Annotated in this window: 63 protein-coding genes, 1 riboswitch and 1 other annotated feature (2 of these 65 cut by a window edge); of the genes, 20 read left to right on the top strand and 43 right to left on the bottom strand. The window is 39.3% G+C overall.

Annotation, left to right across the window (positions count from 1 at the left end; genetic code table 11):
* From UN64_RS16810 to UN64_RS21015, 7 genes are all read right to left on the bottom strand, one after another.
* Positions 1-1,568, bottom strand: the 5' portion of a protein-coding gene (locus tag UN64_RS16810; RefSeq protein WP_077364900.1) for an ABC transporter ATP-binding protein. 214 nt of this gene lie to the left of the window's left edge; 1,568 of the gene's 1,782 nt are visible here — the first part of the coding sequence; its start codon is at positions 1,566-1,568; its stop codon lies beyond the left edge, outside the window.
* The gene (locus UN64_RS16815; protein ID WP_077364902.1) at positions 1,534-3,291 is read right to left on the bottom strand and encodes an ABC transporter ATP-binding protein; all 1,758 of its coding nucleotides are present in this window, start codon (positions 3,289-3,291) and stop codon (positions 1,534-1,536) included. Before UN64_RS16815 ends, UN64_RS16810 begins: the two co-directional genes overlap by 35 nt.
* 476 nt (positions 3,292-3,767) lie before the next feature.
* On the bottom strand, positions 3,768-4,766 hold the full coding sequence (locus UN64_RS16820; RefSeq protein WP_077364904.1) for a cation diffusion facilitator family transporter: 999 nt from the start codon (positions 4,764-4,766) through the stop codon (positions 3,768-3,770).
* A gap of 120 nt (positions 4,767-4,886) precedes the next feature.
* A complete protein-coding gene (locus UN64_RS16825; RefSeq protein WP_245802074.1) occupies positions 4,887-6,308 on the bottom strand; it encodes an alanine/glycine:cation symporter family protein in 1,422 nt (473 codons plus the stop codon).
* Positions 6,309-6,689: 381 nt separating this feature from the next.
* The gene (locus tag UN64_RS16830) at positions 6,690-7,145 is read right to left on the bottom strand and encodes a threonine/serine exporter family protein (protein WP_077364908.1); all 456 of its coding nucleotides are present in this window, start codon (positions 7,143-7,145) and stop codon (positions 6,690-6,692) included.
* A gap of 15 nt (positions 7,146-7,160) precedes the next feature.
* On the bottom strand, positions 7,161-7,922 hold the full coding sequence (locus UN64_RS16835) for a threonine/serine exporter family protein (RefSeq protein ID WP_077364910.1): 762 nt from the start codon (positions 7,920-7,922) through the stop codon (positions 7,161-7,163).
* A 133-nt stretch (positions 7,923-8,055) separates the two neighbouring features.
* Positions 8,056-8,226: a hypothetical protein gene (locus UN64_RS21015; RefSeq protein WP_171978955.1), complete on the bottom strand. Its 171-nt coding sequence runs from the start codon at positions 8,224-8,226 to the stop codon at positions 8,056-8,058.
* Between the two features lie 91 nt (positions 8,227-8,317).
* Here UN64_RS21015 and UN64_RS16840 point away from each other — a divergent pair, with 91 nt between their 5' ends.
* Positions 8,318-9,280, top strand: coding sequence for a LacI family DNA-binding transcriptional regulator (locus UN64_RS16840; RefSeq protein WP_077365195.1), 963 nt, complete (start codon positions 8,318-8,320; stop codon positions 9,278-9,280).
* Between the two features lie 311 nt (positions 9,281-9,591).
* On the opposite strand, the gene UN64_RS16845 is transcribed toward UN64_RS16840, so the two are convergent.
* The 9 genes from UN64_RS16845 to UN64_RS16885 form a co-directional block, all read right to left on the bottom strand.
* Entirely contained in the window at positions 9,592-10,599 is a 1,008-nt protein-coding gene (locus UN64_RS16845; protein WP_077364912.1) for a DUF4179 domain-containing protein, read from the bottom strand.
* Positions 10,580-11,119 carry a sigma-70 family RNA polymerase sigma factor gene (locus tag UN64_RS16850; protein ID WP_139343176.1) on the bottom strand — a complete coding sequence of 180 codons (540 nt, stop codon included), beginning with the start codon at positions 11,117-11,119 and terminating at the stop codon, positions 10,580-10,582. The genes UN64_RS16845 and UN64_RS16850 overlap by 20 nt, the downstream gene beginning before the upstream one ends.
* Before the next feature lie 360 nt (positions 11,120-11,479).
* The gene (locus UN64_RS16855; protein WP_077364914.1) at positions 11,480-11,902 is read right to left on the bottom strand and encodes a DUF6526 family protein; all 423 of its coding nucleotides are present in this window, start codon (positions 11,900-11,902) and stop codon (positions 11,480-11,482) included.
* Between the two features lie 24 nt (positions 11,903-11,926).
* The gene (locus UN64_RS16860; protein WP_077364916.1) at positions 11,927-13,024 is read right to left on the bottom strand and encodes an ABC transporter permease; all 1,098 of its coding nucleotides are present in this window, start codon (positions 13,022-13,024) and stop codon (positions 11,927-11,929) included.
* A complete protein-coding gene (locus UN64_RS16865; protein WP_077364918.1) occupies positions 13,021-13,947 on the bottom strand; it encodes an ABC transporter ATP-binding protein in 927 nt (308 codons plus the stop codon). The genes UN64_RS16860 and UN64_RS16865 overlap by 4 nt, the downstream gene beginning before the upstream one ends.
* 21 nt (positions 13,948-13,968) lie before the next feature.
* A complete protein-coding gene (locus tag UN64_RS16870; protein ID WP_486598928.1) occupies positions 13,969-14,274 on the bottom strand; it encodes an ArsR/SmtB family transcription factor in 306 nt (101 codons plus the stop codon).
* A gap of 73 nt (positions 14,275-14,347) precedes the next feature.
* Complete coding sequence (locus UN64_RS16875; protein ID WP_245802065.1) at positions 14,348-15,031, bottom strand: SIMPL domain-containing protein; 684 nt, start codon at positions 15,029-15,031, stop codon at positions 14,348-14,350.
* A gap of 99 nt (positions 15,032-15,130) precedes the next feature.
* The gene (locus UN64_RS16880; RefSeq protein ID WP_077364922.1) at positions 15,131-16,150 is read right to left on the bottom strand and encodes a DmpA family aminopeptidase; all 1,020 of its coding nucleotides are present in this window, start codon (positions 16,148-16,150) and stop codon (positions 15,131-15,133) included.
* Between the two features lie 18 nt (positions 16,151-16,168).
* A complete protein-coding gene (locus UN64_RS16885) occupies positions 16,169-17,095 on the bottom strand; it encodes a dipeptidase (protein ID WP_077364924.1) in 927 nt (308 codons plus the stop codon).
* Positions 17,096-17,257: 162 nt separating this feature from the next.
* Between UN64_RS16885 and UN64_RS16890 the strand changes: the two genes are divergently transcribed.
* Positions 17,258-18,919, top strand: coding sequence for a glutamine--tRNA ligase/YqeY domain fusion protein (locus UN64_RS16890; protein ID WP_077364926.1), 1,662 nt, complete (start codon positions 17,258-17,260; stop codon positions 18,917-18,919).
* Positions 18,920-18,983: 64 nt separating this feature from the next.
* On the opposite strand, the gene UN64_RS16895 is transcribed toward UN64_RS16890, so the two are convergent.
* From UN64_RS16895 to UN64_RS16930, 8 genes are all read right to left on the bottom strand, one after another.
* Positions 18,984-19,418 (bottom strand): hypothetical protein, encoded by a 435-nt coding sequence (locus tag UN64_RS16895; RefSeq protein ID WP_077364928.1) that lies wholly within the window; start codon positions 19,416-19,418, stop codon positions 18,984-18,986.
* Positions 19,390-19,917 carry a M15 family metallopeptidase gene (locus tag UN64_RS16900; RefSeq protein WP_281249470.1) on the bottom strand — a complete coding sequence of 176 codons (528 nt, stop codon included), beginning with the start codon at positions 19,915-19,917 and terminating at the stop codon, positions 19,390-19,392. Before UN64_RS16900 ends, UN64_RS16895 begins: the two co-directional genes overlap by 29 nt.
* A gap of 137 nt (positions 19,918-20,054) precedes the next feature.
* On the bottom strand, positions 20,055-20,891 hold the full coding sequence (locus UN64_RS16905) for an STAS domain-containing protein (RefSeq protein WP_077364930.1): 837 nt from the start codon (positions 20,889-20,891) through the stop codon (positions 20,055-20,057).
* 77 nt (positions 20,892-20,968) lie between these two features.
* Positions 20,969-21,199: an excisionase family DNA-binding protein gene (locus tag UN64_RS16910; protein WP_077364932.1), complete on the bottom strand. Its 231-nt coding sequence runs from the start codon at positions 21,197-21,199 to the stop codon at positions 20,969-20,971.
* A gap of 101 nt (positions 21,200-21,300) precedes the next feature.
* Positions 21,301-22,473 carry an MFS transporter gene (locus UN64_RS16915; RefSeq protein WP_216352798.1) on the bottom strand — a complete coding sequence of 391 codons (1,173 nt, stop codon included), beginning with the start codon at positions 22,471-22,473 and terminating at the stop codon, positions 21,301-21,303.
* Positions 22,474-22,678: 205 nt separating this feature from the next.
* The gene (locus UN64_RS16920; protein WP_077364934.1) at positions 22,679-23,632 is read right to left on the bottom strand and encodes a PDR/VanB family oxidoreductase; all 954 of its coding nucleotides are present in this window, start codon (positions 23,630-23,632) and stop codon (positions 22,679-22,681) included.
* A gap of 11 nt (positions 23,633-23,643) precedes the next feature.
* Positions 23,644-24,099 (bottom strand): dimethylamine monooxygenase subunit DmmA family protein, encoded by a 456-nt coding sequence (locus UN64_RS16925; protein WP_077364936.1) that lies wholly within the window; start codon positions 24,097-24,099, stop codon positions 23,644-23,646.
* Entirely contained in the window at positions 24,096-25,052 is a 957-nt protein-coding gene (locus tag UN64_RS16930; RefSeq protein WP_077364938.1) for a heme-dependent oxidative N-demethylase family protein, read from the bottom strand. Before UN64_RS16930 ends, UN64_RS16925 begins: the two co-directional genes overlap by 4 nt.
* Positions 25,053-25,301: 249 nt before the next feature.
* Between UN64_RS16930 and UN64_RS16935 the strand changes: the two genes are divergently transcribed.
* Positions 25,302-26,285 (top strand): hypothetical protein, encoded by a 984-nt coding sequence (locus UN64_RS16935; protein ID WP_077364940.1) that lies wholly within the window; start codon positions 25,302-25,304, stop codon positions 26,283-26,285.
* 23 nt (positions 26,286-26,308) lie between these two features.
* Positions 26,309-26,863 carry a hypothetical protein gene (locus UN64_RS16940; protein ID WP_077364942.1) on the top strand — a complete coding sequence of 185 codons (555 nt, stop codon included), beginning with the start codon at positions 26,309-26,311 and terminating at the stop codon, positions 26,861-26,863.
* An 80-nt stretch (positions 26,864-26,943) separates the two neighbouring features.
* Here the strand turns inward: UN64_RS16940 and UN64_RS16945 are convergent, their stop codons facing one another.
* The 4 genes from UN64_RS16945 to UN64_RS16960 form a co-directional block, all read right to left on the bottom strand.
* Positions 26,944-27,357, bottom strand: a complete 414-nt coding sequence (locus UN64_RS16945) for a VOC family protein (RefSeq protein ID WP_077364944.1) — start codon at positions 27,355-27,357, stop codon at positions 26,944-26,946.
* Positions 27,358-27,456: 99 nt separating this feature from the next.
* Entirely contained in the window at positions 27,457-28,761 is a 1,305-nt protein-coding gene (locus tag UN64_RS16950) for a DUF4179 domain-containing protein (protein ID WP_077364946.1), read from the bottom strand.
* Entirely contained in the window at positions 28,754-29,275 is a 522-nt protein-coding gene (locus tag UN64_RS16955; RefSeq protein WP_077364948.1) for a sigma-70 family RNA polymerase sigma factor, read from the bottom strand. Before UN64_RS16955 ends, UN64_RS16950 begins: the two co-directional genes overlap by 8 nt.
* A 117-nt stretch (positions 29,276-29,392) precedes the next feature.
* Entirely contained in the window at positions 29,393-30,988 is a 1,596-nt protein-coding gene (locus UN64_RS16960; protein WP_077364950.1) for an HD domain-containing protein, read from the bottom strand.
* Between the two features lie 131 nt (positions 30,989-31,119).
* Between UN64_RS16960 and UN64_RS16965 the strand changes: the two genes are divergently transcribed.
* The gene (locus UN64_RS16965) at positions 31,120-31,731 is read left to right on the top strand and encodes a CYTH domain-containing protein (RefSeq protein WP_077364952.1); all 612 of its coding nucleotides are present in this window, start codon (positions 31,120-31,122) and stop codon (positions 31,729-31,731) included.
* A 64-nt stretch (positions 31,732-31,795) separates the two neighbouring features.
* Here UN64_RS16965 and UN64_RS16970 read toward each other — a convergent pair whose 3' ends face one another.
* The gene (locus UN64_RS16970; RefSeq protein WP_077364954.1) at positions 31,796-32,542 is read right to left on the bottom strand and encodes a L,D-transpeptidase family protein; all 747 of its coding nucleotides are present in this window, start codon (positions 32,540-32,542) and stop codon (positions 31,796-31,798) included.
* Between the two features lie 181 nt (positions 32,543-32,723).
* Between UN64_RS16970 and UN64_RS21300 the strand changes: the two genes are divergently transcribed.
* From UN64_RS21300 to brnQ, 3 genes are all read left to right on the top strand, one after another.
* Complete coding sequence (locus UN64_RS21300; RefSeq protein ID WP_245802067.1) at positions 32,724-32,948, top strand: hypothetical protein; 225 nt, start codon at positions 32,724-32,726, stop codon at positions 32,946-32,948.
* A gap of 12 nt (positions 32,949-32,960) precedes the next feature.
* A complete protein-coding gene (locus UN64_RS21305) occupies positions 32,961-33,257 on the top strand; it encodes a GNAT family N-acetyltransferase (RefSeq protein WP_281249477.1) in 297 nt (98 codons plus the stop codon).
* Between the two features lie 82 nt (positions 33,258-33,339).
* Positions 33,340-33,583: a binding site (T-box leader), on the top strand.
* Positions 33,584-33,633: 50 nt separating this feature from the next.
* Entirely contained in the window at positions 33,634-34,968 is a 1,335-nt protein-coding gene (gene brnQ / locus UN64_RS16980; protein ID WP_077364956.1) for a branched-chain amino acid transport system II carrier protein, read from the top strand.
* 77 nt (positions 34,969-35,045) lie between these two features.
* On the opposite strand, the gene UN64_RS16985 is transcribed toward brnQ, so the two are convergent.
* The 3 genes from UN64_RS16985 to UN64_RS16995 form a co-directional block, all read right to left on the bottom strand.
* Positions 35,046-36,221 carry a toxic anion resistance protein gene (locus UN64_RS16985; protein WP_077364958.1) on the bottom strand — a complete coding sequence of 392 codons (1,176 nt, stop codon included), beginning with the start codon at positions 36,219-36,221 and terminating at the stop codon, positions 35,046-35,048.
* Positions 36,208-36,873: a 5-bromo-4-chloroindolyl phosphate hydrolysis family protein gene (locus UN64_RS16990; RefSeq protein ID WP_077364960.1), complete on the bottom strand. Its 666-nt coding sequence runs from the start codon at positions 36,871-36,873 to the stop codon at positions 36,208-36,210. The genes UN64_RS16985 and UN64_RS16990 overlap by 14 nt, the downstream gene beginning before the upstream one ends.
* A 233-nt stretch (positions 36,874-37,106) precedes the next feature.
* Positions 37,107-37,898 (bottom strand): DUF4240 domain-containing protein, encoded by a 792-nt coding sequence (locus tag UN64_RS16995; protein ID WP_077364962.1) that lies wholly within the window; start codon positions 37,896-37,898, stop codon positions 37,107-37,109.
* 752 nt (positions 37,899-38,650) lie between these two features.
* On the opposite strand from UN64_RS16995, the gene UN64_RS17000 reads away from it, so the two are divergent.
* The gene (locus tag UN64_RS17000; RefSeq protein ID WP_077364964.1) at positions 38,651-39,751 is read left to right on the top strand and encodes a PRK06851 family protein; all 1,101 of its coding nucleotides are present in this window, start codon (positions 38,651-38,653) and stop codon (positions 39,749-39,751) included.
* Between the two features lie 84 nt (positions 39,752-39,835).
* On the top strand, positions 39,836-40,288 hold the full coding sequence (locus tag UN64_RS17005; RefSeq protein ID WP_077364966.1) for an SgcJ/EcaC family oxidoreductase: 453 nt from the start codon (positions 39,836-39,838) through the stop codon (positions 40,286-40,288).
* Between the two features lie 37 nt (positions 40,289-40,325).
* On the opposite strand, the gene UN64_RS17010 is transcribed toward UN64_RS17005, so the two are convergent.
* The 5 genes from UN64_RS17010 to recQ all read right to left on the bottom strand — a co-directional run bounded on the left by UN64_RS17010 (position 40,326) and on the right by recQ (position 45,486).
* Complete coding sequence (locus tag UN64_RS17010; RefSeq protein WP_077364968.1) at positions 40,326-40,517, bottom strand: hypothetical protein; 192 nt, start codon at positions 40,515-40,517, stop codon at positions 40,326-40,328.
* 111 nt (positions 40,518-40,628) lie between these two features.
* Positions 40,629-41,465 carry a 1,4-dihydroxy-6-naphtoate synthase gene (locus tag UN64_RS17015; protein ID WP_077365207.1) on the bottom strand — a complete coding sequence of 279 codons (837 nt, stop codon included), beginning with the start codon at positions 41,463-41,465 and terminating at the stop codon, positions 40,629-40,631.
* Positions 41,466-41,473: 8 nt separating this feature from the next.
* Positions 41,474-42,127: a futalosine hydrolase gene (locus UN64_RS17020; RefSeq protein WP_077364970.1), complete on the bottom strand. Its 654-nt coding sequence runs from the start codon at positions 42,125-42,127 to the stop codon at positions 41,474-41,476.
* A gap of 18 nt (positions 42,128-42,145) precedes the next feature.
* Positions 42,146-43,342 carry a class I SAM-dependent rRNA methyltransferase gene (locus UN64_RS17025; protein ID WP_077364973.1) on the bottom strand — a complete coding sequence of 399 codons (1,197 nt, stop codon included), beginning with the start codon at positions 43,340-43,342 and terminating at the stop codon, positions 42,146-42,148.
* The gene (gene recQ, locus UN64_RS17030; protein WP_139343180.1) at positions 43,339-45,486 is read right to left on the bottom strand and encodes a DNA helicase RecQ; all 2,148 of its coding nucleotides are present in this window, start codon (positions 45,484-45,486) and stop codon (positions 43,339-43,341) included. Before recQ ends, UN64_RS17025 begins: the two co-directional genes overlap by 4 nt.
* Positions 45,487-45,651: 165 nt before the next feature.
* On the opposite strand from recQ, the gene UN64_RS17035 reads away from it, so the two are divergent.
* The 5 genes from UN64_RS17035 (at position 45,652) to UN64_RS17055 (ending at position 49,044) form a co-directional block, all read left to right on the top strand.
* A complete protein-coding gene (locus UN64_RS17035; RefSeq protein ID WP_077364976.1) occupies positions 45,652-45,999 on the top strand; it encodes an ASCH domain-containing protein in 348 nt (115 codons plus the stop codon).
* 17 nt (positions 46,000-46,016) lie between these two features.
* A complete protein-coding gene (locus UN64_RS17040) occupies positions 46,017-46,451 on the top strand; it encodes a hypothetical protein (RefSeq protein WP_171978960.1) in 435 nt (144 codons plus the stop codon).
* A 283-nt stretch (positions 46,452-46,734) separates the two neighbouring features.
* Positions 46,735-47,169 (top strand): hypothetical protein, encoded by a 435-nt coding sequence (locus tag UN64_RS17045; RefSeq protein ID WP_139343182.1) that lies wholly within the window; start codon positions 46,735-46,737, stop codon positions 47,167-47,169.
* Positions 47,170-47,340: 171 nt separating this feature from the next.
* Positions 47,341-47,541, top strand: coding sequence for a DUF3311 domain-containing protein (locus UN64_RS17050; RefSeq protein ID WP_425590125.1), 201 nt, complete (start codon positions 47,341-47,343; stop codon positions 47,539-47,541).
* Positions 47,542-49,044, top strand: coding sequence for a sodium:solute symporter family protein (locus UN64_RS17055; RefSeq protein ID WP_077364984.1), 1,503 nt, complete (start codon positions 47,542-47,544; stop codon positions 49,042-49,044).
* Positions 49,045-49,220: 176 nt separating this feature from the next.
* Here UN64_RS17055 and UN64_RS17060 read toward each other — a convergent pair whose 3' ends face one another.
* From UN64_RS17060 to UN64_RS17070, 3 genes are all read right to left on the bottom strand, one after another.
* Complete coding sequence (locus tag UN64_RS17060; RefSeq protein ID WP_077364987.1) at positions 49,221-49,664, bottom strand: hypothetical protein; 444 nt, start codon at positions 49,662-49,664, stop codon at positions 49,221-49,223.
* Between the two features lie 15 nt (positions 49,665-49,679).
* On the bottom strand, positions 49,680-50,117 hold the full coding sequence (locus tag UN64_RS17065) for a LytTR family DNA-binding domain-containing protein (protein ID WP_077364990.1): 438 nt from the start codon (positions 50,115-50,117) through the stop codon (positions 49,680-49,682).
* Positions 50,118-50,517: 400 nt separating this feature from the next.
* Positions 50,518-51,498 (bottom strand): spermidine synthase, encoded by a 981-nt coding sequence (locus UN64_RS17070; RefSeq protein WP_077364992.1) that lies wholly within the window; start codon positions 51,496-51,498, stop codon positions 50,518-50,520.
* A gap of 157 nt (positions 51,499-51,655) precedes the next feature.
* Here UN64_RS17070 and UN64_RS21310 point away from each other — a divergent pair, with 157 nt between their 5' ends.
* The 5 genes from UN64_RS21310 to UN64_RS17095 all read left to right on the top strand — a co-directional run bounded on the left by UN64_RS21310 (position 51,656) and on the right by UN64_RS17095 (position 55,204).
* The gene (locus tag UN64_RS21310) at positions 51,656-52,429 is read left to right on the top strand and encodes a ferritin-like domain-containing protein (RefSeq protein ID WP_245802068.1); all 774 of its coding nucleotides are present in this window, start codon (positions 51,656-51,658) and stop codon (positions 52,427-52,429) included.
* A gap of 12 nt (positions 52,430-52,441) precedes the next feature.
* On the top strand, positions 52,442-53,119 hold the full coding sequence (locus UN64_RS17080) for a peroxiredoxin (RefSeq protein WP_077364994.1): 678 nt from the start codon (positions 52,442-52,444) through the stop codon (positions 53,117-53,119).
* A 119-nt stretch (positions 53,120-53,238) separates the two neighbouring features.
* A complete protein-coding gene (cidR, locus tag UN64_RS17085; protein ID WP_077364997.1) occupies positions 53,239-54,117 on the top strand; it encodes a cidABC operon transcriptional activator CidR in 879 nt (292 codons plus the stop codon).
* 179 nt (positions 54,118-54,296) lie between these two features.
* Positions 54,297-54,833, top strand: coding sequence for an acyl-CoA thioesterase (locus UN64_RS17090; RefSeq protein ID WP_077365000.1), 537 nt, complete (start codon positions 54,297-54,299; stop codon positions 54,831-54,833).
* The gene (locus tag UN64_RS17095; RefSeq protein WP_077365003.1) at positions 54,830-55,204 is read left to right on the top strand and encodes a hypothetical protein; all 375 of its coding nucleotides are present in this window, start codon (positions 54,830-54,832) and stop codon (positions 55,202-55,204) included. Before UN64_RS17090 ends, UN64_RS17095 begins: the two co-directional genes overlap by 4 nt.
* 43 nt (positions 55,205-55,247) lie before the next feature.
* Here UN64_RS17095 and UN64_RS17100 read toward each other — a convergent pair whose 3' ends face one another.
* The 3 genes from UN64_RS17100 to UN64_RS17110 form a co-directional block, all read right to left on the bottom strand.
* Entirely contained in the window at positions 55,248-55,613 is a 366-nt protein-coding gene (locus UN64_RS17100) for a YbaN family protein (protein WP_171978956.1), read from the bottom strand.
* Between the two features lie 55 nt (positions 55,614-55,668).
* The gene (locus UN64_RS17105; RefSeq protein WP_077365007.1) at positions 55,669-56,145 is read right to left on the bottom strand and encodes an acyl-CoA thioesterase; all 477 of its coding nucleotides are present in this window, start codon (positions 56,143-56,145) and stop codon (positions 55,669-55,671) included.
* 156 nt (positions 56,146-56,301) lie between these two features.
* Positions 56,302-56,480: riboswitch (cobalamin riboswitch) on the bottom strand.
* A gap of 198 nt (positions 56,481-56,678) precedes the next feature.
* Positions 56,679-57,477, bottom strand: partial view of an alkaline phosphatase D family protein gene (locus UN64_RS17110; RefSeq protein WP_077365010.1) — the 3' end only. It continues 1,547 nt past the right edge of the window; only the last 799 of its 2,346 coding nucleotides appear in the window; its start codon lies off the right edge, out of view; it ends in the stop codon at positions 56,679-56,681.

Raw genomic sequence — 57,477 nt, forward strand, 5'->3', positions numbered from 1 at the left:
GTTGCCTCATCTAATATCAATAATGATGGGTTTGCAAGAATGGCACGCGCTATAGATAAGAGCTGTTTCTGCCCTTGGCTGATTCCGCTTCCTTCTTGATTTAAAATCGTCTTATAGCCTTTTGGAAGTTTTTGAATAAATGAATGGGCATTTGCAAGTTTTGCAGCTTCAATGACTTCTTCATCGGAAGCATCTAGCCTTCCATAACGGATGTTTTCAAAGATAGAACCTTCAAACAAAAAAGAATCTTGCAGCACAAAAGCCATATGACTTCTTAAACTGCTTCTTTTTACGTTCTTAATATCATGACCATCGATTAAGATCTGTCCATGATCAGCATCATAAAAGCGTGACAGCAGATTCACAACGGTTGTCTTCCCTGCTCCAGTAGGCCCTACTAGAGCGACCGTTTCTCCTTCTTTTACCGAAAAACTTAGACCTGATACAGTTTGATCGTCACCTTCATACGAAAAAGAAACTTCTTTGAATTCTACCTTTCCTTTAACAGATGAAAGTTCAATAGCCTCTTCTTCATCTCTTTCTTCTCTCGATTCATCTAAAATCTCAAATACTCTCTCTGCACCCGCAACAGCAGAAAGAAGTGTATTAAACTGATTGGCTAAATCATTTAGTGGTCTCGTAAATTGTCTTGAATACTCTACAAAGATTACGATTACCCCGATTGAAACTTTGCCGTTCAATGCCAGCACACCGCCAACACCCGCTATTAATGCGAAACTGCCGTTATTGAGAACGTTCATGAGCTTTGGAATAAACCCTGAGAAGGTTTGAGCCCAATAACCAGACTCCTTCAAACGTTCATTTTTCACCATGAATTCTTCAATAACTCTCTTTTCCTGAGAAAAAGATTTAACGATACGCTGGCCAGAAGTAATCTCTTCTACATACCCGTTGATTTCACCAAGGTTTCTTTGCTGTTCCTTAAACCTTGCACCTGTCCTTTTCGTGATCCATTTCAGCCCAAAGACCATAAGCGGAACGATGGAAAGAGAAATAATAGTCAGAAGCGGACTTAAATAGATCATGACAGCAATCGTACCAACAAGCGTTAATATACTTGAAAACACCTGGATAAAAGAACTGTTCAAGGTGGAACTGACATTCTCAATATCATTGGTTACACGGCTCATCAGTTCTCCGTGCTGCCTTTTATCAAAAAAGGAAATCGAAAGTCTGTGAAACTGCTTAAACAAATCTTTGCGCATGCGATACACCGTCTGCTGAGCAATACCGATCATCCAATAGTTCTGCAGCCAGATTGATAAAGACTGTCCAATAAAAACGAAGATCAGACCGATTAATAACTTCGTTAGACCTTCTGCATTTTCTTTAACGATATATGAATCGATCGCGACCCCGATTAGAAATGGGCCAAGCAAACTTAACGCGGAACTGATGATCACCATGAGCAAAACCAAGCTTAAAAGCCATTTCTGATTAGAAAAGTAGCTTCCGATACGTTTTACCGTACTCGCCCAATACTTCGGTTTTACTTTTTCTCCGAACAAATGATTATGTGGATGAGGTCTGTTTGAACCCTTTGACATACTGAAACCCCTCCTCCCCAAACTGTGATTGTACGATCTTCACATACAGCGGCGATGTTTCAAGAAGCTCGGCGTGCGTTCCCCATGCTTCTGCACGGCCATCATCTAAAAGCAAGATGTGGTCCGCTTCCATCGCTGTACTGATTTTTTGTGTAATGATAAATGTTGTGCAGGAATATTTCCTTAAAGCAGCCAGCAGCTTTGCTTCCGTTTTCAGATCCAGTGCACTCGTACTGTCATCGAGCATTAAAATTTTCGGTTTTCTGACTAATGCACGTGCTATGGACAAGCGCTGTTTTTGCCCTCCAGAAAGGTTCACGCCCCGCTGTCCAACACGCGTTTCATATTGATCCGGCAATTTTTCTACCGTCTCATGTATTTGTGCATCTTTTGCGGCCTGAACAATCTCCTCTTCTGACGCTCCTTCTTTTCCCCAGCCGATATTCTCAAGCACCGAGCCGGTAAAAAGAACGGCTTCCTGCGGAACAACCCCTATGCCGTTACGAAGTGTGTCAATTGGATACGCCTTTACGTTTGTGCCGTCGATGAGCACTTCACCATCTGCTACATCATATAATCGAGGAACGAGTTGGAACAGTGAAGTTTTGCCTGATCCTGTCGAGCCAAGGATAGCTAATGTCTCACCAGCTTTCACCGAAAAAGAAAGATCCTGTAATACGAAAGCATCGCTCTCTGGATATTTAAAAGAAACATTCTTAAACTCAACATGACCTTTTTGAAGATTGATCGATTGATCCGTATCTTCTGCTTCAATAAGATCAATTTCTGTATCAAGCACTTCTCCAATGCGCTGAGCAGATGCTTTGGCACGGGAAAATGCCATAATAATAAAAGAAATAATAGTTAGAACGGATGAGATGCGAAAAGAATAGTTCACAATTGCAACCACTTCACCCACTTCGATCGCACCAAGGTTCACTTGTCTGCTTCCGAACCAAAGAATGGCTAGAATTGCGATATTCATAACCAAAAGCAACACAGGAATAGAAACTTCAATAAGGCGGAGTGATGATACCGTCTGGACTTTCAGATCATCACTTGCTTTTTCAAATCGTGAGGATTCATGATCTCTTCGTAAAAATGCTTTGATCAGCCGCATCCCCATCAGATTTTCACGCATTACACGGTTCACACCATCAAGTCTGTCTTGCACATCACGAAACATCGTCCCAGCTGTATGAAGCACCCACCTTAAGAAAAACAGAAGAAAAGGAAGTGCTACCACCAATACCATCGCAAGTTTCCAATTGACGATGAGCGACATAATTACTCCGCCCGCCAAAAGCAATGGTGCTCGTAACATAATCCTCAAGCTCATAAAAACTGTATTCTGAAGCTGCGTGACATCATGAGTCATTCTCGTAATCAATGACGATGCCGGAAATTTATTAAAATTAACAAAAGAAAAAGCCTGAACCTTTTCAAATACACGCCGCCTGATATCGAACCCATAGCTCTGACTGACATGCGCGGAGAAAAAGGAGTTAGCGATCCCTGCAGCAAAAGCAGCAAGAGCAAGCCCGAACATGACCGCACCCCAATACTTCACAACATCAAGATCACCTTTTAAGATCCCATCATCAATGATCTTAGCCATGATTAACGGCTGCATAAGCTCTACGGCCAGTTCAGAAAGCGTCAGGAAAAGAGCAGCGGCTATAGCCACCCGATAAGTCTTTAAATAAGAAAATACTTTCCACATAGATATATCCCCCGTACTCCCTAGATGTTTAACGAACTTAACAATCTACTATTATTCTATCCTTTTTCTTGAAAATATTTAACTATTTCGACTTCTTATCCTATTTTTTTCAAAGTTTAACCTTGGTGTAATTGAATGGAAGGCAGCATGGTCAATTTCTTGTCTGGGCGGTATGTGTTTGTCGAAATTTCTATAAATAATTTTAAGTGTGGAATTATTATCTTTATCTGTGGAATTAATTCGGTTTACCGTGGAATTATTATGACTTAACCTTTAATAATTGATCAACACATATATCGTGTCAATTGTATTTAGTCTATTACTCGGTTTTTCTTTTCCAGAAAGCATTTTCATGGTTAACAGTCTTTTTCTAACAAGATTTTCATGCTTCAACCCAAGCAAAAATAAAAATCAGGAGAAAATTGATCATTCTCCTGATTTTTATACTTTTTTCAAGAAAAACTCACTAATAAAGCTTACCGAGTTTTTTCAGTATCATCTTCGTGTCCGTTCACTTCAATTTCAGCTTCTTTCGGCCACGTTTTTACATGATCAGTTTCTAAGATTCCCATCGTCACATCGCCAATATCAGAATCTTCCATGAGTGTATCACGGACGCGGAATTTGATATCATCAGCATCTGCCAATGTGAACCCTTCTTTTAGTTCAATATAGCTCTCAACATGATACCTTCTTCCTTCTTGAAGGATTCTAAGTTCTTTAATATCCACTACATCCTTATCTGACAGGATCGTTTCCGCAATTCTGTCCTCAACAACTTTTGGCGCAGCAACACCAATCAGCCCTCTTGTGTTTTCAATACCGAGTTTAAATGCAACAACCACAAGAAGAATACCGATTAGCAATGTTCCGATTCCATCCAGAATATAAGCACCCGTCAGATCTGCAAGGACAATTGAAACAAGTGCCAAAAAAGCACCTGAAGTCGCAATCAGATCTTCATAAAACACAAGACGGGTTGGCGGTGCAGCCAAGCTTACATTTTTAAAAGACTCTTTTACTATCCCAAAGCCTGTCGCATCGCTTCTTGTCTCATGCACAATCTCTTTCATCGCCTTAATTAAAATAAAACCGTCGACTAAGATGGCTAAAATCATAATTCCGATGTTCAGCAGTAAATTCGTTGATGGATGCGGGTCTTGAATGAGCTTCCACCCTTTTAAGATAGTTTCGTAGGCCATGATCGAAACAACGATGACCGCAACTAAAACAAATAAGTTCACAACCCGGCCAAAGCCCGCTGGGAATTTTTTTGTAGGCTCTTTTTCCGAAAGGGCACTCCCGAAAAAAACAAAACCCTGATTCAAAGCATCAGCTGCAGAGTGAAGTGTTGTCGCGAACATCGCTCCACTTCCACTGACTGCGGCTGCAATACCTTTAGCTATAGCGAGTACCGTGTTTCCTAATGCAGCAATTCCGGACGATTTGTTTCCTTTTTTAAGTAGTTCAATCAAAGGTCTGCCTCCACTCCTGTTAAATGTCTTTTTATAAGAATTCCTGAAAACACAAGAAATTAAACTTAAACACACAAAAAAACGGGCCGCAAAAAACACAGCCCGTCTCAAGAGTAACTATTATGAAACTTTTTCTTCTTTATTTCCTTTAGATTCCTTATATCCGCCTTCCCAATACTCAGCATTCTTAATGCCCAGCTTGGTGGAATCAAACACCGGATCAAGTCCAGCTTTCTTTTGTTCTTCATAATCTTTCAGCACTCGCAGAGCTGGCTTAGCCAAAATTAAGATGGCGATTAAGTTCAGCCAAACCATGACACCAAGACCTAGATCTCCAAGTGCCCAAGCAAGGTCAGCTGTTTTTATTGCTCCGTAATAAGTCGTTGCTAAAAGAACCAGTTTTAAAATAAACATCGGTACTTTATTATTCTTACCCCTGAACAGATAAGCAATATTCGTTTCTGCAATATAGTAATAAGCCATGATTGTTGTAAATGCAAAGAAAAATAGGGAAACGGCAACGAAACCAGAACCGAAACCAGGAAGAACAGATTCAATTGCTTCTTGTGTAAAGGCAGTCCCTGCTTCTACATCTGGCAGGTTTTCAACAATAAAGCTTCCATCTGCTTCGTTTTGAACGTTATACATTCCTGTAAAAAGAATCATAAATGCTGTAGCTGTACATACAAGCCAAGTATCGATGTAAACTGAGAATGCTTGTACTAAACCTTGTTTCGCTGGATGCGATACTTCTGCAGCAGCAGCCGGGTGAGGTCCTGTACCTTGTCCTGCTTCATTGGAATAGATCCCACGCTTAACTCCCCACATTATTGCAGAACCTACAATTCCGCCAAATGCAGAATCAAAAGAAAATGCACTTCTGAAAATAAGGGAAAGTACTTCAGGTATCTGTGGAATATGGAAAGCTACTATAATTAATGAAACTAGTACGTATCCAATCGCCATGAATGGCACAACATATTGGGCGACATTCGCAATTCGTTTTACACCGCCAAAAATAATAGCAGCCAAAATGATTACTAAGAAAATTCCAGTAACAGTAGGACTAACATTAAAAGCATTTTCTAGTCCCGCAGCAATTGAGTTAGACTGAATCCCAGGCATTAATAGTGCCATAGCTGCTAAAGCGGAAACCGCAAAAATGATGCCATACCACTTCCAGCCAATACCTTTTTCAATATAATACGCAGGACCCCCGCGATACTCGCCGTCCTGTTTTACTTTATAAACTTGAGCGAGCGCTGATTCAATAAAAGCACTGGATGCACCGATAAACGCGATCATCCACATCCAAAACACTGCACCTGGACCCCCAAAGCCGATCGCTGTTGCAGTACCAGCAATATTACCTGTCCCTACACGGCCTGATAATGCAATAGCCAGTGCTTGGAACGAAGATACCCCGGCTTTAGAGCTTTTTCCTTCTACCATTAATTTGATCATTTCTTTGAAGTGCCTTACTTGCAAAAATCTTGTTAAAATAGAAAATAATAGCCCGACACCTAAACAAAAATAAATCATCGGCTGACTCCAAAGGATTCCTACAGCCTCTCCTACAAATGTTTCAAAGTTGGTCTGAATTGTCGCTAAGAACTCTTTCATCTTTACCCCCTTGAATATTTAACAGAAAATTTACTCTATTTGTAATTATAAGACAAATCATATATGATTACAAATTGTGACAGGTTTCATCACTTAGGTATTTTCTATTATGATATGAAAAGAAATGAGAATACAAGATAAAATTCTTTCCAGTATGGACATTTGTATCTTTAGTAGCTTACAAGTTACTAGTTGAATCCCAATAACAGCCATTTCCATAGTAGAATGTAATCGAAAATGTACACATACAAAAAAACAGCTGTCTTGTTCAGCTGGTTTTAATTTTATTGCATTATTTTTTTACTGAGACTTATTAACGATAGTCTTTAACTTTGATTTACGGATAATCTGATTGATCACCTCAGAAAATACAAGTCCTATCGCAATCGATCCTGAGATCATAAAAGCTTTTGCAGCTAAATTAATAGCGAGATTGTAATCATTCTGCACGAAGTTTCTCATGGCATTGTAGGCAATCCCCCCCGGAACAAGCGGTATAATACCTGCAACACTATATATGATGACAGGGGTTTTATACTTTTTAGCAAAATATTGTGAGGCGATCGCTATGGAAAATGCTGCGATCACTGTCGCCAGCACCATATCCACCCCATTGGCTTCTAAAAGAAAATAAAAAATCCAGCCGACCATTCCGACAAGGCCGCAATGAAATAATGAGCGTTTCGGTCCGTTAAAAATAATAACAAAAGCCGCCGACGCAATAAAACTTGTGAGTAGCTGTTCAATAATCGTCATCGTGAACGCTCCTTTCTAAAAGAATGAAAATGTGACGGCGATTCCCGCCCCAATAGCAAATGCAGTTAAGAAGGCGTCTGCACCTTTTGCGAGGCCGGATATGAGGTGCCCAGCCATCAAGTCACGCACGGCATTTGTAATCAATAAACCGGGAACGAGCGGCATAACTGATCCTATTATGATCTTATCCAGCTCACCGCCAATACCAGTTGAAACAAAAAAGAGAGCCTGCAAGCCTATGAGCAGCGAAGCCGAAAACTCCGAGAAAAATTTAATCGGTACGAGCTGATGAAAATATAGCAGCGAAAGAAAACCTAATCCGCCAGTTACGAATGCCGGAAAAAAGTCCCCCCAGCTTCCTTGGAACATGATTAAAAAACAGCCAGATGAAATGGCAGCGGCAAGAACATGGACCCAGAGAGAATACGGAGAGCCAGACTCACTGATTTTCTTCAATTCTTTATAGGCTTCCTCGATCGTGTACTCCCCAGCACTTATTTTACGGGAGATTCCGTTGACACTCGCTACTTTTTCTAAGTCAGTTGTCCGTTCAATAATCCGGATCAGCTTTGTTTTCGTAGGTTCATTTCCTTCAACTGAAAAAAGTATACCTGTCGGTGTTACATATGGGTGTGATTGATGAGCACCAAAAGAAGCTGCAATGCGCATCATCGTATCCTCTACCCGATACGTTTCCGCTCCGCTTTGCAGCATAATTTTACCTGCTAGCAAACAAACCGCCATTATGTCATATGTTTCTTGTCTTTCCATCTCCATTAAGCATACTCTCCAATTTCGTACTTACATTCATTCTGCCCAAAATCGAACATTTAATATTTTTACAGTTTAACTGATTGGAGTATAGAGGGCAATGAAGTTGAACAAGTTTGCAAATGTTACTAGAATAAATTTAGAAGTGTGATTTGCCATAAACATCAAATAGATAGTTGAAAGCATCTTCTCTTTCTGATTTCTTTCTTATAAATCCGCTTTTTTCATGCAATGTGATCGGGAATGATGAAAATAATATTATCGTACCGCATAAGAAAATTAAACTCATGATACCTGCTAAAATCACCATGATACATTCCTCCTTTTTCTTAATAAGCAGAGGATAATTTATGAAACGCGTTTCAAAGCAAGAAAAACTTTTTATAAAAGAAGGTCTGATTATGGCAAATATAAAAGATATCGCAAAAATGGCCGGAGTGTCAGTTACAACCGTTTCACGAGTCCTTAATGATTATCCATATGTGAGTGCTGAAAAAGCTGAAGCAGTGAGACAAGCCATGGAGAAATGCAATTATCAGAGGAATATCAATGCGGTGCATTTAAGCAAAGGAAGAACCTTTTTAATCGGAGTTGTGGTTCCCTTCTCAAACCATCCCTATTTCGGCTTGCTTATTGAAGGAATCGCGAATGCAGCTTTAAATAACAACTACAAACTTGTTTTGATCCAAACGAATTATGAGGAAGAAAAAGAAGTCGAAGCTTTGACCATGTTAAAAGATAAGCAAATTGATGCGCTTATCATCTGTTCGAGGATATGTGATTGGGGGATAATCAAGGAGTTCATTGAATACGGGCCGATTGTGCTCTGTGAGGATGCGCGCGAAAAAAACGTTTCTTGTACTTTTGTTGATCATTATAAAAGTTTTTCTTCTGCTTTACATTATCTTTATGGAAAAGGACATTCGAGAATCGGATATTGTATTGGGAGACAATCCGGGACGAACAGTGAACAGAGAAGTGCAGCTTACACTCGTTTTTTAGAGGAAAATTCATTATCCTTCAATCCCGATTTCATATTTTCTGGGTGTTTTAATTTTGAAGACGGAGAGAAGATTGTAACTGATTTGATGCGGATGAAAGAACGTCCCACCGCTCTCCTCGTTACGAGTGATCAGGTTGCTGCTGGAATCCTGACTTGCTGTAAGGAACATGGGATCTTTATACCGGAAGACTTAGCGATTATGGGATTCGACAACCAGCCGATCTCGAAAGTCATGCATATTACGACACTGGAAATACCGCTTGTTGAAGTAGGAAGGAAGCTATTTTATCAAGCCATGGATGGAGAGCGCGTTTCACATGAAGAGATTGCTGTTAAGTTTATAGAGCGGGAGACTGTTTAAAAGGAGAGCTAACTCAAACTAGTTGAGTTTTGTTGGTTCACGGTACGTGTTCTTTTATTTATTACACGTTCGCTCAAAAAGGCCTGAGTTTCGCTCCGAATGCTTGTCGAACCGCTCCAAACATACTGAGTTTCGCTCAAGATGCTTGTCGAACCGCCTTTAACTTGCTGGTTTTCGCTCAAACTGCCTGCTACAATGCCTTTCAACAGCCATTTTCACTTTCAAAACATATCTAAAATACTATAACGAAAGGCGCTATTTAATAAAGAGACCCAAAAGTACAATAAATTACTCTTGGGTCACTCTTTTTATTAATTTATTTGTACTTTTATTGGTTCTAGGTTAATTCTATTATCCTTACTTACAATCTCCGGATAAACCATTAAGTATTTTACATCTTCTTTAATTTTGCCCAATGCTGCCTCACTTCGTTTAGTGATTACACCCTGGTTTTCAGTTACTTTTATATCCCCATTTTGTCTAAGCTGCACCCTTCCGCCCTTATCATCTAGCACTTTCAAATTCACATGTTCTTCAATACCATCCACTTGGTGTATAGATATATAATCTAGCGTCGCCGTTGCCTTTCCGACCGACAGCGAGGTTATTTCAATTTTATGTGCACCGTCTTTTGAAGCTCCTGTTGCATTTAATTTAATTTTTTTCATAGGAAGCTGCGTAACCGGAATATCAAACTTCCAGGTTCCTTTTTTGTTTGCTATAAGATTAAACGTTAAGGACAACGTATAATTCTTTGGCAGTTTTTCACCTGGCAATTCAAATTCCATTGCGGCAACATAACTACCGTCTTTTGCTTTTTCAAACCCAGTTTTCGTACCCGGAAGCTGTTCTTGATCACTTCCACTGAAAGAATAACCCGCTTCCGGGCTGCGTTCCTTATCCATGGCCTCCAAAGAAAGGTCTTCACCCTCTGCTTTTATGGTTACTCCAATAACATTTCCATCATAAAAAGCACTCGTTACCGTAACATCTACCCCGTTACTTGTTGCTTTCTCATTAATTTCTGTTACTAAGTTGCTTGCAGCTAGCTCTTTTCCGATTTCAAGGTTCAGCTGTTCATAGAGCTTTCCGATCAATGGTACGTCAGCTAATACTGTATTAACGGGCGAAAAGACAAATCCTGAAGCTAAAACAACAGTTGCAGCAGTTCCTGTAACCCACGCAGATACCTTCATTCCGGATTTCACTTTATTTCTGCGCTTTATCTTTCTGCCTGCTTTCATACCATTTCGAATCGCATTCATAATTTCATCTCTCGGCAATTCTTCATCTTTTCTATCAAACCATTCTTTGTCCATATGATCCTGCTCCTTCCAGTAAACCTTTTAGTTCCGCCTTCGCTCTATGAAGGTAAGTTTTTATAGTCCCCTCTGGTTTTTGCATCTTTTCGGCAATCATTTTTATTGAAAGGTCATGAAAATAGAATAAGATAATCACCGTTTGATAGTTTTGATCCAAGGTTGATATGGCATTAGTCAGGTCCAGATCCTCTTCAGGGCTGTAACTCGTATTTTCAGTCAGGCTATGTATAAACGCCTCACCTGTTAAGACTGTTTTCTTCTTTTTTTGAAGCATCTCATAAGCTGTGCGAATTAATATTTTCACAAGCCACGTACTAAAATATTTGGGTTCTTTTAATTTATGAATTCCTACAAAAGCTCTGCAAACTGTTTCCTGCAGTACATCGAGTGCGTCTTCTTTATTACGGACATAAAGATATGCTGTTCTGTATAACTTGTCGCTTTCCTGTTTAATCAGTTGTTCGAAAGCATCTTCGTTTCCTTTTATCGCTTTTATAACCGTATTTATATTTAGCAAGTCCGTGCCTCCTTTCACCTATTAGAGGAACTGTTCACGGAAAAAAGTTTCAAATTTATTCTAAAGCGGTTATTCCTTATAAGAATCGGTTAATCCTGCATATTGTAAATGGCGAGTTTACGGTACGTGTTCTTTTATTTATTACACGTTCGCTCAGAACAGTTGAGATACGCTCCAAATCCTTGTCGAACCACCCCTAACATGCTGTTTTTCGCTCAAGATGCTTTTCGAACCACCCTTAACCCACTGATTTTCGCTCAAGTTGTAAGATTTTCATACTTATCAACACAATAAAAATGCTCAACAGGTAACATTCAACCTGTTGAGCCGCGTTTTATATCTATAATCTTCCTTTTTCACTTAGATTCTGTAATGATCTGCTTTCCAGTTATTAATCGCTTGTTTAATTTCTTTTGGCTTCATGTTTTCTGCAGCAGCTTTTTCTGCTAATCCTGGAAACTCGTTGTCTGGTGCAAAACGCAATGCCACGATCTGTCCGGGTGTCAGCTTCGCGTCTAACAATTTACCTGTTAACACGTAATAACGCAGGTTCTCTTCAGCACGAATGGCTCGGTCTTGCGCTTTCAATGGGTATAAACGCAGCAGAGCAAAAGTAACCGCCAGACTCAGTGACATCACTACAAGAACAACGCCTAAAAAAGTATCCTCCGCTTTGAGCAGATAAACAATACTTGCAACTAGTCCCCCAACTACCAGCAAACTCAACACATAATGATAAATCGGGTGCATACGTGTATGATTTTTAAAGTCTTGTGTCTCCATCTTTTCTCCTCTTTCTCTATGAAATTACTCCCACTTAAATGTAAAACTTGCGGCAATAAACGCTCCAACGAGCCAGCAGCCTAGAATGATCGCTTCCATTCCAAGATCCATGAATGACGCCCCGACGTTCATCGTTTCACGCAGTGCATGACTGAGATGAGCAATCGGCAGAATCTGAACGATCGGCTGCAGAAACTCCGGCATATCTTTTATGGGGAAAAACACACCGCCTAAGAACAGCATCGGAAATGAAAGAAATCCCGCAATCGGTCCCGCACTCTCAGGAGTCTTAGCAATACCTGCAATAATAAAACCGATCGCCATAAACGCTAACGTTCCGAGCGTTACAAAGGCGATTACCGTAAGCCATGAGCCACGCACCTCAATTCCAAAGACAGCCCAGGCAACGCCAAGCACAATCATCGCCTGCAAACCGTTCAGCATGAAGCGAGCGGTAATCTGCGCAGCTATAAAAGTGGATGCCTTCAATGTTGTTCCTTGCATCCTCCGCAATATACCGCGCTCACGCCACGAGGAAATCTGACCGGCCACACCGTTCATGTTGTTGCTCATGATCATCATCGCCACGATCCCAGGAACAAGAAAGTCTATGTAACGGAGATTTAACGCTTCAACACCTTTAGAATCTGTCACAACAGCAGGCTTGTAATCTACCTGCTTTTTACTGATCGTATCTACCGCATTATTCACGAGCTGCAGCCCAACTTGGGAAACTGTTAAATTCGTCTCGTTATAATAGACTGGCAGTTTAAATGGCTCAGCATTCCCGCCTGCCTCCACACTCTTGCTATAGCCTTCAGGAATGGTAACGACAAGCTGCAGATCACCATCTTTCAGCTGTTGTAACATGTCTTTTTCATTCGAACTTTTCTCAATTGAAATCGCTTTGTTTTTCTTAAGTTCCTCCACTAAAACCTTCGACTGCTCACTTTTGTCTTGATCAACTACAGCTACAGTCAAAGAGATGCCGTTGCCGTTTCCTAAGAACGACCCGAGCATAATCATTAAAAAAATCGGAAAAGCGAGCGTCCAAAATAAAACTTGCCGGTTTCGAAGGAAAATCCGGAGCTGGGCTAAAGTCAGTTGATAATATGCTCTCATCCTTCTCTTAACCTTCTTCCTGTCATATGAATAAATACATCTTCAAGCGTTGCCGTTCTTGTTTGCAGATCTACCAGCTTCAGTTCTTTTTCAGATGCTGTAGCTATTAAGCTAGTTAGTGTTTTTTGCAGGTCATCCGTGTACAAGATATGTACATCTTTCTGGCTTCCTACCTGTTTAACGGCTTCAATCTCTTCTAGCAGCACGTCCGCTTCTTCATCAAACCGGAACTCAACGGCACTGTCGGACTGCAGATTCTTCACGAGCTCACCAGGCGTATCGAGTGCAATTAGCTTTCCTTGGTCCATAATCGCGATCCGGTCACACAGGACATGCGCTTCATCCATATAGTGAGTCGTCAGCACGACCGTTTTGCCACGGTCTTTCAAACGCAGAATAATATCCCACAGCGTCCGTCGTGCTTGCGGATCCAAACCTGTTGTCGGCTCATCCAAAAAGATAATCTGCGGATCATGAACGAGTGCCAGCGCAATCGCAAGACGCTGCTTCTGGCCGCCTGACATCCCTTTAATTCTGCTGTTCTTTTTCTCCGTTAAAAGCATATCCTCAATCAGCTCTGGAATCGATATGTGCTCACGATAAAAACTGCCGTACAGATGAAGGATTTCTTCCACCGTCAAAAGTTCAAAAAGTGTTGTAGATTGAAGCTGCACCCCAATAACTTCTTTCACTTTATCGAGCTCACGGGTAATATCAAACCCGCCAACAATTGCTGTTCCCTCATCTGGTTTACGAAGCCCGACCAGCATCTCAAGTGTTGTTGTTTTTCCGGCACCGTTCGGACCAAGAAGACCGAATACTTCACCTTTATGTACGGAGAATTCACTGCCATCCACTGCAGTAAAATCTCCATATCGTTTAACCAATCCCTGCACTTTAATAATTTCTTGCAAAGACTCCATTTTTCACACTCCAAACCTTTATCACTGCTTTTTGTTTTTGCTGCAGCCAAACATACCTTCAAATCTTGACCATATCTGTTTTAGAGCATCCATCCACTCGCATGCGCCATCCATCGAATCTGGTTTTATAGAGTAATACCTGTAGCGCCCTTCTTTCCTTTGCGTTACAAGACCCGCATTCTCTAAAACTTTTAAATGCTTTGAGATCGCCGGCAGCGACATATCAAAAGGCTCTGCTAACTCCTGGACACTCCTTTCTCCTTTTGATAGCTGCTCGATAATACTCCTTCTTGTTGGATCTGATAAAACAGAAAACACATCATTCAAATTATCAGCATTATATTTAACCATTTGGTTAAGTATAGTGCGAGGCAATAGAAGTTGTCAATTTATTCCTGTACTAGCTATAGGTGTATTCGATTTTCACAGTAGCGGTAATCTTATTTTCTCCAGGCTGAATCGGTGTTCCGGTGCTTTGAGCCAGTGTTGCTGCTTGAAACGGTATAGGAGTTGGCGGCAGAGGCTGCGACAGCTCTTGAACGACAATCGGAACTGGCTGAAGTATAACTTGCATTGCCCTCGCCATAGACACTGCCTTTTGCTGTGCGTTTTGAATAGCTGCAGTTAATGCTTGATTATAAAAAACGTCTGGATTCGATACAGAAAACTGAATAGACGAAACAGAATTAGCACCGCTTGCGACAGCTTGATCAATCACTTGCCCGGTTTTGCTAATATCTTTTACAGTAACTTGAAGCTGATGTTCCACGCGGTATCCGCGAAATGTCTGCTGACCGTTTTCGTAATTATACTGAGGTTCGATCCGATAAGAAGAAGTTTGAATATCTTGCTGAGGAATGCCTAAAGACATCAATGCGTTAATAACAGATGATGTTTTAGAAGCATTTTCTTTTTGGGCCGTGCTTAAGTTCATGTTCTCGGTAATGACCCCGATTGTTATCATCGCCTGATCTGGTACTGCCGAAACGGAACCTTCACCAGTAACGGTTAATCGATTTAATTTTGTCTCGTCATTCTGCTGTCTAAATCCCATATTTTGATACCCCGGGTAGCTGTAATACATAGCAAAGCCCCTTTCACAATCTATTCCATAAAAACTATGCGGTGGCAGTTGATAAAAGAAGGATAAAGAAAAAAGCATCTGCCACAATAGTGACAAACGCTATTTAAAAAGAAATGATCGAACGGTATGTCCGTTTCGGCCAATCGTCGTTTCGGCTGAAGATAACGAATTAAGTATAGCTTCCTCTGTTGCTTCTGCAGCAGCCGTGAAAATTTCGTTCATTACTGGGAGATCTTCCCGGAGCTGAGTTCGTATTTCAATTTCTTTTTCATGAAAATGAGAGATCTTATGTGCCGTCGAAAAAGCAATCACAATATCCCCGCTGCCGTTTCCAAAGTGGCTGCCTGTTCGGCCAAGTCCAATCCCGCATCTTTTAGCCACTCGTAAAAGCTGTCTGTCGCTTAACGGCGCATCGGTCGCGAGGACGATCATAATGGAGCCATCACTCGTTTCCGATATCCCCTCTGTCCCATCACTTTTTAAATGAGAGTATTTAAATTCTTCCTTCTTGCCAAAATTACTAAGCACGAGACAGCCTAACGTGTACTTAGATACGATGCGCGAAGAGGTTCCTATTCCACCTTTATGACCAAAGCAGATCATCCCTTTTCCAGCCCCAACTGCACCTTCCACCGCAGCTTCATCGTTTGCCTTTCTAATAGCCTCGGTCGCGTGCTCCGGTTTTACAGGAAAATGTCTGATCGAATTCAGATAGCTGTCATTGCATTCGCCAACAACGACGTTCACCGTACCCGTCGTGTCGCCAATCTCAGGATTTTGTTCCAGCATGTACTCCAGCGTTCCTTGCGTAACAGCCGGAACGCCAAACGTGTTCGTCAGCATGATCGGAGACTCCAGAACTCCAAGTTCATTCAGCTGAACAAGACCTGTCGTTTTGCCAAAACCATTAATTACATAGCTTGCAGCTGTCACTTTTTCTTGAAACAGATTGCCTTCGTGCGGCAGAATTGCCGTAACGCCTGTGCAAGTGTAATCGTTATCGTTAATCGGATAGTCCAGCGTGACATGACCGACCCTCACGCCTTCTACATCGGTTATACAGTTTTTCTTCCCTGGAGAAAGAGTTCCAACGATCATTCCCCTGTCGCGAACCTTCATTACTTACACCCCTGGTTTTTATTTTGGAAGATAGTTTAAGAAGTTTCGATGTGCAAATCCTTTTACTTCGTCTTCTGAATAATGTTTTAACAGTTCATTAATTAAGTTCTGTGTTTTAGAAGCGTCCTCGAGATCCACAATGTGTGAAGCAATCCCGTCAAAATCAGAGCCTAGACCAATCTGTTTCACACCGCCAAGTCCGCAGAAGTGATCGATATGCTTAATCAAATCTGAAATACTTGATGGACCTTCACTTTTTGTAAAGGGAGGGTTATAAACAACATGAACGACTCCGCCTTTTTGAAACATTTCCTTTGCCATCTCATCAGTAAGGTTTCGCGGGTGCTCACACAAAGCACGAGAATTTGAATGACTTGCTAAAGGGTACTTCGCGATTTCCATCACGTCCCAGAATGCCCGGTCACATAAGTGGGATACGTCGGTCAGGATTTTATGCTGATTATTAAACCGAACGATTTCTTTTCCGAATAAGGTCAGCCCTGCTCCGCGCGGTTCTTGTGCCCCGTCAGCTGCAAGATTCGCATGATTCCACGTAAGTCCGATCAGACGAACGCCAAGCTGATAAAGAATGTTCAGCTTTGTTAAGTCATCACCAATCGCTTCCACACCTTCAAGCGTCAGCACCGCACCGATCTCACCATCTTTTACAGCGGCAAGTTCACTCCAATCCTTCACATGCTTCATCTCTGGATTTTTGACAAGTACTTCACGGTAAAAGTAATCAATCTGATCTAGTGCAGCCTGAAATTTTTGATCTGATGGAATGAAAGGCTCTATGAAAATAGCAAAGAACTGAACTTTAACCTTTCCTTTTTGAAGTCTATTTTTATTTGTTGACAGCTCAGGAGCATCGGCATATCGCAGATTTCCTTTTGTTTCCCAAAGTTTTAGTAATGCATCACAATGTAAGTCAATAACATTCATGTTTAATCCCACCGTTCATTTGAATATTTATCTCATCATTATAAGGTTAAGGGCAGTCAAATATAATCCCTATCTCATAAAAGAATACGTTTAGTTGAAAATTATTTTTGTTATAATGTAAAGTATACTTTAGTTTACATATAAGGAAAGGCTTGATACGGGATGGAGAATAGTTCTTCTAATTTTATTAAAACAATCATCCAAAGCGATCTGGAATCCGGAAAGCACAAGAAAGTTATTACACGCTTCCCTCCAGAACCTAACGGATATCTTCATATTGGACATGCAAAATCGATCGTCATCAACTTCGGGCTTGCTGATGAGTTCGGCGGGGAAACAAACCTGCGTTTTGATGATACAAACCCATTAAAGGAAGACCAAGAATACGTTGATGCTATCAAGAAAGATGTTGAATGGCTAGGCTTTGAATGGGAAAATCTTCGTTATGCTTCCGATTACTTTGAAGAAATGTACACGCGCGCTGTACTTTTAATTAAAAAAGGAAAAGCATATGTGGATGACCTTAATGCTGATGAAATCCGCGAATACCGCGGGACACTGACTGAGCCTGGTAAAGAAAGTCCTTACCGCAACCGCTCTGTTGAAGAGAACTTGGATCTTTTTGACCGCATGCGTAAAGGAGAGTTCGAAAACGGACAGAAGGTTCTTCGTGCCAAAATCGATATGAGCTCGCCAAACATTAATTTGCGCGACCCGGTTATCTACCGCGTATCTCATGCTACACACCACAACACAGGTGACACTTGGTGCATCTATCCAATGTATGCCTTCGCTCATCCGATCGAGGATGCGATTGAAGGCGTGACGCACTCGCTTTGTACAACAGAGTTTGAAGACCAGCGTCCTCTTTACAACTGGGTAGTTGAAGAGTGTGAAATGGAAAGCAAGCCTCAGCAAATCGAGTTCGGCCGCTTAGGTCTGATAAATACGGTAATGAGCAAGCGTAAATTAAAACAGCTTGTAGATGAAGGGTATGTTGATGGATGGGATGATCCGCGCATGCCGACAATCTCTGGCTTGCGCCGAAAAGGCTACACACCTGAATCAATCGTTGAATTTGTAAAAGCTGTTGGAGTATCAAAAGGTTCTGGTGCTGCTGATACGGCGATGCTTGAACACTTCATCCGTGAAGATTTAAAAGTGAAAGCACCTCGTACGATGGGTATCGTTGATCCGCTTAAAGTGGTTATCACAAATTATCCTGAAGGCCAAGTTGAAATGCTGGATGCTGAGATCAATCCAGAAAACGAAGAAATGGGAACACGCCAGATTCCATTCTCCCGTGAAATTTATATTGAGCGTGAAGACTTTATGGAGGATCCTCCGAAAAAGTACTTCCGCCTCTTCCCTGGTAACGAAGTTCGCTTAAAGCATGCATACTTCATTAAATGCGAAGATTTTATAAAAGATGAAGACGGCAATGTGGTTGAACTTCATTGTACGTATGATGTTGAAACGAAGTCAGGCACTGGTTTCACTGGACGCAAAGTAAAAGGAACACTTCACTGGGTTGAAGCTACACAAGCTGTTCCAGCGGAGTTCCGTTTATATGAACCATTAATTCTGGATGCTGACATGGAAAACGAAGAAGACAGCGAAGGTAAAACATTCTTGGATTACGTGAACAAAGATTCTCTTATCGTAAAACAAGGATTTATCGAAGCAAACATGAAGGACGCGAAGCCTCATGACAAGTTCCAGTTCTTCCGCCACGGCTATTTCAACGTAGATCCAAAGCAAACAACTGATGATAAAATCGTATTTAACCAAATCGTTTCATTAAAGAGTTCGTTTAAGCTATAAAAAGTATCAGGCTGTCACTAGAAGGCGCTTAATGTGCTTTCTGATGTCAGCCTTTTTTGTTTAACTAATACTTCATCTTTTCAATAGGAACAGTGACTAATTCAATATTTTTAAGACTGTCTTTACAATTTGTTAATACAAAGATAAATTCATCTTGTTTATTTTGTTTTTCTATCCCATTGCATTTGTATTCCTCAACAAACTTTTTATCAACAGTATGATGTACTTTTAAGCTATCGCCGTCATAGGTAATTTTCTCAACAGACCGTTGCCCTTCAATACCATATTTTATAAAAGTTAGCTTAGATTGTGTTTGATCTTGAACATCCTTTAAAAAAGAATTGAAACCCATCGGATTTTTAAACTCACCATTTTTATCTTCAACACGTATTGCTCCAAGATTATCACAGCCTGAAAAAAAATAGCACCTGCTAATAAAACAAATCCAAATAGTTTCATGAACTTCTCCTTTACTTGCTTTTGGGAGGTCTCTCCCCATATTGCAGCTCTCGAATACTCAACCCAAAATCCATCTCCAAATGCGGATAATCTTTAAAACCAACCCAGTCTCCGCCCCATTCAAAGCCTAGCTCTTTCCCAATACGTACAACTTCCATCCAGTCTGACTTTCCATTCTTATTATCATCTCGCTCTAAGTCCCACACGACCGTTCCGTCTTTTAACTGAAGTGCAAAATCTATGGCTAGACCGTAATTGTGATACGACTCTCCGCCTTCTACATGTGTAACAACTGTTCCTTCCGTACTTCTGCCGCGGGCATAAAGTTCATCCTGTTCTTCCGCTGAACGGAAATCATCTGTTATCACAACCGCAATACCTTTTTCGGCGGCTCTCTGAATCAGCTGATCTCTTTTTTCAGCAACGATCGGGTGAATCTCAGTTGGCATCGGAACATTCTTTTTTCTCATCTCATCTATGATTAGAAAAACTAGAAAGCCTAATAAAGACACAAATACCACTCTTGTTATCCATTTCACTGAAGCAAATCCCCCCAGAATCTAGCATTCTATTTTCATTTTAACGTATGTGTACTGGAAATGTTTCACTATACTCTATATCTATGAAATAAAGACATAAAAAAAGACCAGGTTTAACCCCAGTCTATGAAAAAATATTAATTTTCTTTTGAAGCAAGTGCTTGAGCAAGATTTGATTTAATAGAAACTTCATCGAAAGAAAGTCCGAGCTGTGTTGCGGTTAAAGCAATTTCCGGTCTGATTCCTGATAGAGTAGATTTTACCCCGATTAACCCAAGTGTTTCTATTAAAGAGAAGATTTGCTGCGCAACCATCGTGTCGATAATCAAAACACCAGATAAATCGATTAAGAGATGAGAGATATTTTTTTCTGTACATTGCTCAAGAGTACTCTCTACGATTAGCTTTGCCCTTGCCGTATCAATCACACCGATCAACGGAAGGAGCCCCATATGATTATTAAGTGCAATAACCGGAGAACTCAATTCATTAATCATTTCCTGCTGAGCATGTAATTTCTCTTCACTGTATTTTTGGTTTTCTTCAACGAACCAAGTAACAATTTTATTAAAGGTATTGATTATAACCTCGTTCCAAGAATCAACAACATCTTGAGAATATTTACCTCTATCAAGATTCACAAACTCCTTTACGAACCCAAGATACTGTCTCTGAACCTTAAAGAATTCTTGCATGATTCCTGTCACAGGTGTATTTAAGTGCTCATCATCCTTTGCAATCATGACTACCCATGGTTCAAAGTCTTTTAGAAACTCTGATTCCTCTTTAACAAAAACCTCACAAAAATGCAGATGGAATTCATGATTCTGCTTTTTTAATGTCCTTATGGTTTCAGGAATTGAAGAAGCATAGACTCCCGTGGCTTTGCTTTTATCAATAGAAGCATACCATTCCTCAGTCATTTGCCATGTCTTATCAATTAAAAAAGAATGCAGTTCCTTGTCTCTATGCATTTCTTTTACACTCTCCCTATTTACCATACTCTCTCTATCATATATCGAACTTTTCGTCTTTACAATTTTTAGGATTGTTAATCCTCATCCTTTGCATCCCAGTCTTCTGGGATTGGTTCACTCAAATATTCCTCTACTAATTTTTTATATTTTTCAAGCTGTTCAAAGTGTGTGTTGAACTGCTCCTTGTTTATCAAGTGCTGCGTTCCATCAAAGATCGTACGGATTTTCTTTTGCTGAACCAAACTTTCTACTACCGGTTCAGGTATCGATAAATACTCTGCTGTTTCTTTTATTGTCATGTACATAATTATTATCTTCCCTTGTTTAAACATTTGTTTACCTAAGATTACTTCATGAGGGCTATGCTTTCAATATACCCGATTAGTAAAAAAAGACCATACCAAATCTATTGGAATGATCTTCGTTTCATCAACAGTTGATTACTCATTATCAATGCGAACATTAACAAAATAGCATCCACAAAACCATAAGCTAAATCATAACTGCCTATATGGAATAGAAAGCTTCCTAGTAACGGTCCGATCGACATCCCCATATAGCGAAAAAAGTTATATGCACCGATGGCAGTCGCCCGGTTCGTCTGGAATTCCTGTGTAAGCAATGCAGTCTGCACAGGCAGAGACATTCCCAAAAACAAGCCAAATAAGCTGATCGACACAATTAACATATTAAGCGAAACATCCGATACCAGAATGAAGAACAATAGAGACAGAACATTAAGAAAAGCTGTGCCTACAACTACTTTTCTTTCGTCAAAGTTTCGCAGCTTTCCACCAAAGAAACTTCCAGCAACAATTCCCAGTGATAACGGAAGAAACACAAGTCCTTTTTGCTCTACAGATAAGCCATAACGTTCGCTCATAATTCCCGGTAAAAATACCAAAAAGTTATACAGCGCGTAGTATTGGATAAAACCGATTCCGATTACTGAAAATCCAATTCGATTTTTTAGAATGTTAACAAAATCTGTAAACTTAAAGTTTTGTTTCTTACTTTCTTGTGGCTTCGTTTCTTTTAAATATACAATGTTACCTCCGAGAACAATTAATCCCACACATAATAAAGCCACAAAAATGATTTGAAAATCAAACGAACCACTTAAGAATCCACCAGCCACGGGACCAAAGACCGGACCAAGCGAAACCATCATCTGAAAGGTTCCCATCGGCTGAATGCGGTCTTTTCCTTCAAAAATATCACCTATCACCGTTACAGCTACAACAGAACCGGCTGCAATACCAACTGCTTGCAAAGAACGAAAAACTAGCAGTGACTCAATTGACCCAGAAAGAAAACAGCCAACCGTTGCGACCAAGTAAATTAAAAGACCCGCGAGCATTACTTTACGCCGCCCTATAGAATCCGTTAAAGGCCCATAAACCATCTGCATGAGCGCTAAGAAAATCGTATAAATGGATATCGAAAAATTAACTAAAAAAGAAGAGGTATGAAGTTCTTTAGTCACTTCTGGAATGAGAGGGACATAAATGGTCTGTGAAAAAGGACCAAGGAAAGCGGTAAAAGCGACAAGATAAACCAATAGAGTTCGGTGTTTCAATCTGAAAACTCCTTGCTGTATGAAATAAAAAAGTCCGCTGAAATCGATCCAGACAGACTTACTCCAATGCTTGAACTCTTAAATTATACACCTTATTAATCTTTTTTAAAAAAGATTAACATTTTATCCTTTTTAGTTTACGGTTAATTTCATTTAATAATGTTCTTTACACAGGATATGATCAGACTTTGAGACTCCGTCATAACTAAACATCTAACACCAACATAGCTGACTTCGAACGTGAAACACAAGTTAAAATCCTTGATTGGCTTTGTTTTTGGTCTTCACTAAAAAAAGAATCATAGTGTGCAATTTCGCCTTCTACAACCTGGAGTTCACATGTACCACACCTGCCGACCCTGCATGAATAAGGGGCTTTAATCCCTTTGTTCAATAGTGCTTCAAGCAAAGTCTGATCCCTCGCAACTTCAACAAGAGTTCCATCTTTTAGTTGAACATTAAAGGGTTGCATATCTTTAGGCTGTGGCGGGGTAAACCTTTCAGTATGTACAGCGGATGGAGGATACCCTAGTTGATACGCTGACTCAGTAAGGTCCGATATAAATGATTCAGGACCACAAAAATAAACGTGAGTTCCGATTGGGTGTTCTTCTAAGGAAGATGAATTAATCCGCTCCCTTTTATTAGAAAAATAGAAACGGTATTGATTAGGATAATGTTCCTGAAGAAAATCATAGAATGCACAAGCTTCCTCCGTTTTAGAAGCATAGTAAAGTTCGAATGAAGAACCTCTGGAATGAAGTTCATTCATCATCGATAAAAATGGTGTAATTCCGATTCCAGCTGCATAAAAAACATGATGCTTTGCTTTAAAGCTAAGAGGAAAGTGATTCTTTGGATAGCTGATCTGGAGTTGATCGCCGACTTTCATTTTTTCATGCCAATATCGTGAACCTCCTCTTGAAGTATCACTTAACCTGACAGCAATTTGATAATGTTTAGTATCATCGGGATTACTAGTTAAAGAGTATTGTCTGACAAGCAATTCTCCATGTTCAATATATGTAGAAATATGAGCACCCCCTGAAAACTTAGGGAGCAATTCTTCATTAACTGAAGCCAATGTAAACCTCCTTATAAATTCATTTTCCTGCTCAATCGCTTTAACATAAACTGGAATCGTTTTCTCTTTATACAAAACACCCACTCCTAAAGTTTTGCCACAAAACCTAAGAAGGCATTATGAAAAACTGAGTAATGATCGGATATCGATAGTTCTAAACCGCATTGGCTACAAAGAATATCAGCTTGAACATCAGCCGTTTCATTCATTCCATGACAACGGCAGCAAAAAATTCTCTTCACTTTATTGCCATACCCGATGTATTGCGTTTCTTCCTCAGTAAAACCTATTTCTTCAGCAGTCTTTCTAACTTTCTCCAGTTCCGCATAAGGTAATGCTACATAGAGGTGCGTCCCCATTTTTTGCTTCTTTAACAATTCGCCTAGCTCCAAACAATCTTGGTTTTCTACAATTTTAAATATTTCATAAGGTCGTCCTTCTTCTTTTACCTGTTCTATTACATTGAATAAAAGCTTTATGCCCTCTTGATCGCTACAAAACACATACTTTCTTTTACCAGGAACAAAAACTGCTTCGGTCATACTACTTTCCCGCTTTCTAGCTTTTCACTTAAATATTTAAGAACCTCATTTTTATAAAGAGAAATCCCTTTATAATCGGTTATATGCGGTGGAAGTTCGGATAGAATGTCATGAAACTGCTTCAACCATTCCCGGTTAGAAACTAGATTTTCAAGAGAAAGCAAATGAGTGTTAATCGTAAAAAGAATACCGTTCGTTCGAGGCAACCTGAACAGCTTCTGCACTTCTACACGAATATGAACAAGCTCTCCTGCATTCTCTTTTGTAACCTGTTTACGAAGTTTCCCCCACTGATCAAATGTCTCAAGGGAAGTGTCCAGCCTGTCTCCAGCCATCAGCGACCAGTTTTTCCTCTCCCATGGGTTGCCAGCTTCAAGCCTCATAAGGAATTGCAGAATTCGATCATCCAGTCCTTCTTCTTTAAATCCGGGAATTGGGTGGTGAATGCACTTAAACTTCATGCCTAAGTTAAACGCAAGCGACCAGTTAGCAGGAAAACAAAGCTGACCTGCATCGAGATACAGATCACCGTCCCGCTGCATCATAAGTATTAAATCCTCTTGCACGTGCCTGCTTATAAAAGCTAAAGGCTCCTCAGGAAATGTTGATTCACCGCCAAACGTGAACTCCTGCTTTTCTTCTAAAATTTTATTGTTAAATGTCCATTTTGAACCCTTTTTTTCTACCGAAAACTGATCTGGATACTGAGCAGCAAGATGATCAATCACCAGCTCAACAATCTCCCACTGTCCAGTAATGGTGTGTGGTAGTGATTGATAGCAGCGTTCAGCATGATGATTCAAAAGAGTACGCTTTAATTGCATCTCTTCTATATAATCTGGAGTGACTTCAACACAAAGTGGCGTCTTCATAGGTATAGAGTTATTGGAGTAACGGTAGGTTGAACCTTTAAATGGATAAGGAAAGCTCTCTAGATTATTAATCCACTTCATGTCTTCACCCTTTACAGAATATTCTTATAACTTTAATTGTATAGATTTTAGATATGAAAGACTAGGAAATTATGAAAAACGCAATCCATTTATCACCACATAATTTATGTTGTTAGTATTAATTACTTGTAAAAAAGATTAATAAACCATTTTATGCCCATGAAACAAATATTCCATTACGAACACTTTTATTAAATTCTGAATTTTAGAAAAAACTGTTTGTCATCATAAAATAAAAAGGAGACAAAAATGAAAAAATTAGGTTTACGTCATTACACACCGAAAATATTCTTATGGTTTGGATTGATAGCACTGTTCTTTCCAGCTATGAACATTGAAGCCGCCTCGCCTCCTCCTTCAAGCTCAAGCTATTACATGGACACGATCGATACCGTTACTCTCTATGAAATGGGCTACCAAAAAGGACGTGCAGATTTCAGTAAAGCCGGGACACAGCAAAGCATCGTCATTCTTGACTTTGGCGGCCAGCCTTCACCCACTACTGTTTCACTTAGAGGAATGCCTGATGCCACTCTCGATCAAGTAAAAAATGCGGTACAAGCCTATTCCCGAGGTTATTGGAAAGGAACGGGATCTGATAACTATTCGACTGTTCAAGTGATCGTTGGTACTAATAATTCGTATACCGTAACAAATGAAGGCGGCCGAAACTTTGCAAATATGGTAGATGCCATCAATGCCCATAACACAGCAAACTCCTATTCTGACCAAGTAGAAGTGGATGGTGGGAACGATATGGAGCCGGGCTATGATGATACGGTAAGCACGAGAGACTGGGTAAAAGGTTATGATGCAGTTAATAGCTATTCTCTTTACAATTATGGAAGTGCTGATGGATGCTACCATACAAACACAAACACGGGAACAACTAATTATTCTTGTAATAACGGATGGACCTATAACGATATTTATTACATTTCATGGGGAGCATCGCCATCATGGCCACTTCCACAAGTTTATGATAATAGCGGAGATATGGCAGAACAGTGGCAAAACATAAACAAGTACTCCGCTGTTTCACAAAACAACCAGATGAAATTTGGAGCTTCCTTAACCCAAGCCGGAGCCTGCCAAGACGTTGGCTGTCATTGGGAACTTGACAATACACCCAGCCAGGGCTGGACACAGTTAATCAATGAGCTCAACAGTGATGCCATTACAGCCGAATCAACTAAATTTCCTATTCTATCAACGGATATTCAGTGGCACTAATAATAGGTAAAGGAGTGAAGGAAATGAATAAAATTTGGATCGCATTACTCACTGTAGGAGTACTCTCTTGTGCGGGAATTAGCTATTATCATGTTTCTGCTTCTAATACAGAATATGGCGCTTTGCCAAAAGAAAAACAGGAGATCCAGGAACGAAAAGACAAAAATAAAATTAAAGCAAAAAACGACAGTATTACAAAAAACAACACGAAGGATGGTCCACTTGTTATCCAAAAAGACCGTACCGTAACACCTCAAATCATCAAGAAAATAGAAGACCCAGTAAATGATCAACGTATTCGGTTCACGAATGGCTGGGTCAGTCCGGTTAACCATCAGGAAATGAGTGCCCGCGGGGTAACCGTTGAGACTGGAGCTCTTAAGTCAGATCCCGCTCAAGGTATTGTTGTTGTATTAACAGATGGTGAAAAAAGAAAGTTTGTCGATTCAAAAGAATATAAGACTCCTTCAAAACATGGAGAAGTTAGAGTTATAGATTATGATGGATTTGATCTCACTTTAGAGGCAGAAGACAAAACCAGATGGACCTTTAATGTTCCGACAGGGACTTTTAAATAGGTTTGATTTGATTAAAACAAAGAAAGTGGACTAGGAATAATTTTCCTGGTCCACTTTCTTATTTTAAATAAAATTACCATTTAATCATCTAAAGATACATAATCACACAGTTCTATAATCTGCCCTTGCGAATGAACAGGATTCATATAGATTAGTCGACGTCCAAAAGGGTTGATCCGGTATGTGTCTTTTAAAAAAGTATAGCCCCTGCTTTCAAAATCTTTTATGGTCTCAAGCAGGTTATCTACTTCGTACGCCAAATGATGCACACCTTTACCGTTCTGCCTGATAAAACGCTCAATAGGCGAGGTCCTGCTCGTTGGTTCCAGAAGCTCGATGACCTGGTTTTCCATTTCAATAACAGCGATATGCGTTTCAACTCCAGGCTTTTCACTTGTATAACGTTCCGTGAGCTTACCACCCAATACATTTGTATAAAATTCAATCGCCTCATCTATTCTTCTTACGGCAATTCCAGTATGATCCAGCCGCATTTCAGTCACCTCTTCCTCTTGTTGAGTAGAATTATAGATGCTTTAAATCGTTTTCGCAAAAAAGGGCGATTCTCTATAAAAGAACCACCCATACAACAATTATTTGATTCTTATTTTCTCGTTGCCCTTTATCCAAGATGGATAATAGCTAAGTTTAAGTTTGATAGGCTCTTTTCGTGTTGAAAGACCAGTTATATAAACTCCATTTACTTGAGTACCTTCGGAAGAAGTAGTCATATAATTAGAGGCTAACTCTATCTTTTCTCCTGATATCTCAAAAGCCTCACTAAACATGCTATAAGGAAACTCTTTCATTTTCATAGTAAACGCTAGATCATTTCCAACCACTTTTAAATCTTTTATCATGTTTACTTCGGGTTGCTTTAGAATCTTTTGTTGTTGCGGATCTACGATTACATACAATTCATTTTTATTGACCGCTTGTGCCTTATTTAAAACCAGGTAAAGTTCTTTTGGTTCATGAAAATAGTTACTTTGAAGATAAATCTCCTGTTTTGCACCATTTTCACCTGCTCCTGTTACGCCATTCAAAATCTTTCCCCAAACCTCACCCTTTTCATCTACAATACGTAAATCATCAAAATTAAGAATTTGCTTTTCATTATTTGGATCGGCTTCTAAATACACTGCAATTCTTAGAGGGTACACGATTATTTTTTCAACATTTATCTTTTGACCTTCTAATTCCATCGTTTGATTTATAGGATACTCTTTTTTCTTTTTAAAATCTTTTAAAGTAAACGGCAAAGAGTATTTTTCTCCGCTTACCTCAATATCAACAATGTATTCTTTAGCAGTTAAAGGTGCTTCAAAGAAATACTCAATCTCTCCACTATATGAATGTTGACCTTTCTCTGATTCATGAGGAGCACCATAAGAAATAGATGCCTCGTCAAGAGGAGTGCCATCCTTTGCTCTTAGTTTGACCTTATCAATCATCATTGATTTCTGCTTTTCTTCAGAGTGGAGCGTATAATACAGAACAATCCCCATTTCATCTGCAATCGTTCCATCCAATGTGACTTTCAGACCATCTTTCACCTCAGAAGTTACACCTAGTTCTTGATAATATTTATTTTCTACTGCAGCCAGTCTTCCTTTATCATCCCTGATGAGTTCAACGATTTTTTCCATCCCCGGAATCTCTGAAATGTAGCTGGCAAACACAGGAGAAATTCGAATCGATGAAAATAATCCGATGAATAAAAGAGCTGCAGCAATAAAACCATATATACTGTTCTTTTTCCTTTTAGATTTCCGTTCTTCTAATTTAGCTTTATTTAATCCTGTCATAATGGCTTGATCCAATTTATCAAGTGATAATGGGATGTTGTCATATTCTTTCTTAAAGTTGTTTAATTGTTCCTCTTCTCTTTTAAACATTCAGATTACCTCCTCTCTCTTCAAGTTTTTCTCTAAGTGCTTTCAGCGCTTTGTTCAGCCAAGTCTTAACTGTCCCTTCTGGGCACTGCATGGTTCCAGCGATATCTTTAATCTTCAAGTCATGAAAGTATTTTAACGTCAGTATTTCACGTGAAAGTTCGTCCAGTCCAAGCATCGCATCCCGAAGTTCCATCTCTGAATGATTCTCTGTCACCCCAATGGATTTCAGCACCTCTTCATTAATAACGACTCGCTTTTGCTTTTTAAGATGATCATTGCAATAGTTGATCATGATTCGAATCAGCCAAGTTTTAAAATAAGAAGCCTCTTTTAATTTCCTGATTCCTTTATAAGCACGGTAGGTTACTTCCTGTATCGCTTCTAACGCTTCCTCCTCATTCCGTAAAAAGGAGAGCGCTGTTTTATATAAATCCACTTTGTATATTTGAATGAGCTGTAAAAAAGCATCATCGTTCCCTTTAATCGCCTTTTTCACTAATTGTTCTGTCTCCAACTTCTCGCCTCCTAACCCCTTACCTATATATTAGACCCTGGAATGTGGAAAAAGTTTTACAGAAATAAAAAAATCCTTTTAAAAAGGATTTTTTTACATTTTTATGGAGTTGACGCACTAGATTTCACTAGAAACAGTTTCATTTTCAAATTTATCTCTTATATATTCTTTTTGCCTATCAATATCATCTTCTTTAATTCCATAGATTCTCCAAACTCTTAATCCTTGATTTAAAGATTCTATAATTTGAGTTGCCTTAGCTAATTCTTTGTAGGAGGTTACATAAAATCTCCCTTTTGATTTTTCAAGTAATTTTGCTCCATTGTTAACATCTTTTAAGGGAAACCTATTGCTTTTAAATAAGTATATATCTTTAAACTCTTTCTTCATATTTGGATAGATTTCATCTAGTATTTTAGAGAGTTCAGTGGTAGAGTTTGCATCTGAAATAAATTCATCTTTCTCAAAGACTCTTTTCCATAACTTTCTTCCTCTTAATCTCACAAGAGCATTGAACTTTTTATTATGACCATCTTCCTTTGAAGATTGATAAAAAGCAATTAATTTTTCTAAAAATGATTCATCTGTATTACTTAAATATATGGATTCAAATTCACTTGCTAAACTTTCTTTATTATCAAAATTAATATCCGCCCATTGTTTGACACTAATATTATTATCCTTGCAAATAAAATCTATTTTAGCCTTACATGCTTCATTAGTTTTATGACCATATACTTGTACATATAATTCGTATCTTGCTTGTAAAAAATTTTCTACTGCGTGAAGACCACTGTTTTTCAGACCAAGCCTGACTTCTTGTTTATTATCTACAAAAGCCATAAGAGTCTTTAAAACTCTTTCCTCACTATAATTTCCGTAAGGCACCCCAATGAAATAACTATCTCTTTTTAAATAATCCATTCTATCACAATCAATTGGTCCACTTGCCACAAGATCGTTTAATAGTGGAAGTAAATTATAATCGATACCATTAATATTTAATGTTAATGAACCAAGTGCTAATTCTGGTTTTAAAATCGTGAGTACATTTTTAATATTTTCTTTTTCAAACAAGTTTCTGTTTAATATTTTAAATGCAAAATACGAAGAAATATGCTCGTGTTCAACTCGAACATTAGCATTCCCTTTTTCTTTTTTTTCCTTATATTTAAGTATCATCGTATTAATAGCTTCATAAATTTCTATATTTTTTTTCAAATCAACATCGCTTTCAAGTATTTCTAAAAACTCTTCCACTGTTGGGGCAAACGAATCAAATAAATGAGATAATGGTCCGTGTCCAATATCGTGTAATAATGCGGCTAATCTAAGATTATAAAACGCCTTGGTAATTACATCAGAGTTTTTATCCCTTAAAGAAAAAATATCGATACCAATACCATCATGATTAGCTAGTTCATTTGGTATTTCCCTTAATTCGCATAAGTCAGATCTTTGTGCAGCAATAAAACCGTTTTCTAGTACGGATAGTAACATCTTTCCAGACAGATGCATCACACCAATTGAATGATCAAAACGGGTATGTTTTGCCGTTGGAAACACTTTATATAAGAATGAGTTTTGCCGGATAAAATGTAATCTGTTAAATAGTGGGTCTTCAATAATCTTCATTTCTTCATTACTTAATTTTATCAATCCATGTATAGGATCATGTATGCTTCTAACTAATTTTAAATTATGAAAGTCCATAATATACATCCTTCCTTTTTTATTTATTTATTATAACATTATTTTACAAATAATTTAAATTTTACATATTTACTATGAATTCTACAAATAAGTAGTAAAATATAAAAATAATATATGAAAGGGATGATATTATGTCAGTTCCTACCAAAGAAAATGAATTAAAATTGTTAATTGATGAAGAAGCATATAGCAAATTATTAAAACACATACCTTTGAAACAACAATATGATCAAATAAATTATTATTTTGATACTCCCACTCACACATTAAATGCAAGTAATATAACTCTTAGAATCAGGAATCAAGATAACAAATTCTTATTATGTTTAAAAGTTAAAAATAAAAAAAATATGCACTCTAATTTTCTCTCTTCACTTGAATATGAAAATGAAATCGATAAGTATGTATTTGAAGAGGTTATTAAAAGTCCATTTAAGTTGTCAGATGTGATTCCTTCAGAAGCCTATAATATAATCTCAAAAATAATTAATTTCAGGGAATTGAAATATATTGGGAATATCCATAATAGCCGGAGCCAATTATCTTTATTCAATGAATTTCTTTTTGAGCTAGATAAAACAAATTTTCCTAATAATAAAGTATGTTATGAATTAGAGGTAGAGGGATTATCTACTGAAGACGACAGTGACAAAATTGTCGATTATTTAAATAAAATTAATATAAAATACAGTATTAATAAAGCAAGTAAGTATAGTAGATTTATTAAATCAATATGCTATTAAACATTCATAGGCTGCTCTAAGGTGGAAAAACCTTCAGGACAGCCCTTTTTAAATACTTGTTTAATTAAAACATCCCCAACGCCTTCTTTGTCGCTGGTCCTACAATTCCATCTACTTTTAGTTTTTTAGCTTTCTGAAACTTACGTACAGCTGCGTCTGTATTATTTCCAAAGATCCCATCGATTCCTTTTGTGCTATACCCTAAGTTAGTCAGTCTGCGCTGCAGCTCCATGACTTCAGCTCCGCGGCTGCCTTTTTTCAGGTTTACGATCGAGAAAACTGGTACTGTTGAGCCGTTTGTTATTTTATAACCATTCGCTGCTGCTATTGCTGGGAATGTCTTGCTTGAAGTGGTAATGACGACAGGTGTGTTCACAGGAATTCGTGCATAAAGCCATTGCACATCGTTGTTGTACATGCGGACGCACCCTGCACTTACATATTTTCCAATGGCATCTGCGTTATTGTTCCCATGAATCGCATACGTTGTTCCCCAAGTTCCTCTTGCATTTAAACCAAGCCATCTGTTGCCAAGAGGATTCCGAGGATCTCCACCTGGTATATTACCGGTATAATAAGGTCTGTTTGTAATCTTGTTTACAATTTTAAATTTGCCTTCTGGTGTGTACGATGGCAGCTTACCCGTTGCCACTTTGAAGACTTTTGATAATTTATTATTCTCGAAATATGCCAGCTGGTTGGTGGATTTATTTATTACGATAAAAGACGAAGCTGCTGCTTTTGCCGGCTGCACTAAAAAGAACATAAAACAAAACATGAGTAACCCGATGACTAATTTTTTCGTTTTCATTCCTTCTCTCCTATTCTTTTTTGAAATAACAAATCCTCATATTCTATGCGAGGGAATAGGAGCTGCATTACTATTTTGCTAAAAAATTTAATCAAAAAATCATGAATATTAGGGTTGTACCATGAATAGACTGGTAGGTTATATTTAACTTAATAATTATGATCTGAAGGACTGAGTAAAGATGAGGAAAATTATCCTGAAAAACAACATAGAAGTGACCGTAAGAAGAGCAACTAAAGATGACGCCCAAAACATGATCGACTTTTACAATGTGGTTGGCGGTGAAACAGATTTCCTATCCTTTGGAGCAAACGAATTTAAGCGTGATCTTCGAGAATATGAGGAATACATCACAGCAACCTCTAATGAACAAAATTCAATCATGCTGCTGGCACTGATTGATTAAGAGATTATCAGCATCGCAACCATTAATTCCTCACAAAAAGAACGAACCAAACATGTTGGGACACTAGGAATCGTCGTCTCTAAAAAGTACACCGGCTTAGGATTAGGAAAGGTATTAATGAAAGATCTAATAGAATGGGCTAAACAAAACGGCTTGACCAAAAAGATCAGCCTCGTTACCAATGAAACGAATACAGTTGCTATTGAGCTTTATAAGAAGTTGGGATTTGAAGTGGAAGGTTTGTTGAAGAAAGATAATTTTATTAATGGAAATTATAATAACTCTATTATTATGGGACTGCTGTTATAGCTTTTCTATTGAAATACTTTTCGATCAATTCTGAAATTATTATTGACTTCTTTATTTTAAGATGCTAAATTTACTATTAATATTAAAATCAATGACGAGAAAGAGTAAGATATGATCCTGTTCCCCAGAGAAATCGGTGCTTGGTGAAAGCCGATGTACAGACCTTATCCGAAAATCATCTCTGAGATGCAAAGCTGATAATGTAAGCTTTGACGGGTCGTCCGCCGTTACAATGGAACACGTATAATCGTACGTTGACTGAGTGCCGCAAGCTTTTATTAGCTGCGGAATTAGGGTGGTAACGCGAGCTATAACTCGTCCCTGTTTTAGGGACGGGTTTTTTTATGTTCAAAAACAATAAAAGGAGAGATTACTTATGAGAAAGATGGACACCGTTTTTATTGGACTAATGTTATTTTCAATGTTTTTTGGAGCAGGAAATTTAATCTTCCCTCCATTTTTAGGAGCAGAAGCTGGATCATCTTACTGGCTTGCTATGGCAGGATTTATCGTTACAGGAGTTGGACTTCCTTTTGCCGTATTATTTGCTGTTTCACTAGTAAAAGGAGGAGTTCAGACCATTGGCAACCGCGTTCATCCAGTGTTCAGCACAGTCTTCATGGTAGTCATCTATTTAAGTATCGGACCGTTCCTTGCCATCCCAAGAAACGCAAACGTTGCTTATGAGATGGGTGTTAAACCATTCTTGAGCAGTAATTCCAACGCAGTACTTATTCTCTTTTTATTCACGGCTGTCTTTTTCGCACTTGTCTATGCAGTCAGCCTAAATCCATCAAAGATGGAGAAATATATGGGACGCTGGATCACGCCAGTCTTGCTCTTAGCGATGGTTGTGCTATGTACAGTAGGATTTGTTAAGTTGGATGCTCCACTTCAGTCCCCAACTGCTAACTATCAATCAGGAGCTTTTTCAACAGGATTTATTGAGGGATATAACACAATGGACGCACTTGCTGCACTTGCTTTTGGAATTGTTATTCTTACAGCAATTCAACAAAGAGGCGTTCAAGATCGAAAGCAATTAACAAACTATACATTAAAAGCAGGTTTGATCGCCGGAACATTACTTGCGCTGGTTTATGTTAGTTTAGGGTTAATCGGTGGAAAGATGGCAGCAGCAGGTTCCTTTGAAAATGGAACAGATATTCTTTCAGCAGCCTCCACTCTATTGTTAGGTGGAAGCGGAACAGCCTTTCTAGGTGTAATTTTTACATTAGCTTGTTTTACTACCGTTGTTGGACTAACATCTGCGTGTGGTCAATATTTCTCAAATCTACTTCCCAAAGTTAGCTACAAAACGGTAGTCTTGCTGGTTACACTTGTAAGTTTTACACTCTCTAATCTTGGTCTGAACCAGATCCTAAAAGTGTCGGTGCCGTTTTTAGTCACAGCTTATCCATTAACAATCGTATTAATTACACTTACGTTTTTTAACCGTTTCTTCAAAAATCCAAAAAAAGTGTATGGCAGTGCCATTCTATTTACAGGTGTATTTGCCCTGATGGATGGATTACTTGCTTTCGGTATTGAATTAGGTCCGGTTCATGTTGTTAAAGATATCCTTCCGCTATCCTCGATGGGATTACAGTGGATCCTTCCTGCTCTTGTTGGTACTGGCGTTGGAATGGTTATCAGCAACTTCAGCAAAAAACCTTCAACACTAGATTCGTTAGAAGCAAAAGCTTCGTGAGTTGAACTAAAGTCATGATTTCCCTTGGCACAAAAAAAGGTACTTGCGTCTCATCACAGCGCAAGTACCTTCTTTAATTATTCTCCTTTAATCTCAAGCAGCTTCTGTCTCAACCCGATCTCCATCGTTGCAAGCTCTTCTTCTGCTAAACGTCGCTTCATGCGGCCTTCCTCTTGGATTCGAAGCGTTTCTTCAAGGGTTGACAGTAAGTTTTCCTGTGTTTTCTTCAACGTTTCGATATCAATTAAACCACGCTCATTCTCTTTCGCAGTTTCAATTGTATTGGTTTTAAGCATTTCTGCATTTTTTAATAACAGTTCATTTGTCGTTTTGGAAACCTGTTTTTGAGCTTCTACAGCATTACGCTGTCTGATCAGTGTGAGTGCGATCGCCACTTGGTTTTTCCATAGCGGAATAGCCGTCATGATGGACGACTGAATTTTTTCAACAAGTGCTTGGTTCGTATTTTGGATCAAACGAATTTGCGGTGCGCTTTGTATCGTGATTTCACGGCTCAACTTCAGATCATGCACTCGTTTATCCAAGCGATCAGCAAACTGGACCATATCGTTTACTTCTTGGAACTTCATTTGATCATTTGTTTGTTCCGCCACTTTTCTCATCTCAGGAATCGTTACTTGATTCAGCTCATCAAGCTTCAACTCACCTGCCGCAATATAAACATTCAGCGCCTGGAAGTATTCCTTATTGTTCTCATACAGCTTTTCGAGCATTACGATATCTGACATGAGGACATTCTTGCTTCCGTCCAATTTTACCGAGATGCGATCAATCTGTGCACCCGTCTTCTGATACTTGGAAAGCACTTCTTGAACAGAACCGGAGATCTTACCAAACATGCGGCCGATTAATGTTGGTTTGTTTGACTTTAATTCTTCAGGATTCACATCTTGAAGCTTTCTCATTAAGTCGCCAATGATTTCACCGATCTGACCTGTGTCTTTCTTTTTCACATGTTCAAGCATCGTATTTGAAAATGAATGAAGCTTCGCTTGTGCGGGTGCTCCGTAAGTGATCATAGTCTGGTGGTTTGTCGGATCGATCTGTTTAGCCAACTGATAAGCTTTTTCTTTGTTTTCTTCTGGCAGCACATCGATTAAACGGATCTGTTTATTTTCCCCCGGCTGCAGATTAGCTTCCTTCTCTTCACCAAAAGGATTAGCCAGCAAGTCATCCATTAGATTTGCCGGTTCATCTGTATTGTTAAACAGGGGTGCATTATTTTCTTTCATTTATATCTCCTGCCTTTTTAATAGATTGTGATTCTTTCAAAGATCTGATCGAATACTTCGCCACATCGATCTCATAATGAAGGTCATCTATATCATTTGACAAAACCTGGTATAAATCCTTTTCGATGTATTCTTTTAACTCATCAAGCGTTCGTTTTGTTTCCACTAAAGACTTTGTGAGTTCTTTCGTTTTTCTTGGCTGTGCTGTTAAAAACATATATTTCTCCGTAAGTTCGACAGCTGAATCCAAATGGGAAAAGTAAAATTGCTCAGCCTGGTAAAAACGTCTTGGCTCTTTCTGGGTTAAGCTTTGGATTTTCCGCACCACTCGTACCAAGTCCGCTCTTTGCTTTAACGTAGGCAGATCTCGGACAGAGAGCAGTGCCTTTTGCAAGCGATGAATCTTCGGTTTTGCTTCGTCTAAATTTCTTCTGATGTATTTATATTCTTGTCTTGATAGTTGATGGCTGCTAAGAAATCGCTGCTTTTGCAGAAGTCCTGTTGCAGTATATGCAGCAGCCCCGCCCGCAACGGCGATTCCAGATGACATGAGATACGTCTGGTCATACGCAATAATACTCGCCAGCCACACTCCAATAGAAGATGGGATAGCAACAAACATTCGGATAAAAAAGGCTAAAAATCCGTTCATTGTAATCGACTCCTGACATAAACTCTTACTTATTCATACGAATGTACAAGTTTCAGAGTTTCGTTTTCCAATAAAAAAGTTTACTTATTATATGTTTCTAGTATTACCTTATCGAAACCTTCCTAAAATAACCATGGCTTCAGGAAGTAATCTGTTCTAAGACTTAAGGCGTATTTTATAAAAAAACTCACCCTGTAAAAAAGATGGTGAGTTTTGATTTTTATGTAATTAAGTTAGTATTCCAGCGGGTTTTCTCCAAAAGCTTCCCATAAAAGCGGAAACTTTTTTCTAAGACCCTCATCATCATCTTCATCCCAGTCAAATTCGATCTCTGGCTGAATATATGAATGGTTCGTTAACTTTTCGTACAAATCATGATAATCTTCATCATCCTGACCCGTCTTTTCTTCAAACGCTTCACACGCCACAGACAATAATTCTTCAAGCTGCGGCATTTCATCTTGCTCTTCTACTAGTTTTAAATAAGGCAAAAGAGTCTCAGGATCTTTTATAGCAGCCTCATAAGGCTCTTTTCCGAGATATAACAGAAATGCTCTGAAATAATCAAAACAATCATCAGAACAGCCGCCCATAATGATGTATGCTGCAGCCCAGAGGTCTGATGTGTATGACTTTGAATAATATTTATTTAATATGAAATCAAATGTAACTATATCTTTTACTGGTCTTTTTGAAAGCTGTGTCATAAGCCATTCCATCTGCTCTTCAGCATCGTCGCCTTTTTCTTTACATTTATCGATCAGTTCCCAAAATAGCGTTTCTGTCATGGTTGTATCTTTTAAAATAAGATTTGTTGATTCTGCAGGTAAATAGCCCTTCTTTATCTTTGAGCGGATGAGCTTGTCTATTTCTTTACGGCATTCATCTTCGGATTCAAACGTTTTTGTTTTTATCGCTCCAACCGTTCCTACTTTTCCATAGATAACAATAAAAGAATTTCCTGTTTGGCTGATTTTCCAAAATTTATTTGAAGTATCATCTTGATAAAAAAGTAAAGTTTCCATATAGATTTACCCCTCATCTTCCTTTTCCAACTTAACCCTGCACTTCTATGTTAATACAAAACAAAGACGCTGAATATGTATATATCACATAAACAGCGCCTTTAGCTTATACTCACAATATTCACTTAAACTTTCTTTCCTTTCTTACTAATACACAATGCTAGTTATTTATCCCATAACTAGACTTCAATTAATTGTCCGTTCAATCAATTGCCTTGCATTAGATCAATATTTTTCCTTCACTCTGGTAATTTCCCACATGCCCACAAGCTGCGAAAATAGTTTTCACCGGCTATTTTCATCTGCAACATGATCTTAGCATGCTTCGCTCACATACGTCATTGGAATCATCCTCTTTCCGTAATGTGTATTTGCGCGTCCCCGCATATCCACACATCTCGAAATCAGTTTTCACGGGCTGATCTCTACCTGGATGTGATTTAATATGCTTCGCTTACTTGCGTCATTGGAATCACGCCTTCCTTGTAAAGGTTGTGTTTCTTTGTTAACTACATATTAACCTATTCTGAATTTATTTTAAATATTCAGAATAATCAATATTATGTGGTTTGAGCTGTTTTTATTCCACTTTTGTTTGTCATACTTCTTTTTTCGTAAAATTTCTTTTTATTTCATCATATTTCAACAATTTAATTATTAAACTCTATCCTTAGGCTTTCACCTATTTGTTTCTCCTCTCATAGTATGCATGTAGGAAACACAACTAACTAATAAGAGGAGTGTTTTTAACATTGACTGGAAAAATTTTAAATTACTACGCTGGCGGCAATACAGCAAGGGGTTTTCATAACTTATTCGAATCAAATCTTAACGGCCTTGAACGTCTTTTTATCCTTAAAGGCGGACCGGGAACAGGAAAATCTACTCTGATGAAAGCCATCGGTAAGAAATGGAACGACGATGGATATGATGTTGAGTACATCCACTGTGGTTCTGATAATGGCTCAATCGATGGAGTCATTCTGCGAGATTTAAAGGTAGGAATTGTTGATGGAACGGCTCCGCATGTTATTGAACCCAAAGCTCCAGGTGCCATTGAAGAATACGTGAACTTAGGTATTGCCTGGGATTCCGGTAAGCTGGCTAAGAATAAGAATGAAATCCTGCAGCTGTCTGAGGAAATTTCTGCTGATTTCCAAACAGCTTATTCAATCTTTCATGAAGCCTTGCTTGTTCATGACGAATGGGAAAAGATTTATATCGAGAACATGGACTATAATAAGGCGAATGAACTTACAGATGAACTGATGCACAAATTATTTTCGAAAAAGCAGAACAAACAAGGTGAAGTCTATCACCGCTTTTTAGGAGCAGCCACTCCACTAGGAGCTAAAGATTTTGTCCCAAATTTAACTGAGGGTTTAAAGGAAAGATACTTTATTAAAGGACGTCCTGGTTCTGGCAAGTCTACTATGTTAAAAAAGCTTGCAGCGAACGCAGAAGCATCGGGTTATGATGTTGAGATTTATCACTGCGGATTTGATCCGAACAGTCTTGATATGGTCATTGTGAGAGAGCTCGGTTTTGCGATTTTTGACAGTACTGCTCCGCACGAATATTTTCCTGAGCGGTCAGGTGATTCTATTGTGGATATGTACGCAAAAACGATCACACCAGGTACAGACGAAAAATATGCTGCTGAGCTAAAGGTTATAAGCTGGCGATATTCAGAAAAAATGAAAGAAGCGATCAGCTTTTTAGCAGAAGCAAAACGAAAGCATGATGAGCTAGAAAAATATTATATTGGAGTGATGGATTTTAAAAAGATTGATGAAATTGAGAAGTCGCTAAATGCGGAAATTGAAAAAAGAGCTGCTGCAAGACAAAAATAAGATACCTCTAGGTCGCCATTTTTGGATGGCGGCTTTTTTTGTTATGATGATTACATGTTAAATCATACATATGGAGGACTGGATATGAATACTAAGGAAGGCAAATTGGTCCAAGATCTTTACCAACGCTTTTTGAATGCATGGAATGAACGAAATGCTCGAGCTATGGCTGATCATTTTACCGGAGATGCCGAGATGATCGGCTATGATGGAAGCCAGGCGATCGGTCGTGACGAAATTTATTCACATCTGAGTCCTATCTTCGAAAACTTTCCTACACCACCTTATCACGGGAAAGTGAAAAGTGTTTCTTTTTTAAGCGATAACGCTGTGATCCTGCGTGCGATTGCTGGAATGGTCCCAATCGGAAAGACAGAACTTTCCCCTGAGCTGAATACACATCATACAGTCGTTGCGGTAAAAGAAGGCGAAAGCTGGCTCATTAAGCTTTTTCAAAACACACCCGCACAGTTTCATGGCCGACCAGAACTTTTAGAAAAAATGACGGATGAGCTAAAAGAATTGATTAATAAGTAAAAGAACCCGCTGGCTGCCAGCGGGTTCTTCTCTATAACTAATGTTTACCTAATAAGTCCAATATACCTTTGTAGATCAATACAGCTGCGAACACTAAAACGGTTAGGATAGCGATAATCTTGATCGCAGGACCGAACGCAGCTAAAAACGTTCCGCCTAACGGCAATCCGAGTAGAAAATAACCAGCTAGTAGAGCACCAATCAATGTTAACACGTTTGTATTAGACATATTGCGCCTCCTTATAACAGATTTTTCTGCTTGTTATAAGGTATGCACGATTGGGGCAAGTGGTTAACAGAGGATATTCTGTCGGGTTTTCTAGATAATCTTGTCCACTTGCTATTTTAATAGACTCGTATAGTCTTTCTTCGGTACAATGCCCTCTTCTCCGGCACGATTTAACAGCGTAGTAATAGCTTCAAAACCTTTATCTCCAAGATCAGCGGTAAAATCATTTACATAGAGATTAATGTGAGACTGCGCTACTTCTGGAGACAGCTCACTCGCATGCTGCATCACATAATCTTTCGAAGCTCCAGGATTCTGCCACGCATATTCTACTGATTCTATTATCCACTTTGTAATAGATTCTAAATCTAGTGAACGGCGGGCGATAATCGCGCCTAACGGAATCGGAAGCCCTGTATCTTCTTCCCACCAGTTCCCCATATCCGCAAGCATCGTCAGTCCATAGTCTTGGTACGTGAATCTCGCTTCATGAATAACAAGACCGGCGTCGATCCGTCCATCTTTAACGGCTGGCATAATCTCATTAAACGGCATCACGATGATCTCGCCAACTCCGCCGGGAACATTTTGTGCAGCCCACAAACGGAACAGCATATAAGCAGTGGAACGTTCGCTCGGAACAGCGACCTTCTTACCAGAAAGCATCTCAGGACTTGCATCACCTGACTGATTGACGAGAACGAGCGGACCGCAGCCGCGCCCTAGTGCACCTCCACATGGAATAAGTGCATATTTATCTAACACCCATGGCAGTGCGGCATAAGAAATTTTCAAAATATCAAGTTCATCTGATCGAGCCGCTAGACCATTTGTTATATCGATATCTGCATATGTAACGTCAAATTCAGGTGCACCAGGCACAAGACCATGAACCAGAGCGTGAAAAACAAACGTATCATTCGGACAAGGAGAAAAAGCAATACTCATTTTACTCATTACAAAACCTCCACAATAACTTTACTGGCTGATTCCAGTGTAACTAATGCATCTTTAATCCGCCAAGCAGAACGATCCCGGGGACCGATTGGGTTAGAGATGGATCGAATCTCTAAAACTGGCAAACCAAACTCTTTTGCCGCCATCGCCACTCCGTACCCTTCCATCGCTTCAGCCAATGCACCAGGTTCACGCTGTTGCAGTTTAGAGGTTGTTTCTGCAGTCCCTGTTACCGTTGATAACGTTAAAATGTTTCCAGCTTGCACAGGTATATTTGCTGCTTTAATCGATTCCAATAAAATTTGAACTAAATCACTATCCGTTTTCACACGGGTAGAAGCTCCAAACCCGAGCTCGTCCAATGTAATAAAACCTTCTGGCGATTCGGCACCTAAATCAGCAGAAACTATTTCGTTAGCAATCACGAGTGAACCAACCTCTGCTTTCTCTTTAAATCCGCCGGCTATGCCCATGTTTATAACAAGGTCATATTCGTCAGCTGCCAAAGCTTTTGCCGTCTGGATCCCAGCAGAAATAGGACCGACGCCTGCCAGCTTAACGTCAATCCTTGAATCCGTGCCAATTCCTCGCAATATGGCATCCCGTTCTGCTTCTACTGAGGTCATGATTAAAATGCGGCGATATTTATTCATTGAGATCCCTCCGCGTTTTTAGCTTAACTTTTTAATGAAAACCACTTTCAGATAGTTACCTTCTTTGAACTCTTTATGTGTCTTGAAATCTGCAGGAAGTTTGTATTCCTCTAAGATTTCATACGTACCACCTGTTTGTTTAAATGCTGATGCAATAAAGTCTTTGAACTTTCTCATACCGAACGTACTGCAGTTGGATGATGCCACAATAACTCCATTTTCTTCTGTAATCTGAATCGCTTGTGCCAGCAGCTCAGGGTAATCCTTCCCTGCACTGAAAGTATGCTTTTTTGAGCGGGCAAAGCTTGGCGGGTCGAGAATGACAAGATCAAACGAAAGCTCTTTTCGAACCGCATACTTAAAATAGTTGAATACATCTTCCACAATGATGTCGTGATCTTCGTAATCCAGGCCGTTCACACTGAACTGCTCCTGTGTTTTGCTTCTGCTCCTGTTTGCCAAGTCGACACTTGTTGTTTTTGTTGCTCCCCCTAGTGCAGCTGCAACTGAAAAAGCACCTGTATACGAGAACGTGTTTAATACCGTTTTTCCTTTTGCATATCGGTCACGAATCGTTTTACGAACGTCTCGCTGATCTAAGAAAACACCGACCATCGCGCCATCGTTTAAATAAACCGCAAAGTGGATGCCATTTTCTCGTACAATTAAAGGACTTGGCGCTTGCTCACCTTCCACAAAGTCATCATCATCGATGTACTTTCCTTTTACAGCAAAACGCTTTTTCTCATAAAGTCCCTTTACCTTAACGACGTTTTTAAGTGACTCGATCACTTCCTCTTTAAACGCATAGATTCCTTCACTATACCAAGTGAGGACATAATAGCCGTTATAATGATCAATTGTCAGTCCGCCGATTCCGTCTCCTTCGCCGTTAAAAACACGGAACGCCGTCGTTTCATAATCGTTGTACAGTGCTTCTCGATGATTGATCGCTTTCTTTATTTTCTTTTCGAAAAAGCTTTGATCGATCACTTCTTGGGAATTTTGAGTCAGGACCCATCCTCGTCCTTTATTCTGCTTGCCGTAGTACCCTTTTCCAAGGAACACATTCTTGTCATCAAACAGCTCGATGATTGTACCTTCTTCTTTTACATTGCTGATATTTTGAACAGCATCCTCTGTAATAAGAGGATAGCCAGCTTTTAAGCCCTTCACATATGAAGATTTCACTTTTAACCGGACGTTCTTTTTCATAATGTCACCCGTTTCCCATTCTCATTTTGAAGCAAAAACACTTTAATCATAAAATAGCTTACTTCATCAGGAAGCAATTCTTTGATCGGCTTTAACTTTTCTCCGCCAGCCTGCTGGATGGCGTTCTCGATCTCAGCGATGTATTCATCTGGAATAAGATCTTCCATGTGAACGTCCATCCCTTCCTGCATGCATTGAATCAGGTGGCTTTCTACTGTACTTACAGCCAGATTCCGATGCTCCGCTATTTCTTCAACAGACATTTCCTCTTTATAAAACGTGTATGTTTCAAGGTGAGAATTTGGTGTCGATTTTTTCTTATTAGGGTCTGTCCCCGGGACAGACCCTTTCACTGCATTTTCTTTGCGCTCGGGGTTTTGTACTAAAAACTCTAAAATAGCCTCAATAAACTGTTCACCATACTTCTCAAGTTTATTTTGGCCAACTCCTGTAACGGTTAAAAACTCTTCTTTTGTTTCAGGAAGTTTTACGCACATATCTTTCAACGCCGTATCTGCAAAAATAACGAACGGAGGCACGTTTTCTTTTTCTGCGATCGCCTTACGTACCGTTCTGAGCTCTTCAAACAATGGATCATCATTAGATACTTGCTTTGTCTTAACGGCTTCTTTTCGCATTACCGTTTCTTTACCTAACAGAACTTCTTTTCCTTTTTCCTTTATGTAAAGAGTCGGGAAAGAGCCATGCTCTACTGCAATCAGTTCTTGAGAGATAAAGAATTCGATAAAGTCGGTAACTTCTTTTATGCTTTTTTCTTTCATCATGCCGTATGTTGGCAGTTTGTGGAATCGCAGCTCCATCACTTTTTTATTTTTAGATCCTGTCAGCACTTGGGCGATGATCGTTTTACCGAATCTCTTCTGCCCCATCCGTACGATACAGGACAGCACGATTTGAGCTTCCCGCGTTACTTCAATGCTTTCTCGTGAATCCGTACAATTGCCGCAGCGTTCGCATGGAGGAATTTCTTCGTCACTAAAATAACGCACGATCATTTTTTGAAGACAGCTCTCTGTATGACAGTAATCCACCATGAGCTGCAGTTTCTCAAGTTCCTGTGAGATGCGGTCTGATTCACTCGACTGGTCAATCAGGAACCTCTGCACTTGAACGTCCTGAGAGGAATATAGCAAAATACATTCACTCGGAAGTCCGTCTCGGCCAGCACGGCCAGCTTCCTGATAATAGCTTTCCATATTTTTCGGCAGCTGAAAATGAATGACATATCGGATATTTGACTTATCGATTCCCATACCAAACGCAGATGTCGCGACCATTACAGAAGATTCATCTTGCAAGAACTGCTCCTGCTGCTCCATTCGCTCTTGGTCGTTCATCCCGGCATGGTAGCGTGAAACATGGATATCACTCTTTTTTAGATGCTCATACAGCTGATCAACCGTCTTTCGTGTCGCCGCATAAATGATACCCGCTTCTTTTTCGTTCTTTTTAATAAAATCTTTTAGAAAAGAGAGACGATCTTGTCCTTTAATCACTGAAAAAGAAAGATTCTCACGCTCAAAACCTGTTAAGACCGTTTTATTTTCATCGATATCCAGCGACCAGCAAATATCCTGGCGGACTCTTGGAGTAGCAGTTGCTGTTAACGCGAGAACAACAGGCCGCTTATGTAAGTTCCCTATCATTCTCTGGATACGCTGATAGCTCGGCCGGAAATCGTGGCCCCATTGTGAGATACAATGCGCCTCATCCACAGCTACTAATGGAATATCGATTTGTCTTAAATGATCCATAAAGTCATAGGATTCGAGTCTTTCTGGTGCAATATATAAAAGTTTATATTCTCCGCGCTTCGCCTTTTCAATCCGATCTCTTGTTTCTGCCGCTGTTATCGAACTATTAATGAAGGCCGCGGAAATTCCTAGCTGCAATAATGTATCAACCTGATCTTTCATCAATGAAATTAATGGAGAAATAACAATCGTTGTTCCTTCAAAAACAAGGGCAGGAATCTGATAGCAGATCGATTTACCTCCGCCTGTCGGCATGACACAAAGAGTATCTTCACCTGCTAAAACTGATTGTATCGCTTGCTCTTGTCCATTCCGGAATGAAGAATAACCGTAATGCAACTCTAGCATTTGCTTTGCTTTTTGTATCAAAACTTTTCTTGCCCCCCTCAGGTAGAGTCATCTCTTGATTATAAAGGTACAGCCCTAACATAGCAAAGACACATCTTACCGATTATATGTTATGAAAAGAGGCAGACTTATTATTAAAATGTGATACATTAGAAAATGGAGAAAATAGAAAAGGAGTTTTTACATATGACAAATCATGAAAACAACAATTTACCGCCAAAGACATGTTCGATTGAAAGACTAGTAACAATGCCATCAGATGTTGAAATGGTCATTGCAGGCAAGAAGACTGCTACTCGCCGTAACGGCAGATATGCTGATGTAGGCGAGATCATGGAATTGCATGGCCACAAGTTTGTGGTGGACAATGTTTACTCTCAGTCTTTAGGAGAATTAACGGACAAGCATGCTCAAGATGAAGGTTTTGAAACAGTAGAAGCTTATAAAGAAGCGATTTTATCATACCACCCAGGAATGCCTTGGCTTCCTCACATGCAAGTATGGGTGCACGAATTCAGTCCTGTTAAAGGTTAATAAACACTGGAATGGATTTGCTGTATAGGGGATTACTTTATATTCATATTCTCAGCGTTATTGTTTCTATTGGTCCCTTCTTTATCCTGTTTCCGATTATAAAAAAACTTCGGACAGCTGAAGATGCTGAAATGAACGCACATGTTGGTACATTTCGTTTTATCGTGTGGCTGGCCAAACACGCCGGTCATGTCCTAGTAGGATCAGGAGTTCTTCTATTGCTTTTAGGACCATGGACATGGAGTACACCATGGGTTTTAGTGACACTGATTATTTTATTTTGCTCCCTGTTCTTTTTGGCGCGTGCCTTTTCACCGACACTTCGCAGATTTGAAGAAGAAGGCAGCGATCAAAATTTATTGGCAGACAAATTGAAAAAAGCTGTGTGGATCTACCTTATTTTACTGATGATTATGTTGTGGTTCATGGTAGTGAAGCCATATTTATGGTAGAGAGAATGGAAGCTGGCTGATTGTGGCCGGCTTTTTTGTTTATCATAGTCTTGTCCGTTTCAGAAGGACACATTGTTAAATTTGTGGATTGAGGTCTGAAATTTGTGGATTGAACGCCAGAACTTTTGGATTGAAGTTGCTTTTTTCTGGATTCAGCACTGTTTTTTCTGGATTAACTGTATGGATGTCTTTTTGAAAAAGAACACGCTATTGAAAAAAGAATTTCTCTCTATATGTAGAATAGATATAGTAATAAGTCCTATATAAGGATTGGAGACCACCCGTGATGCAACTGCACCCTATTACTGTGATCGAAATTATTTTTACCGTCATTTTTCTTGGCGCACTTTACACTATTGCAATGCTTATTCCGAAAACCAAAAGAAAAATTGGTTTGTACGCCGCTGGCATTATCACTGTAATCGTTCTTGCCTTTTTTCTAATTCGTCCCCACTGGATCAACTACCAAGTTTCCATTAAAACAGATCAGCTGCATTCTTATTTAGAGAAAAAGTATCCTGGTGAGGAGTGGAAGATAACTAGAAGCAATGGGAGACAATACAATCCTTATCATTTGGAAGTAGAGTTTAGCAGCGAGAAAGGATGGAAGTATCTGTATTGGGTAAAAGATGCTGCTAACATTAAGCAAACTGGCTATTCTGTGCAAGATGGGGACACAAAAATTGAAGGTAAACATTTTCAGCCGGAAAACTGGTAACAATCCTATTTCTTTTATATGAAATAGGATTTTTTATTTGTAAACCCTTTCATTTTCAAATTAGCGTAAATATTTTAAAAATTTATATAATTCCTCTTGTTACGTACTTTTAAAGCTGTTATGATTGTGAACATTATATTTCTAAAAACACCTAAGAAGGAGCGCAGCATCATGAAAAAAATTCTTTTGGTCATATTAATTGTTTTGCCATTTGCAGCTCAGCTAGTCGTCTTGCCGTTCGTCAACAGGATTGACCCTATTATTTTAGGATTGCCGTTTCTTCAATTCTGGTTGTTCTTATGGATTGTCTTAACTCCTTTTTGCACCTTTGGCATCTATCAACTTCAGAAATCACAAGGAGGCTTGGATTAAATGCAGCAGGGAAATCTTACAGCACTTTCAATCACAATTTGTATTATCTTAACCGTTGTTCTTATTGGGTTTCTTGCCGGCAGAGACAAAGCTACCCGCAGTTCTGTAGAGGAATGGTCTGTCGGCGGACGCCGGTTTGGAGGTCTTCTAGTCTGGTTTTTAGTCGGAGCTGATCTCTATACAGCCTATACGTTTCTCGGATTAACAAGTACTGCATATACGGCAGGAAGTTTGGCTTTCTTCGCAATTCCATACTCTGTTCTTGCGTATTTTATCTCTTACTTTTTCCTGCCGAAACTATGGAAAGTAGCCAATCATCATAAACTCACGACGCTGGCTGACTATGCCCGTGAGCGTTTTGATTCTAAGTTGCTTTCGTCTCTAATCGCTATCGTTGGTGTACTTATGCTCATTCCGTATATCTGCCTGCAGCTAAGCGGTATTCAAGATACCCTTCAAGTAGCTGGGACAGGCTTTATCAATGTAAAAGTGGTCGTGATCACATCGTTCTTTCTTGTTGCACTTTATACGTTTTTCAGCGGAATTAAAGGACCCACTTATACAGCAATCATTAAAGATGTGCTCGTTTGGGCAATCATGCTGTTTATGGTCGTCTCTCTTCCGATCATGCACTTTGGCGGCTGGAACCCGATGATCGATAAAATCGTAACTGAAGCACCTCAGCTTCTGACGATTCCTACCGAAGGGCCAAAAGGCATCCCATGGTTCATTACGGCTTCATTCGTTTCAGCTCTTGCTTTGTTCATGTGGGCTCACGCTGCAACTGGTGTGTTCACAGCAAAAAGTGCTGATGCCATCCGTAAAAATGCCTTATATCTGCCGCTTTACAATATTGTTTTAATTCTTGTTGTCTTTTTAGGATTCATCGCATTTTTAGTTCTGCCGGACGGTACGGATCCACGTTTTGCATTATTAGCATTGATCCAAACTTCATACGGCGGAATCGGACAAGGGTTGGCTTATTCAACCATTGCACTTGCATCCCTTATCCCATGTTCAATCATGGCGATCGGTGCATCGAACCTTTTCGCAAACAACATTTATCGCGATTTGATTAATCCAAAAGTTAAGGGTGCAAAGCTTACAATGATCACGCGCGGAATGGTGTTCGTTGTAATTGGATTAGCTTTATTATTCGGACTAGTGTTCCCGCAGGCGCTTGTATCGCTTCAATTGTTGGGTGTATCCGGCATGGTACAGATCTTCCCGGCTATCGTAGTAAGTTTATTTTGGAGAAATCAAACGAGAGAAGCAACAATCATCGGCTTGCTTGTTGGACTCGCGGTAACATTCACTGTCTATTCAACTGGAACATCACTTGGAATTTACGAAGGATTCTGGGGTTTGATGGCGAACTTTGCTGCAATCGTGGTATTGAATCCACTGTTTGTTAAAAAAGCGAAGGTATCTACAAACGATGTCAAAGATTACTTGTTTGGAAGAAAGTCTAAGGAAGTAGATCTAGTGCGTAAAGGCGCGTAAATTGGAAAGAGGATGACTTTTTATGGTCATCCTCTTTTTTATATTTTATCTAGGATCATAAAAAATTTTGAAGGCTCTTAAAATTTTTTGAAGGCTCATAAATTTTTCTGAAGGCCCATAAATCTCTCTGAAGGCTCATAAATTTATTTGAAGGCTCATAAACACAAATTTAATCTCTAGTGCCTCTGCTTTCGCTCCTGATACTGCATCATTTTTTGATTAAATCGCATGCCGAGTACTTTAAAGTAGATGGAAAAGCCGAAAATACCACCTAAATAGATGACATGAAACAAAATCAGCATGTTATAGAACGCTTTTGTGCCGATCACGAACCAATCGAACAACTGCGACATTACAAAGAGTACTGCACCTAATAAAAAATACTGAATCAGCAGTTTGCTCACAGCAGATAACTTCACTTTACTGTCTTCATTCCAGAATATATATTGAAGACACGTTACAAAGATGCTCAAAAAGAAGATCTGCACGACCATCTCAAATGAAATTTCACGAACGCCCAGCATAAATCCGAACACCACATAAATAATGATCCCTGCTGAGAAGAACAATCCAGCCATCGTTTTAAAAACAAGTGTATACTCCATTATTTTATTCCACATCTCAATTCCTCCTTTTTAAAAACCTAACTTTTCTTTTAACCCAGGAACATACTGACGGGAGACGATCATGTTCTCACCGTTCTCAAGCGTCACTTCTACCCTTCCTCCAAGTCGAGGAGTGAGAGATTTAATTTTGTCGAGGTTCAAGATTGTCGCTTTGGTTGACCGAAAGAAATTCCCGTCACCAAACAGCTCCTCAATCTGATAAAGCCGCATAGAAACTTCATAAACCGCTTGCTTTGTATATGCGAAATTCTTTTTATCAACGGATTCAAAATAAAAAATATCGCTTGGCAGCAGCAGATGAATTTTCCCATCCAGCGTCCCCAAAATTTTTCTTTCCAGGGACCTTATTGAAGTTAGTACTTGAATGACTTCATCGTTCAACTCTTTGCACTTTACGATAATTTCCAGCTCATCCTGGTCATCATTCTCATGAATGGTTAACTTCATCTCTCTTATGTCCTCCTTCCGTTTTAAGGACTGTTAAGCTTGTGTCACCAGTATATGCCAGCTGCATCCTGCCGTAAATCCAATTCGAACCGACCTGCATAGAGGAGTTACTAAGTTGCATATAAGCGGGAATGAACATATAAAGTGCGTAAAAATTGCTAAACAGCATAAAAAAAGAGCGTTTTTCAAGAAACGCCCTCTTGTTGAGGAAGAACAGCTCATTTTGCTTTAAATACTTAAGTCTGTTCACAATAATTGCAGGGTAATGATAAATTTATGGAAGGTAATCTGGAATAATTGCACGGTAATCTTCAATAATTGCACACATACAGAAATTTATAGAAATTTCGACAAACCCACAACTAAAATATACTGTTCTAATTCAAATTACATCAAAATATTAATACCCGAATGCTTCTTTTACAATATCCAGCAGTACTGTATTGCGATCGGTTTGTACTTTTCCTTTGTTATCCCAATTTACTAAGTAGTATGGAAGGTGCAGAACATCTTGCAGCCGCTCCTCCGTTAAAAAGTCAGATGTAACTTTTAACTTTATATCCTTTGCATCGACTGGAAGATTTGTAGCCAGAATATAGCCCCAGTCTACTCCATCTTTTGTCGAGAAGTTGTGGAACGGTACAGTAAAAAAGCCAGCTTCTTGCAAGGTGGTTTCAATGCTCCACATGTATTCCGGCATCCAGCTCGAAGTGGAGCAGGCAATGGAGATCGCACCTCCTGGATTTAAGTGATCTTTTAACTGATTGTAAAATTCAAAAGTAAATAATCGTGATAGACTTGGACATTTAGAGGTTGGCTCTGGAATATCTACGATGATGACATCCCATGTTTCTGTGCTATTTTCAACAAAATTTCTTCCATCTGCAATAACGGTCTCTACTTTAGAATGATTCAGTGATCCCTTGTTGAACTCTACTAATCGGTCTAAGTTCTTTCCAAAGTCTATCATCACATCATCAATATCAATCGTTGTTACCTTTTCAACATCCTCATAACGCAATGCTTCTCGTGTAGTAATTCCGCCTCCGCCGCCAATAATCAAAACACTTTTGACGTTTTTTGCTGCGGCCATCGGGACGTGAACAATAACATCCGCGTACTCGTCCTCATCACGAGTCGTGCTGAACATCACATCTCCATTGCTGTAGATCCACATTTCACCATCCACATCTACTAATGCAATTTTCTGTGTGGGTGTATTAATTTTACGGATAACCCGAAAATCCCCCTGTGGTTTCTGATCTTCATTCATATAACTTTTAATTGATCCTTTTCCAAAATAGCGCCAATAAAACCAGCCAGCTGCCTCTGTGAAAAGTATGGCTGCTGCACCTAATGCTAGCCAATATAGTTCATTCATATATACACTTCCCTAAATTTTTAAACAAGCTTAATTTCATTCATATTCACAAGATGGACAAGTGGTGTTTAAAAGCAGAGACACCGAACAAAAGATAGGCGCAAAAGTTAGGCATCTGCATAGACTATTGCGACTTTATTTTTTTGGAGGTACGTATATGAGCTATATGAATCCACAAGATCAGCAATCGAGCGGACAGCAGCAAGCACTTCAGCTTTCTTTGCAGCTTATCAGAGAAGCTGTCGCTGGAGAACGAGAAGATCAATTGTTTTATGAATACTTAATTTCTGTAGCACCGACAAACGAAGAGAAATTAATTATCGCATCAATCCGTGATGATGAAAAAAGACATAACCGTCTGTTCAGAAAAATTTATAAAGATCTTACGGGGCAAGAGGTGCCACAAACAGCTGGTGAAGAATTTCAGCGGCCAAAAACGTATAAAGACGGCCTTGTAAAAGCACTTTTTGGGGAATTAGCCGCCGTTGAGAAATATCGTGTGATCAGGCAAGGTCTGCCAAACACGTATTATCGCGATATTTTATTTAATATCATTACGGATGAAATTAAACACAGTGCAAAATACAATTACTTATTTACGCTTAACAGCCAGCCGGGTTCATCCCGCAATCCAGATACCCAAACGCAAGTACAGTCTGAAACGCAAATTCCAACACAAACTCAGTCACAAAGTACAGCTGACCAGTGGGTAATGTATATTGACCCATTGGTGAAAAGAGCTTTGGAAGAATCGAAGGAAGGCATTAATCTCACTCATCTATTTCAGGAATTTATCCTTTCTGGTGTATTAGTCGGGCAAGGTTTTACACCTGAAGAAGCGATTGAACTTGTTGAAAAGTGGGAGAAAACGGGCGAATCTCAATTGTTAAAAAAGAGCAAGATGTTGGGAAACCAACCCAGAATCAAATAGAGGAGGAGAGATATGGAGGAAGCACAGGAATATACAAAGCCATTCATTGGCGATCAATTTCCGGAGGTGACAGTTCATACCACCCTTGGGGAACTTGTCCTGCCAACAAGCTATCAAGGTCATTGGTTTGTGTTATTTAGCCACCCCGGTGATTTTACGCCAGTCTGCACAACGGAATTTGTCGCTTTTCAAAAACTGATGCCTGAATTCAACAAACTGAACACGTACTTAATCGGTTTATCGGTTGAACAGGTTTTCGCACATATAAAATGGATTGAATGGATCAAACAAAACCTAAAAGTAGAGATCACGTTCCCCATTATCGCTGATAGCCTTGGAAAAATAGCTGCTAGGCTCGGAATGATCCATCCGACCATGGGAACACGAACGGTTCGAAGCGTGTATATTGTCGATCCTACAGGAAAAATCCGTCTCATCTTAACGTATCCAGATTCTATAGGACGGAACACCCATGAAATTTTAAGGGCAGTTAAAGCCTTACAGACGGCAGACAAAAATAAAGCAGCGACTCCTGCAAACTGGCCGAAGAATGATCTGATCGGCGACCGTCTCATTGTTCCCCCTGCTAACACAGTTCAAGAAGCCAAAAAACGGGCTGAACAAGCACAAGCAGGAGAAATTCAGTGCTATGACTGGTGGCTATGTACGAAGCCGCTTAACAATATGTAGAGGCAGCCTATTAAAGGCTGTTCTTTTTTTGCAGTTCACAATATAGTATTTAGTAAATTATTTTGATAAGCTACATACTAAACTTAATAGAAGTTTTTTCAAAGAAATCAGGTGTTGAAATGGATATTAAACAATTGCAATATTTTATCGAGGTTGCCAAATATAATAGTTTTACCCGTGCTGCTGAGGAACTGTTCATCACTCAGCCAACGATAAGTAAAATGATCAAGAATTTAGAAGATGAACTAGGATTGGTTCTATTTGACCGCTCCAGCAGAAAGAAGCTGATTTTAACCGATGCAGGACGAGTTATTTTTGAACAAGCAAAGCTCGTTGATAAAGCATTTAACAACTTGGAATCTGAGATGGATAATTTGCTGGGACTACAAAAAGGGCATGTTCGCATAGGATTGCCCCCCATTTTTGACTCCCGTCTCTTTCCAAAGCTGGTTGGAAGTTTTCATGAGAAGTATCCAGCGATAACGTTCGAGTTGATGGAGGATGGCTCAAAGAAAATCGAAGAAGAAGTAGCTAATCACCATCTGGATATTGGGGTTGTTGTCCTTCCTACAAATAACGATATTTTTCAATATTTTTCTTTTATGAAGGAAGATTTACAGCTTATTATTCATCCAGATCACCAGTTAGCACAGAATGAATCGGTTAACTTATCTGATCTAAACAGCGAATCCTTTATACTGTTTAATAAAGATTTTGTTTTGCATGACAGGATTATCACTTCTTGCAACCGTGCAGGTTTTAATCCTCATGTGATCTCGGAAAGCTCACAATGGTCGTTCATCGAAGAAATGGTCGCCTGTAAACTAGGTGTTTCTTTATTGCCTGAAAGTATTTGCCGGCATCTTACGACAAAAGTGAAAACCATCAAAGTTGTGAACCCATCAATCGGATGGGAACTCGCACTTATTTGGAGAAAGGATCAATATTTATCTTTTGCAGCAAAAGAATGGCTGCGTTTTGCAAAAGAACAACTTTAATATATATTCAAGATGATTCCACAGAGAATCATCTTTTTTATGCAGTCAGGGTATAATTGTAAGCATTTACATAGATAACAGCTATGTTCTAAATGAAAAATAACCATTTTACTCCATGTTAATTTCGGCGTACACTTGCCTTGTGAATGGAAATTTCCATTCGGGAAGGACTGATTCAAATGAACAAAAAGAAAGCGCGAGAAAGCCGCATCATTAATACTGACCAGGTTATGTCCCTGGATTTAAATAATTATAATACGTTATTCGGCGGGGTTTTAATGAGAAAACTGGATAACAACGCAACCTTATCAGCACGCAGACATGCTCGAGTAAAAGAATGTGTAACAGCTTCAACCGATTCAATCGACTTTTTACACCCCATCCATCAAACAGACTCTGTCTGTATAGAATCATTTGTTTCATATACTGGCAAAAGCTCTATGGAGATTTTTTGCAAAGTAATTGCTGAAGACATGATAACAGGCGATCGAAGAATAGCAGCAACAGCCTTTTTAACGTTCGTAGCTTTAGGAGAAGATAAAAAGCCTGTTGATGTTCCGCAAGTTATACCTGAGACAGAAGAAGAGAAATTCTTATATGAAACAGCACAAGAAAGAGCTGAAGTCCGAAAGCTGCGACGTATGAAAAGTAAAGAATTAGCAGCTGTCATTTCTCTGGATAAACCTTGGGATATAAAAGAGGAGGTATTCGCATGATCACATTATGCAGTCAAAACGAACTAAAATCGGCACAAGCTGCACTCAATAAATTAGAGCAATCCAATCCTGAACTTTTCGAAAAGCTAATTGATGTTATTAACCTTACCCGTGCTATCCAGCTGAAATATCAATATATGGGTTGTCTTATCATGAATGAGGACCCCGGAAACGCCAAACCTCAATTTGTTATTGGTTCTGTTATTCGTTTGTATAAAAAAGAAATGCAAAAATTAACTAGCGACAAGAATATTGAGGAGTTAAGAAAAGTCTTCTTAGAATATAAACATACTGGTTATTCTAGACTTAGCCAGCTTGCTCTAGGAAAAGCACCTGAATCGTTAGCAGGCAGCTCAGCTATCATTCAATGAACATAGGTAAACCTGAGTACAGATTTTTCGCACTCAGGTTTTTTTATATCGTTTTAATTTTGGTTATAAAATAATAATATTTGTAGACAATAATAAGAAGCAGCACTACCCTCACAATCGTACTATCCGCCATTATAAAAGCCACTGCAATCATGGCATCAGCAAACAGATTAATCGTGATTTTCTTTTTTCTCGTCATGGATTTTTCTTTTATAAATTCTTCTAAATGATTTTTGTATATCGATGTTCCTTTGAACCATCGTTCAAACTTTTTAGAACCTTTTACAAAGAAGTAAGATGCTAGAAGAAGTAAAGGTGTTGTCGGGATAAGCGGCAAAATGATACCTACGATTCCTAAACCAAGAAATAAAAATCCCAGGGACACATAAAGCATATTCTTGATTTTCACTGAGATTCTCACTCCTTTCATCTCTAACTATCTTACCTTCTTTATTCATGTATGGCTATTGATTCACGTTTTTATATAGCAGGCGCCTTTCTTTTCTCAACGGGGCATTTTCAAAAAATGATATTTCCTCTTCTGTTTCCGGAATAACACTAGGTACAGGAGTTGGTTTTCCATCCTTATCAATCGCAACCATCGTAAGAATAGATGTCGTGTTTAATGTTCTGTTCCCCGTCTCTAAGTTTTGGCACTCAACTTTCACGTACACTTCCATTGAGGTCCTGCCTGTTGAAATGACAAACCCTTCAAGAATTAAAATATCGCCAACTTTTGCAGAAGATAGAAAGTTAACATTATCAATAGAGGCCGTAACAACAACCTTTCCGCTATGTTTCATTGCAGAGATCGCTGCGATTTCATCGATATACGATAAAACCGTTCCTCCAAAAATCGTTCCCATATGATTTGTATCCGGAGGTAAAACCAGTTTCGTTTGAATCGTTCTTGAGACATTTGATGATAATTGCTGTACCATACCATTCCTCTTTCTAGAGCTTTCATGCTCCTTTTTTAGTGGCGGGAATTGGAACGACAAAATAAATACCCATCACAAAGGATGGGCAGGCTTGAATACTCAATAGAAACAATCTATTTAAATATCCTCGTCCTATCTTCCCAACTCCCGAAGAAGATCAACACTATAAACATGGCAGGTCTCCTGACTCATGCCTCATCCTACTCTAAGCCCTTCCCGTCTTTAGACAGTGGTTTTGCTTATTTCGTCAGCACTTACAGTTGCGGGTACAGCTCTGGATTTTCACCAGATTCCCTATTAAGTCTGTAACAGACACCATGATTACCGGATGAATCTATGAAATTATAAACTTCTTTTTTTATTATAAGTTGCTGTTAGATCAGTGACAACTACAGCCAATTTATATCAGAAATAATTCATTACATTAATCCCTTTCTTTGAACCCGGACTGTACAACAAAATGAGCAATCTACAAAAAACTCAAGCATGTTTCAGCTTGAGTTTTTCTGCGTTTTATTAAATGATCATCCTCTTTATTTCAATCCCTTCATTACAAACGCTACCAGGCGCCATGCCCCATCACCTAGTTCGCTAGAAATTTCAAGATCAATTTCCTTTCCTGTACTTCCTCCATCCAATTCAAAGCTGAGCCATTTAAATTGACCAGGATCCAAAGCATAGCCAGCCTCAGCTAATAGTTTGTTGTCTGATCGTATGATGGTGTTTGCAGATCCATAAACGGAATCACCAGTCAGGAAGTAAACTTTGTGGATTCCAGCAGGTACGTTTACTCTAAAAATAGTAAGCTCTTCTCGTGATGCTATTAAATCACGTTGCAATGCATCAGCATTACCTCTATCTCTAGCAAATGGTGCCGTACCAACCCATCCGTATCCGTTTGAAACTTCCCATGTATCTTCAGGAACCAATCTCTTGTATGTCGGAAAAATTGGCGTGGAGCTGCTTCCACCGTCTAAAGCAAGCTGAACATTTTCACCTGATAATGCTGATACCACTTGAATGTCCCGCGGCGGACCATATACGGCTGTTTCTCCAGCATCCACTTCTACACGAAGCCTTTCTGCTGCAGGCATTTCTGCAGGAGGAGTTACCAACACATCAAATACAGACTCGTCTGATGGTTCAAGTACTTTTGTTACGCTCTCGCTCTTCCATCCAGTTGGAACAGGAATGTTCACGCTTACTTCTACTTGCTTTGCTGTACCATTACTTAATGTCACTTTAACAGGGCTTGGCTGACCTGCCATCATGGTGTCAGCTGCAATACGAGTAATGTCTACACCACCGATTCTGACTGCTCCTGCTTTTCCA

Origin of the sequence: Fictibacillus arsenicus (assembly GCF_001999465.1) — a bacterium.
Taxonomy (GTDB): domain Bacteria; phylum Bacillota; class Bacilli; order Bacillales; family Fictibacillaceae; genus Fictibacillus; species Fictibacillus arsenicus.

What these genes read in the sequence shown, in the direction of transcription:
- UN64_RS16815 (WP_077364902.1), bottom strand. Translation starts at nt 3,291, where the DNA reads ATGTGGAAAGTATTTTCTTATTTAAAGACTTATCGGGTGGCTATAGCC.
- UN64_RS16825 (WP_245802074.1), bottom strand. Translation starts at nt 6,308, where the DNA reads ATGATTTATTTTTGTTTAGGTGTCGGGCTATTATTTTCTATTTTAACA.
- UN64_RS16830 (WP_077364908.1), bottom strand. Translation starts at nt 7,145, where the DNA reads ATGACGATTATTGAACAGCTACTCACAAGTTTTATTGCGTCGGCGGCT.
- UN64_RS16835 (WP_077364910.1), bottom strand. Translation starts at nt 7,922, where the DNA reads ATGGAGATGGAAAGACAAGAAACATATGACATAATGGCGGTTTGTTTG.
- UN64_RS21015 (WP_171978955.1), bottom strand. Translation starts at nt 8,226, where the DNA reads ATGGTGATTTTAGCAGGTATCATGAGTTTAATTTTCTTATGCGGTACG.
- UN64_RS16840 (WP_077365195.1), top strand. Translation starts at nt 8,318, where the DNA reads ATGGCAAATATAAAAGATATCGCAAAAATGGCCGGAGTGTCAGTTACA.
- UN64_RS16845 (WP_077364912.1), bottom strand. Translation starts at nt 10,599, where the DNA reads ATGGACAAAGAATGGTTTGATAGAAAAGATGAAGAATTGCCGAGAGAT.
- UN64_RS16855 (WP_077364914.1), bottom strand. Translation starts at nt 11,902, where the DNA reads ATGGAGACACAAGACTTTAAAAATCATACACGTATGCACCCGATTTAT.
- UN64_RS16860 (WP_077364916.1), bottom strand. Translation starts at nt 13,024, where the DNA reads ATGAGAGCATATTATCAACTGACTTTAGCCCAGCTCCGGATTTTCCTT.
- UN64_RS16865 (WP_077364918.1), bottom strand. Translation starts at nt 13,947, where the DNA reads ATGGAGTCTTTGCAAGAAATTATTAAAGTGCAGGGATTGGTTAAACGA.
- UN64_RS16875 (WP_245802065.1), bottom strand. Translation starts at nt 15,031, where the DNA reads ATGTATTACAGCTACCCGGGGTATCAAAATATGGGATTTAGACAGCAG.
- UN64_RS16880 (WP_077364922.1), bottom strand. Translation starts at nt 16,150, where the DNA reads ATGAAGGTTCGCGACAGGGGAATGATCGTTGGAACTCTTTCTCCAGGG.
- UN64_RS16885 (WP_077364924.1), bottom strand. Translation starts at nt 17,095, where the DNA reads ATGAATGTTATTGACTTACATTGTGATGCATTACTAAAACTTTGGGAA.
- UN64_RS16890 (WP_077364926.1), top strand. Translation starts at nt 17,258, where the DNA reads ATGGAGAATAGTTCTTCTAATTTTATTAAAACAATCATCCAAAGCGAT.
- UN64_RS16895 (WP_077364928.1), bottom strand. Translation starts at nt 19,418, where the DNA reads ATGGGGAGAGACCTCCCAAAAGCAAGTAAAGGAGAAGTTCATGAAACT.
- UN64_RS16905 (WP_077364930.1), bottom strand. Translation starts at nt 20,891, where the DNA reads ATGCATAGAGACAAGGAACTGCATTCTTTTTTAATTGATAAGACATGG.
- UN64_RS16910 (WP_077364932.1), bottom strand. Translation starts at nt 21,199, where the DNA reads ATGTACATGACAATAAAAGAAACAGCAGAGTATTTATCGATACCTGAA.
- UN64_RS16925 (WP_077364936.1), bottom strand. Translation starts at nt 24,099, where the DNA reads ATGACCGAAGCAGTTTTTGTTCCTGGTAAAAGAAAGTATGTGTTTTGT.
- UN64_RS16930 (WP_077364938.1), bottom strand. Translation starts at nt 25,052, where the DNA reads ATGAAGTGGATTAATAATCTAGAGAGCTTTCCTTATCCATTTAAAGGT.
- UN64_RS16935 (WP_077364940.1), top strand. Translation starts at nt 25,302, where the DNA reads ATGAAAAAATTAGGTTTACGTCATTACACACCGAAAATATTCTTATGG.
- UN64_RS16940 (WP_077364942.1), top strand. Translation starts at nt 26,309, where the DNA reads ATGAATAAAATTTGGATCGCATTACTCACTGTAGGAGTACTCTCTTGT.
- UN64_RS16945 (WP_077364944.1), bottom strand. Translation starts at nt 27,357, where the DNA reads ATGCGGCTGGATCATACTGGAATTGCCGTAAGAAGAATAGATGAGGCG.
- UN64_RS16950 (WP_077364946.1), bottom strand. Translation starts at nt 28,761, where the DNA reads ATGTTTAAAAGAGAAGAGGAACAATTAAACAACTTTAAGAAAGAATAT.
- UN64_RS16960 (WP_077364950.1), bottom strand. Translation starts at nt 30,988, where the DNA reads ATGGACTTTCATAATTTAAAATTAGTTAGAAGCATACATGATCCTATA.
- UN64_RS16965 (WP_077364952.1), top strand. Translation starts at nt 31,120, where the DNA reads ATGTCAGTTCCTACCAAAGAAAATGAATTAAAATTGTTAATTGATGAA.
- UN64_RS16970 (WP_077364954.1), bottom strand. Translation starts at nt 32,542, where the DNA reads ATGAAAACGAAAAAATTAGTCATCGGGTTACTCATGTTTTGTTTTATG.
- UN64_RS21300 (WP_245802067.1), top strand. Translation starts at nt 32,724, where the DNA reads ATGAGGAAAATTATCCTGAAAAACAACATAGAAGTGACCGTAAGAAGA.
- brnQ (WP_077364956.1), top strand. Translation starts at nt 33,634, where the DNA reads ATGAGAAAGATGGACACCGTTTTTATTGGACTAATGTTATTTTCAATG.
- UN64_RS16985 (WP_077364958.1), bottom strand. Translation starts at nt 36,221, where the DNA reads ATGAAAGAAAATAATGCACCCCTGTTTAACAATACAGATGAACCGGCA.
- UN64_RS16990 (WP_077364960.1), bottom strand. Translation starts at nt 36,873, where the DNA reads ATGAACGGATTTTTAGCCTTTTTTATCCGAATGTTTGTTGCTATCCCA.
- UN64_RS16995 (WP_077364962.1), bottom strand. Translation starts at nt 37,898, where the DNA reads ATGGAAACTTTACTTTTTTATCAAGATGATACTTCAAATAAATTTTGG.
- UN64_RS17005 (WP_077364966.1), top strand. Translation starts at nt 39,836, where the DNA reads ATGAATACTAAGGAAGGCAAATTGGTCCAAGATCTTTACCAACGCTTT.
- UN64_RS17010 (WP_077364968.1), bottom strand. Translation starts at nt 40,517, where the DNA reads ATGTCTAATACAAACGTGTTAACATTGATTGGTGCTCTACTAGCTGGT.
- UN64_RS17015 (WP_077365207.1), bottom strand. Translation starts at nt 41,465, where the DNA reads ATGAGTATTGCTTTTTCTCCTTGTCCGAATGATACGTTTGTTTTTCAC.
- UN64_RS17020 (WP_077364970.1), bottom strand. Translation starts at nt 42,127, where the DNA reads ATGAATAAATATCGCCGCATTTTAATCATGACCTCAGTAGAAGCAGAA.
- UN64_RS17025 (WP_077364973.1), bottom strand. Translation starts at nt 43,342, where the DNA reads ATGAAAAAGAACGTCCGGTTAAAAGTGAAATCTTCATATGTGAAGGGC.
- UN64_RS17035 (WP_077364976.1), top strand. Translation starts at nt 45,652, where the DNA reads ATGACAAATCATGAAAACAACAATTTACCGCCAAAGACATGTTCGATT.
- UN64_RS17050 (WP_425590125.1), top strand. Translation starts at nt 47,341, where the DNA reads ATGAAAAAAATTCTTTTGGTCATATTAATTGTTTTGCCATTTGCAGCT.
- UN64_RS17055 (WP_077364984.1), top strand. Translation starts at nt 47,542, where the DNA reads ATGCAGCAGGGAAATCTTACAGCACTTTCAATCACAATTTGTATTATC.
- UN64_RS17060 (WP_077364987.1), bottom strand. Translation starts at nt 49,664, where the DNA reads ATGTGGAATAAAATAATGGAGTATACACTTGTTTTTAAAACGATGGCT.
- UN64_RS17065 (WP_077364990.1), bottom strand. Translation starts at nt 50,117, where the DNA reads ATGAAGTTAACCATTCATGAGAATGATGACCAGGATGAGCTGGAAATT.
- UN64_RS17070 (WP_077364992.1), bottom strand. Translation starts at nt 51,498, where the DNA reads ATGAATGAACTATATTGGCTAGCATTAGGTGCAGCAGCCATACTTTTC.
- UN64_RS21310 (WP_245802068.1), top strand. Translation starts at nt 51,656, where the DNA reads ATGAGCTATATGAATCCACAAGATCAGCAATCGAGCGGACAGCAGCAA.
- UN64_RS17080 (WP_077364994.1), top strand. Translation starts at nt 52,442, where the DNA reads ATGGAGGAAGCACAGGAATATACAAAGCCATTCATTGGCGATCAATTT.
- cidR (WP_077364997.1), top strand. Translation starts at nt 53,239, where the DNA reads ATGGATATTAAACAATTGCAATATTTTATCGAGGTTGCCAAATATAAT.
- UN64_RS17090 (WP_077365000.1), top strand. Translation starts at nt 54,297, where the DNA reads ATGAACAAAAAGAAAGCGCGAGAAAGCCGCATCATTAATACTGACCAG.
- UN64_RS17095 (WP_077365003.1), top strand. Translation starts at nt 54,830, where the DNA reads ATGATCACATTATGCAGTCAAAACGAACTAAAATCGGCACAAGCTGCA.
- UN64_RS17105 (WP_077365007.1), bottom strand. Translation starts at nt 56,145, where the DNA reads ATGGTACAGCAATTATCATCAAATGTCTCAAGAACGATTCAAACGAAA.